Annotated in this window: 51 protein-coding genes, 1 tRNA gene and 1 pseudogene; 36 read left to right on the top strand and 17 right to left on the bottom strand. The window is 45.9% G+C overall.

Going from position 1 to position 55,107, the window contains the following annotated elements:
• Positions 1–171: 171 nt before the first annotated feature.
• From HMPREF3179_RS07990 to HMPREF3179_RS07960, 7 genes are all read right to left on the bottom strand, one after another.
• Positions 172–2,217: a TRAP transporter permease gene (locus tag HMPREF3179_RS07990; RefSeq protein ID WP_036558267.1), complete on the bottom strand. Its 2,046-nt coding sequence runs from the start codon at positions 2,215–2,217 to the stop codon at positions 172–174.
• On the bottom strand, positions 2,186–2,767 hold the full coding sequence (locus tag HMPREF3179_RS07985) for a DUF1850 domain-containing protein (RefSeq protein ID WP_018026215.1): 582 nt from the start codon (positions 2,765–2,767) through the stop codon (positions 2,186–2,188). The genes HMPREF3179_RS07990 and HMPREF3179_RS07985 overlap by 32 nt, the downstream gene beginning before the upstream one ends.
• A 59-nt stretch (positions 2,768–2,826) precedes the next feature.
• Positions 2,827–3,771, bottom strand: a complete 945-nt coding sequence (locus HMPREF3179_RS07980; protein WP_018026214.1) for a TAXI family TRAP transporter solute-binding subunit — start codon at positions 3,769–3,771, stop codon at positions 2,827–2,829.
• Positions 3,772–4,058: 287 nt separating this feature from the next.
• A complete protein-coding gene (gene abc-f / locus HMPREF3179_RS07975; protein ID WP_018026213.1) occupies positions 4,059–5,993 on the bottom strand; it encodes a ribosomal protection-like ABC-F family protein in 1,935 nt (644 codons plus the stop codon).
• Between the two features lie 215 nt (positions 5,994–6,208).
• A complete protein-coding gene (gene prmB, locus HMPREF3179_RS07970) occupies positions 6,209–7,129 on the bottom strand; it encodes a 50S ribosomal protein L3 N(5)-glutamine methyltransferase (RefSeq protein WP_018026212.1) in 921 nt (306 codons plus the stop codon).
• Between the two features lie 519 nt (positions 7,130–7,648).
• Positions 7,649–7,733, bottom strand: a tRNA-Leu gene (locus HMPREF3179_RS07965).
• A 161-nt stretch (positions 7,734–7,894) separates the two neighbouring features.
• On the bottom strand, positions 7,895–9,019 hold the full coding sequence (locus HMPREF3179_RS07960; protein ID WP_036558278.1) for an AI-2E family transporter: 1,125 nt from the start codon (positions 9,017–9,019) through the stop codon (positions 7,895–7,897).
• Between the two features lie 179 nt (positions 9,020–9,198).
• Here HMPREF3179_RS07960 and HMPREF3179_RS07955 point away from each other — a divergent pair, with 179 nt between their 5' ends.
• Positions 9,199–9,813 carry a transglycosylase SLT domain-containing protein gene (locus tag HMPREF3179_RS07955; RefSeq protein WP_070470556.1) on the top strand — a complete coding sequence of 205 codons (615 nt, stop codon included), beginning with the start codon at positions 9,199–9,201 and terminating at the stop codon, positions 9,811–9,813.
• A gap of 43 nt (positions 9,814–9,856) precedes the next feature.
• Here HMPREF3179_RS07955 and xth read toward each other — a convergent pair whose 3' ends face one another.
• On the bottom strand, positions 9,857–10,639 hold the full coding sequence (gene xth, locus HMPREF3179_RS07950) for an exodeoxyribonuclease III (RefSeq protein WP_036558283.1): 783 nt from the start codon (positions 10,637–10,639) through the stop codon (positions 9,857–9,859).
• Between the two features lie 140 nt (positions 10,640–10,779).
• Between xth and HMPREF3179_RS07945 the strand changes: the two genes are divergently transcribed.
• From HMPREF3179_RS07945 to HMPREF3179_RS07880, 14 genes are all read left to right on the top strand, one after another.
• Positions 10,780–11,571 carry a class I SAM-dependent methyltransferase gene (locus tag HMPREF3179_RS07945; protein ID WP_036558286.1) on the top strand — a complete coding sequence of 264 codons (792 nt, stop codon included), beginning with the start codon at positions 10,780–10,782 and terminating at the stop codon, positions 11,569–11,571.
• Positions 11,572–11,607: 36 nt separating this feature from the next.
• On the top strand, positions 11,608–12,588 hold the full coding sequence (locus HMPREF3179_RS07940) for an ABC transporter substrate-binding protein (RefSeq protein ID WP_036558291.1): 981 nt from the start codon (positions 11,608–11,610) through the stop codon (positions 12,586–12,588).
• 118 nt (positions 12,589–12,706) lie between these two features.
• The gene (locus HMPREF3179_RS07935) at positions 12,707–13,588 is read left to right on the top strand and encodes an ABC transporter permease (protein ID WP_036558293.1); all 882 of its coding nucleotides are present in this window, start codon (positions 12,707–12,709) and stop codon (positions 13,586–13,588) included.
• A 7-nt stretch (positions 13,589–13,595) separates the two neighbouring features.
• A complete protein-coding gene (locus HMPREF3179_RS07930) occupies positions 13,596–14,390 on the top strand; it encodes an ABC transporter ATP-binding protein (protein WP_036558296.1) in 795 nt (264 codons plus the stop codon).
• A gap of 367 nt (positions 14,391–14,757) precedes the next feature.
• Positions 14,758–16,020 (top strand): efflux RND transporter periplasmic adaptor subunit, encoded by a 1,263-nt coding sequence (locus HMPREF3179_RS07925; RefSeq protein WP_018026204.1) that lies wholly within the window; start codon positions 14,758–14,760, stop codon positions 16,018–16,020.
• A gap of 11 nt (positions 16,021–16,031) precedes the next feature.
• Complete coding sequence (locus tag HMPREF3179_RS07920; protein ID WP_070470554.1) at positions 16,032–19,307, top strand: multidrug efflux RND transporter permease subunit; 3,276 nt, start codon at positions 16,032–16,034, stop codon at positions 19,305–19,307.
• 36 nt (positions 19,308–19,343) lie between these two features.
• Positions 19,344–20,750 (top strand): efflux transporter outer membrane subunit, encoded by a 1,407-nt coding sequence (locus tag HMPREF3179_RS07915; RefSeq protein ID WP_070470552.1) that lies wholly within the window; start codon positions 19,344–19,346, stop codon positions 20,748–20,750.
• A 109-nt stretch (positions 20,751–20,859) separates the two neighbouring features.
• On the top strand, positions 20,860–21,618 hold the full coding sequence (locus HMPREF3179_RS07910) for a pyridoxine 5'-phosphate synthase (protein ID WP_070470550.1): 759 nt from the start codon (positions 20,860–20,862) through the stop codon (positions 21,616–21,618).
• A gap of 18 nt (positions 21,619–21,636) precedes the next feature.
• Complete coding sequence (locus tag HMPREF3179_RS07905) at positions 21,637–22,230, top strand: nitroreductase family protein (protein WP_048767565.1); 594 nt, start codon at positions 21,637–21,639, stop codon at positions 22,228–22,230.
• Positions 22,231–22,347: 117 nt separating this feature from the next.
• Entirely contained in the window at positions 22,348–23,469 is a 1,122-nt protein-coding gene (locus HMPREF3179_RS07900) for a high-affinity branched-chain amino acid ABC transporter substrate-binding protein (protein WP_048767564.1), read from the top strand.
• Between the two features lie 250 nt (positions 23,470–23,719).
• A complete protein-coding gene (locus HMPREF3179_RS07895) occupies positions 23,720–24,850 on the top strand; it encodes an MlaE family ABC transporter permease (protein WP_070470547.1) in 1,131 nt (376 codons plus the stop codon).
• A 2-nt stretch (positions 24,851–24,852) separates the two neighbouring features.
• A complete protein-coding gene (locus HMPREF3179_RS07890; RefSeq protein WP_036558315.1) occupies positions 24,853–25,677 on the top strand; it encodes an ABC transporter ATP-binding protein in 825 nt (274 codons plus the stop codon).
• Between the two features lie 18 nt (positions 25,678–25,695).
• Entirely contained in the window at positions 25,696–26,634 is a 939-nt protein-coding gene (locus tag HMPREF3179_RS07885) for an MlaD family protein (RefSeq protein ID WP_018026196.1), read from the top strand.
• Positions 26,628–27,242: an ABC-type transport auxiliary lipoprotein family protein gene (locus HMPREF3179_RS07880; RefSeq protein ID WP_036558320.1), complete on the top strand. Its 615-nt coding sequence runs from the start codon at positions 26,628–26,630 to the stop codon at positions 27,240–27,242. The genes HMPREF3179_RS07885 and HMPREF3179_RS07880 overlap by 7 nt, the downstream gene beginning before the upstream one ends.
• A gap of 107 nt (positions 27,243–27,349) precedes the next feature.
• Here the strand turns inward: HMPREF3179_RS07880 and HMPREF3179_RS07875 are convergent, their stop codons facing one another.
• The gene (locus HMPREF3179_RS07875) at positions 27,350–27,607 is read right to left on the bottom strand and encodes a hypothetical protein (protein ID WP_018026194.1); all 258 of its coding nucleotides are present in this window, start codon (positions 27,605–27,607) and stop codon (positions 27,350–27,352) included.
• A gap of 230 nt (positions 27,608–27,837) precedes the next feature.
• On the opposite strand from HMPREF3179_RS07875, the gene HMPREF3179_RS07870 reads away from it, so the two are divergent.
• From HMPREF3179_RS07870 to djlA, 3 genes are all read left to right on the top strand, one after another.
• Entirely contained in the window at positions 27,838–28,230 is a 393-nt protein-coding gene (locus HMPREF3179_RS07870) for a hypothetical protein (protein WP_070470542.1), read from the top strand.
• 155 nt (positions 28,231–28,385) lie between these two features.
• Positions 28,386–30,422 carry a UvrD-helicase domain-containing protein gene (locus tag HMPREF3179_RS07865; RefSeq protein ID WP_070470540.1) on the top strand — a complete coding sequence of 679 codons (2,037 nt, stop codon included), beginning with the start codon at positions 28,386–28,388 and terminating at the stop codon, positions 30,420–30,422.
• Between the two features lie 37 nt (positions 30,423–30,459).
• Positions 30,460–31,425, top strand: a complete 966-nt coding sequence (djlA, locus tag HMPREF3179_RS07860) for a co-chaperone DjlA (RefSeq protein ID WP_036558324.1) — start codon at positions 30,460–30,462, stop codon at positions 31,423–31,425.
• Positions 31,426–31,486: 61 nt separating this feature from the next.
• Here the strand turns inward: djlA and HMPREF3179_RS07855 are convergent, their stop codons facing one another.
• Together HMPREF3179_RS07855 and HMPREF3179_RS12300 are read right to left on the bottom strand one after the other, a co-directional pair.
• Complete coding sequence (locus tag HMPREF3179_RS07855) at positions 31,487–31,846, bottom strand: hypothetical protein (RefSeq protein ID WP_070470538.1); 360 nt, start codon at positions 31,844–31,846, stop codon at positions 31,487–31,489.
• Between the two features lie 24 nt (positions 31,847–31,870).
• Positions 31,871–32,014: a hypothetical protein gene (locus HMPREF3179_RS12300; protein ID WP_018026189.1), complete on the bottom strand. Its 144-nt coding sequence runs from the start codon at positions 32,012–32,014 to the stop codon at positions 31,871–31,873.
• A 79-nt stretch (positions 32,015–32,093) separates the two neighbouring features.
• On the opposite strand from HMPREF3179_RS12300, the gene dinB reads away from it, so the two are divergent.
• On the top strand, positions 32,094–33,155 hold the full coding sequence (dinB, locus tag HMPREF3179_RS07850; RefSeq protein ID WP_070470535.1) for a DNA polymerase IV: 1,062 nt from the start codon (positions 32,094–32,096) through the stop codon (positions 33,153–33,155).
• A gap of 4 nt (positions 33,156–33,159) precedes the next feature.
• On the opposite strand, the gene HMPREF3179_RS07845 is transcribed toward dinB, so the two are convergent.
• On the bottom strand, positions 33,160–33,621 hold the full coding sequence (locus HMPREF3179_RS07845; protein WP_048767557.1) for a GatB/YqeY domain-containing protein: 462 nt from the start codon (positions 33,619–33,621) through the stop codon (positions 33,160–33,162).
• A 99-nt stretch (positions 33,622–33,720) separates the two neighbouring features.
• On the opposite strand from HMPREF3179_RS07845, the gene HMPREF3179_RS07840 reads away from it, so the two are divergent.
• Positions 33,721–34,386 carry an alpha/beta hydrolase family protein gene (locus tag HMPREF3179_RS07840; RefSeq protein ID WP_070470533.1) on the top strand — a complete coding sequence of 222 codons (666 nt, stop codon included), beginning with the start codon at positions 33,721–33,723 and terminating at the stop codon, positions 34,384–34,386.
• 62 nt (positions 34,387–34,448) lie between these two features.
• Here HMPREF3179_RS07840 and HMPREF3179_RS07835 read toward each other — a convergent pair whose 3' ends face one another.
• The 4 genes and pseudogenes from HMPREF3179_RS07835 to HMPREF3179_RS07820 all read right to left on the bottom strand — a co-directional run bounded on the left by HMPREF3179_RS07835 (position 34,449) and on the right by HMPREF3179_RS07820 (position 38,262).
• Entirely contained in the window at positions 34,449–35,453 is a 1,005-nt protein-coding gene (locus HMPREF3179_RS07835) for a bile acid:sodium symporter family protein (RefSeq protein WP_048767554.1), read from the bottom strand.
• Between the two features lie 68 nt (positions 35,454–35,521).
• Positions 35,522–37,235, bottom strand: a pseudogene (locus tag HMPREF3179_RS07830) (PhoH family protein).
• A gap of 52 nt (positions 37,236–37,287) precedes the next feature.
• A complete protein-coding gene (locus HMPREF3179_RS07825) occupies positions 37,288–37,758 on the bottom strand; it encodes a peroxiredoxin (protein ID WP_018026183.1) in 471 nt (156 codons plus the stop codon).
• 57 nt (positions 37,759–37,815) lie between these two features.
• Positions 37,816–38,262: an Mth938-like domain-containing protein gene (locus HMPREF3179_RS07820; protein WP_018026182.1), complete on the bottom strand. Its 447-nt coding sequence runs from the start codon at positions 38,260–38,262 to the stop codon at positions 37,816–37,818.
• A 187-nt stretch (positions 38,263–38,449) separates the two neighbouring features.
• Here HMPREF3179_RS07820 and alaC point away from each other — a divergent pair, with 187 nt between their 5' ends.
• The 5 genes from alaC (at position 38,450) to HMPREF3179_RS07795 (ending at position 43,510) form a co-directional block, all read left to right on the top strand.
• Positions 38,450–39,640, top strand: a complete 1,191-nt coding sequence (gene alaC, locus HMPREF3179_RS07815) for an alanine transaminase (RefSeq protein WP_048767551.1) — start codon at positions 38,450–38,452, stop codon at positions 39,638–39,640.
• Positions 39,621–40,946: a homoserine dehydrogenase gene (locus HMPREF3179_RS07810; RefSeq protein ID WP_048767549.1), complete on the top strand. Its 1,326-nt coding sequence runs from the start codon at positions 39,621–39,623 to the stop codon at positions 40,944–40,946. Before alaC ends, HMPREF3179_RS07810 begins: the two co-directional genes overlap by 20 nt.
• Complete coding sequence (gene thrC / locus HMPREF3179_RS07805; RefSeq protein ID WP_070470531.1) at positions 40,943–42,361, top strand: threonine synthase; 1,419 nt, start codon at positions 40,943–40,945, stop codon at positions 42,359–42,361. Before HMPREF3179_RS07810 ends, thrC begins: the two co-directional genes overlap by 4 nt.
• 78 nt (positions 42,362–42,439) lie before the next feature.
• Positions 42,440–42,853, top strand: coding sequence for a hypothetical protein (locus tag HMPREF3179_RS07800; protein ID WP_048767546.1), 414 nt, complete (start codon positions 42,440–42,442; stop codon positions 42,851–42,853).
• 27 nt (positions 42,854–42,880) lie between these two features.
• The gene (locus HMPREF3179_RS07795) at positions 42,881–43,510 is read left to right on the top strand and encodes a flavin reductase family protein (RefSeq protein ID WP_048767544.1); all 630 of its coding nucleotides are present in this window, start codon (positions 42,881–42,883) and stop codon (positions 43,508–43,510) included.
• Positions 43,511–43,518: 8 nt separating this feature from the next.
• On the opposite strand, the gene HMPREF3179_RS07790 is transcribed toward HMPREF3179_RS07795, so the two are convergent.
• Positions 43,519–44,409: a squalene/phytoene synthase family protein gene (locus tag HMPREF3179_RS07790; RefSeq protein WP_018026176.1), complete on the bottom strand. Its 891-nt coding sequence runs from the start codon at positions 44,407–44,409 to the stop codon at positions 43,519–43,521.
• Between the two features lie 209 nt (positions 44,410–44,618).
• On the opposite strand from HMPREF3179_RS07790, the gene alr reads away from it, so the two are divergent.
• The 11 genes from alr to phoU all read left to right on the top strand — a co-directional run bounded on the left by alr (position 44,619) and on the right by phoU (position 54,829).
• Complete coding sequence (gene alr / locus HMPREF3179_RS07785) at positions 44,619–45,773, top strand: alanine racemase (protein WP_026156795.1); 1,155 nt, start codon at positions 44,619–44,621, stop codon at positions 45,771–45,773.
• Positions 45,774–45,780: 7 nt separating this feature from the next.
• The gene (radA, locus tag HMPREF3179_RS07780) at positions 45,781–47,151 is read left to right on the top strand and encodes a DNA repair protein RadA (RefSeq protein ID WP_070470528.1); all 1,371 of its coding nucleotides are present in this window, start codon (positions 45,781–45,783) and stop codon (positions 47,149–47,151) included.
• Between the two features lie 4 nt (positions 47,152–47,155).
• Positions 47,156–47,926, top strand: a complete 771-nt coding sequence (locus tag HMPREF3179_RS07775) for a sulfite exporter TauE/SafE family protein (RefSeq protein ID WP_048767539.1) — start codon at positions 47,156–47,158, stop codon at positions 47,924–47,926.
• A gap of 71 nt (positions 47,927–47,997) precedes the next feature.
• On the top strand, positions 47,998–48,765 hold the full coding sequence (locus HMPREF3179_RS07770; RefSeq protein ID WP_070470526.1) for a 3-deoxy-D-manno-octulosonic acid kinase: 768 nt from the start codon (positions 47,998–48,000) through the stop codon (positions 48,763–48,765).
• 64 nt (positions 48,766–48,829) lie between these two features.
• Complete coding sequence (locus HMPREF3179_RS07765; RefSeq protein ID WP_018026171.1) at positions 48,830–49,927, top strand: polyamine ABC transporter substrate-binding protein; 1,098 nt, start codon at positions 48,830–48,832, stop codon at positions 49,925–49,927.
• Between the two features lie 106 nt (positions 49,928–50,033).
• Positions 50,034–51,155 carry an ABC transporter ATP-binding protein gene (locus HMPREF3179_RS07760; protein WP_048767536.1) on the top strand — a complete coding sequence of 374 codons (1,122 nt, stop codon included), beginning with the start codon at positions 50,034–50,036 and terminating at the stop codon, positions 51,153–51,155.
• On the top strand, positions 51,152–52,063 hold the full coding sequence (locus HMPREF3179_RS07755) for an ABC transporter permease subunit (protein ID WP_070470524.1): 912 nt from the start codon (positions 51,152–51,154) through the stop codon (positions 52,061–52,063). The genes HMPREF3179_RS07760 and HMPREF3179_RS07755 overlap by 4 nt, the downstream gene beginning before the upstream one ends.
• Entirely contained in the window at positions 52,063–52,863 is an 801-nt protein-coding gene (locus HMPREF3179_RS07750) for an ABC transporter permease subunit (protein ID WP_048767535.1), read from the top strand. The genes HMPREF3179_RS07755 and HMPREF3179_RS07750 overlap by 1 nt, the downstream gene beginning before the upstream one ends.
• A gap of 122 nt (positions 52,864–52,985) precedes the next feature.
• A complete protein-coding gene (locus tag HMPREF3179_RS07745; protein WP_048767533.1) occupies positions 52,986–53,333 on the top strand; it encodes an arsenate reductase family protein in 348 nt (115 codons plus the stop codon).
• Positions 53,330–54,010 carry a ribose-5-phosphate isomerase RpiA gene (gene rpiA, locus HMPREF3179_RS07740; protein ID WP_070470523.1) on the top strand — a complete coding sequence of 227 codons (681 nt, stop codon included), beginning with the start codon at positions 53,330–53,332 and terminating at the stop codon, positions 54,008–54,010. The genes HMPREF3179_RS07745 and rpiA overlap by 4 nt, the downstream gene beginning before the upstream one ends.
• A 60-nt stretch (positions 54,011–54,070) precedes the next feature.
• A complete protein-coding gene (gene phoU, locus HMPREF3179_RS07735) occupies positions 54,071–54,829 on the top strand; it encodes a phosphate signaling complex protein PhoU (protein WP_036558366.1) in 759 nt (252 codons plus the stop codon).
• The last annotated feature ends 278 nt before the right edge of the window (positions 54,830–55,107 follow it).

Genomic DNA, 55,107 nt, shown 5'->3' with positions numbered 1-55,107 from the left:
AAAAAATCAAAAAAATTTCCAAGTAGAACAAAAAAGCGCTATTTAACCGTTTTTATGCAAAAGTCTCAGTCTGATCTTAACGCGGTCGTTTTTCTGCATAAAATAACCCCCGGAAAGTTAATTTTCCGGGGGTTATTTTATGTAGAGCGTAGCTAAGTTATTAAATGATTTCTAACTGTTTTTAAGTGCCGGATTAGCCTTGATGCGTACCAGTTGATAAGCAACCAGCATCACAAAGATAATTGCGCCAATAATATCTGTATTACCACCGGGATACATTAAGCAAATACCGGTAACCAAAGAAATAAGTCGCAGGATTGGATTCAATTTAAAAAACCAATAACCGATTAATCCGGCACCGATGGCAATCATTCCCGTAATCGCTGTTATTAACATGATGATCACTTCAACAAAGTTAGTGTCAATTAATAATAGCTGTGGTTGGAAGACGAACATGTACGGAATAATAAATGCCGCAATCGCCAGTTTGGTCGCGTTAACCGCTGTGCGAATAGGAGCACCGCCTGAAACCCCTGTCGAGGCGAATGCTGCCAAAGCCACAGGTGGTGTAATATCTGCGACAATACCGAAATAAAATACAAACATATGCGCCGCTAAAATAGGAACTGCTTCGTTAGCAGGCAATATATGATTAATGGCAACAACGGCAGGTAAGGCAATGGTTGATGTAATGATATAGTTAGCCGTTGTGGGTGAACCCATCCCGATAATTAAAGACGTCACCATCGTAAACATTAGGGTGAGTAAAATTTGCAGCTGCAAATTGCCGGATGCCAGTGCGCCGGCCATATCCAGCAAGCCATTACCCATTTTTAAGCCCAAGCCTGTTTTTGTGACGACACCGACAATGATCCCCGCGCACGCACACGCAGCCGCTACACCCAGTGCTGTACGGGCTCCGGAGGTGAGTGCTTCAATGATTTTCGGAAGAGTAATGCGTGTGTCTTTGAGGAATAAAGAGACAACAATCGCCGAAACAATCCCTAACAATGCCGTTCTTTCAATACTAAAGCCTTTAAAAAGCAGTAGGACAATAATAAGGATCGGGAAAAGTAAATGCAGGCGTTTTAAAACGAACTTCATTTTAGGGATCTGATCGTCAGGAAGTCCAAGTAACCCGGTACGTTTTGCCTCGAGGTGGGTCATGATCCAAATCCCTGAAAAATATAGTATGGCCGGAATAGTGGCTGCCTTAGCAATATCCCAATAGGGAACGCCGGCAAACTCGATCATCAGGAATGCAGCTGCCCCCATAATAGGTGGCATAATTTGTCCACCGGTAGACGCTGCAGCCTCGACTGCACCTGCAAAGTTTTTGTTATACCCAAGCTTTTTCATCATAGGTATGGTGTAGGAACCTGTAGTGACTACGTTAGCGACCGAACTACCTGAGATAGTACCTTGTAAGGCGCTCGAGAATACGGCGACTTTTGCTGGTCCACCAACTCGCTTACCTGCAATAGCCACTGCTAAGTCGTTAAAGTAATTTCCTACCCCGGTCTGCACTAAAAATGATCCGAAGAGTAAGAATAAGAAGATGTAGGTAGAGGATACTTGTAACGGGGTGCCTAAAATACCTTCTGTGGTAAAGAACATGGCTTTAACCAATTGGTGCTCTGTTAGACCACGGTGGGCAAACATGCCGGGCATCGATTGACCGAAGTAGGCATATAACAAGAACGCAACTGAAATAATGACAATAGGCAGTCCTACGGCACGGCGGGTGGCTTCGAGTGTCAGCAAAATAGCCAGCGAACCAATCACAAGCTGTGCGCCTGTAATGGTGCCGACGTGTCGAACGAGTGTCTCGTAGTACATTGGCCAATAGCCACAAACCAAAATCGCCAGTAAAATTAAAATTAAATCGTACCAAGGGACGTGATTTTTTGCTGTCCCGCGTTTGGCCGGGAACAAGAAGAAAATGAGCGATAATGCAAAGCCTAAATGCACTGTACGTTGGATGTATGCTGTAAACTGCCCAAAGACGCCAGTGTAAATTTGGAATAATGAGAAGCTGATTAACGCGACAAAGACAATACTTGCCATGATTCCGGTTAGGTGGCGGGTACGTGATTCGACATCAAACTTCTCTAATAACGCTGCATGCTCTTCAGGGGTTAACTCTTTCTCTTCAGCAATGTCAACGTCTCGTGCCTTATCAGGATCAGTGGGTTTGTTTGGATACTTTTGAGTCATGAATTAATGGCTCCTTCCATAAATAATAACGTGGTAAGTTTTTAACCTTGATTTCTAACCAAGCGCCGGGTTTAAAGTATTGATTAAAATATACTTGGTGCGCTTTGTCATTTTTATCGAACCACAAAAGACGATGCTTAGATACTGTTTTGCCGTTTCGGATAATCATAGAAGGCATTATTAAGTTTAGGTTTTTGATGTGGTATTTGCCATTTTCAGTGACAAATAGCGCACCGGGTGGTGCATTTGACGGCATGCCTATGCCAAACTCTTCAAAAATAATGTCTGTTTGTTCAATCTCATTTTGTTCATTGACGCGGTATATTTCAACAACATCTTTATGGTGTATCGAATGAACAAAAATAATACTGAATCGATTGCCCGGTTCAATAGGTAAAAGAGCTTCTATTTTTTGTGTCTTGCGGTCTGAAAAAACTAAGACGAGTTGGTGAGATAATGCTCTTATTATTACTAATGCAGTAAAAATAACAAGTAGGATAATTACTATCCCGATAAAAGTTTGTTTTTTTCTAAAAACGATTTGTTGCATAGTATTTAAAAAAGTCGATAACTAATGTTATCGACTTTTTAATTGGAATAGATGTTTTATTATTTAACTTCTAAACCTTTTTCTTCATAATACTTTTTAGCACCGGGATGTAAGTCGAAACCAACACCATCTAATGCTTTGTTTAAAGAAATTTCTTTTGCTTTAGCATGTGAAATTTTATCTACGTTTTCATAAATTGCTTTAGTGATGTTGTAGACAGCATCTTCAGGAAGATCTTTTTTTACTACTAACATCGCTAACACGGCAACAGTGTTAACGTCGTTGGCTAGACCATAAGTACCTTGTTTGATCGTATTAACACCATAGAAAGGGTACTTATCGATAAGCTTCTTAGCTTCTTCGCCGTCGATAGGTAGTACATTGACTTTTGCAGTGGCTGTTAATTGCTCAACGGCACCGGTTGGTGTACCTGCAGTAATAAAGGCTGCATCAATATTGCCATCTTGAATACCACCCACAGACTCACCGAAATCTAAGTGCTGTGCTCGGATATCATTCATGTTTAGGCCGTAAACCTCAAGAATTTGCTCTGCACTCACATAGGTACCGGAACCCGGCGCACCCACAGAGACCTTTTTACCTTTTAAGTCATTGACTGTTTTAATGCCGGACTTATCCGTTGTAACGATTTGAACGGTTTCCGGGTAAAGAGAGCCAAGAGCTTGGATGCCTTCGACTTTCTTACCTTCAAAGTTATTTACACCATCAATCGCATAAGCTGCTACGTCAGTCTGTGTGAAAGCGATTTCAGCTTCGCCGTTATTTACAGCAATGATGTTATCCGCAGAAGCGTTAGAAGACAAAGCATCGGTTTTGATGCCGGTTTCGTCGCTAATAATCTTAGCGATTGCACCACCTAAGGGATAATAGGTGCCGCCTGTACCACCGGTTAACATACTTAAAAACTTAGGGTTTTCTGCTTGCGCTGTGGCAAATATGGAAGACACGGCTAATGTCGCTGTAAGTAGAAGTTTTTTATACATAAGGGTTTCCTCCAAAAATATAAGTCATGTTAATTTACCAAGCGTTGAGCACTTTGGCTATTATGACTTTCACTAGTTAGTATTTATCAGCTTTTACAACGTTTTTTAGAAAAACGGCTGTCAGCTAAAAATAAAAGGATGAAAGATTGATTTGCTAACCTTTAATCTTAAATACTTTATTCACATGAACGATACCATATTTACTGGGTTTGTAAAACAAAAATTTTCAAATCATCTTGAGTGCGTGTTTTATTAAAGGTGTTTTTATGCAATATGAAGTGTTTTTGTTAGCTTTTATCGATTTGTTCGATTGCTTCAGTGAGTTCGAGCCAGCGTTCTTCCAGTTGGTTTTTCTGCGCTTCCAATTGCCCATGCTCACTTAATTGCGCTATGCGATTGTCTCGATTCTCATCGCTATAGAAGTTTTCATCACTCATAGCCTTTTGCAGTTCTTCAAGTCTTTCTAACGCTTTCTCCAGTTTGCTTTCAATCTGCTTCAGTTCCTGAATCAGCGGCTTTTTGAGAATACCTAAACGTTGTCTTTCTTCAGCTTCTTGGCGTCTTCGGGCTCGGCGGTCGAGAGGTGTAATCTCGTCTGTGGTGGCTAAACGATCTTGTTGCTTGGCAAGGGTTGATTCTTGGCGTTCAGTCGCCTTTTTGTCCGTAAGCCATTGCTGATAATCATCTAAGTCGCCATCAAACTCGCTGATGCTGCCATCGGCGACGATCATCAACTCATCAGTGGTGCTACGGAGTAAGTGCCGATCATGTGATACAAGTAGGATGCTGCCTTCAAATTGGGTTAGTGCCCTTGCTAAGGCTTCACGCATATCAACATCCAAGTGGTTGCTCGGTTCATCGAGTAGTAGGAGGTTGGGCTTTTTCCAAACCAGAAGAGCAAGGGCTAAACGAGCTTTTTCACCACCGGAAAAAGGTTCGACCTTAGCGAGGGCTTGCTCACCAATAAAGCCAAAGCCACCGAGGTAGTCGCGTAAGCTTTGCTCGCGTTCATTGGGAGCAATGCGAATCATATGCAACAGGGGAGTGGCTTGTGGGTCCAGCATGTCCAGTTGCTGCTGAGCAAAATAGGCGATATTAACGCCTTTGGCAGTCTTGATGGTGCCACTTAATGGTTCTAATTCACCCACAAGCGATTTAATAAAAGTAGATTTTCCTGCACCGTTGACCCCTAGCATGCCAATACGAGCTCCCGCTCTAATCATCATGCTGACGTTTTTTAAAATTGGCTGAGTGGGCTCATATCCAAGGTCTATTTTATCAATGATAATTAGCGGATCGGGCATTTGTTCGGGCTGTGGAAGGCTAAAACTAATCCCTGAGCTTAGTTGCAGCGGTGCGAGCTTTTGCATGCGATTAAGAGCCTTTACTCGGCTTTGTGCTTGTTTGGCCTTTGTCGCCTTGGCTTTAAAGCGGTCAATAAAAGACTGCATATGTTGAATCTCTTTTTGTTGCTTTTCATACGCCTGCTCATGCTGAGCCATGCGTTCAGCCTGCTGCTCAATAAAGGACTCATAATTGCCGCGGTAGCGTTGCAATTTATGCTGTTCAAAATGCAAAATAACACGCGCCACATTATTTAAAAACTCGGTATCGTGGGAGATTAGCAGTACCGTGCCCTGATAGGCGGCAAGCCATTGCTCCAACCAAGCCATGGCATCTAAGTCCAAGTGGTTGGTCGGCTCATCCAAGAGTAGTAAATCGGAGGGCTTCATCAACGCACGAGCAATCGACAGTCTGACCTGCCAACCTCCGGAAAACTCACTGACGGCTTTATCCCATGTCTCAGGTGCAAAGCCTAAACCTGCTAACAGCTGTTCTGCACGCGACTCAGCAGACCAATGACCAGCATCGCTTAAGGCGGTTTCTAATTCGGCAATGGCCATACCGTCATCTTCTGACACCTCGGCTCGTGCTTTTTGTAAAGCGCGTAAACGGCTGTCGCCATCAATGACAAAGTCTCTAGCAATTTTTTCCTGACCGTACACGTCCTGACTAACAGCAGCAATTTCCCAGCCTTGTGGGATCGTTAAGGTGCCTGCATCCTGTTCGATATGTCCTTGAATTAAGGCGAACAGGGTGGATTTGCCGGCACCGTTTTTACCGACAATACCGACGCGCTCACCGGGGTTGATAGTGAATTCTGCCTCATCTAATAACAGTTTGGTGCCACGACGAAGGGTTAAGCCTTGGGCTTTGATCATTGCTTTGCAAAGTCCTTTATGATGTTTGAGATGCGAGTGAATTGATGGGTATTTATTTTAGCATCAAAGCAGCAGCCCAAAATCCGCTAGTCAAATTTGCTGTAGTCTGAACTTTTGAAGTGTCCGCTTAAGCGCTTTATTTATCAGAGACTGTGAGTGTAAAAGCAAAAGCCTCGGTCGGTGCCGAGGCTTGAATAAGGTAAGTGTTATCAATACTATTTAGTACTATCGCTTAACTTGAGTAACTCAGTTTTAGTTAACATTAAGATAATACTTGGGTCAAATTCAGTTTCTAAAAAGATAGGCTCTAACTGCGGGAAGGCACGATAAAAATGCTCCATATTAAAGCCGATTTCTAAGACCACAAAGCCATCTTCATTTAAGTATTTAGGGGCTTGCTTGAGGAATTTACGCACCACATCCATGCCATCATCTCCCCCATGCAGTGCCAATACCGGCTCATGTCGATACTCATCCGGTAATCTACGCATGCTTTGTGTTGTCACATAGGGCGGGTTGCAGATAATCACATCGTACTTATGATTACTATCGAGTGATTTAAATAAATCACTTTCAATAATACGCACTCGATCCTCGAGTTTGTACATGTTTACGTTGCGCTGCGCTAATAAAATCGCATATTCGGAAATATCAGCCGCATCGACTGTACTATTAGGGAAAGTCAGTGCTAGTAAGATGGCTAAACAAGCTGAGCCGGTGCACATATCCAGCATGCTCATGGGCTTTTCAACGTCTTCTACCCATGGTGCTAACTCATCTTGTACAATCAGCTCGGCAATCGGGGAACGGGGGACGATCACGCGCTTATCGGTTAAAAAGCGATGTCCTTGCAGCCAGGCCACACCGGTAAGATGCGCTAAGGGCATGCGGGTGGTGACGCGCTGATGAATCAGGTCTAAGATTAATTTTTTTTCACTTTCAAGTATGCGCGCATCAATATAGGGCTCCAATTGATCCAGTGGTAAATTCAAGCGCTCTAGCACCAAATAAACCGCTTCATCCCAGGCATTGTCATTACCATGACCGAAGCTTAAGTCTGCTTGATTAAAAGATGATACGGCATAGCGAATTAAGTCACGAATTGTTTTAAGTTCTTTATAGCTTTTGGTGCTCATCGTAAAAAATACCTCTGCAGATAAGGCGCCTAGTCGAATTTAGTACATTTGAAAAAAAGCTATTTTAGCATCAAAGAGCGGAGCCTAGGACTGAAAGGAAGTTTGATTTTTGCAATGCAAAATCACAGCTATCAATCCTGAGTGGCGAATGAATGGAGTGATTAGTGAAAAGCAGGGTGTAATGGTGGCCAATGACTTGGCGCTTTAGTTATGGAATGATAATTAGTTATGTAGCCCCTATGTCACACTCGTTGTCCGATCATTTTAGGTTTAACCTAATTTGTAGCTGCTAATTAGCTACTTTAATCAAGCCCGTCATTATGCTAGAAGATAAAAAACAGTTACTTTCGCTGAAAGCGAAGCACAGGTTAGAGAAAGCTACTCAGAATGTCGTTTCACAGATGCCGAAATTGGCCGATACTTGAAGTATAAAGCTTGATGATGAAAGAATGTTGGATTGCTCGTTGTAATTTTAAATTACTCACAATCTCTTAAGAGGTGCATGATTCATGCTTTTTGTGGTGCGAGCGGAGAGACTTGAACTCTCACACCTCACGGCGCTGGAACCTAAATCCAGTGCGTCTACCAATTCCGCCACGCTCGCACTTAGTTGAGTAGTTAGTGCGACTTGATATGTCATCACGTATCGACTAACTAAGCATTTAATTATAGGGGCTAAACGCTACCACGTCAAGTGTTTTTGTCGCTTTTGTTACTGTAAGCAATTTGCCCCTACAATTGCTGCAAAAAAGCGACACTATGCAGCTATTTGCCAGTGGCTTTAGGACCTTTAAGTTTTTTTAAAGCCTCCGTTTTCTTGAGCCTGAGCATATTGGCATCATGCTCAATCATGGTCTCAGCAAAGAGTTGCCAAGACACAATAAATAAAGCGGTGAGAAGAGGGCCAATCACAAAGCCATTAATCCCAAACACACTTAAACCGCCCAAGGTAGAAATTAAAATCAACCAGTCTGGTAGTTTGGTGGACTTACCTACTAAGATAGGGCGGAGTACATTATCCGTTAAGCCAATCACAAAAAAGCCAAAGAGTAACAGCACCACCCCTTTAAAAATCGCAGCGCTGGCAAGAAAATAGACAGCCACCGGGAACCAGATTAAGGCACTGCCTACTGCAGGTAAGAGCGATAAGAAAGCCATGATAACGCCCCAAAGAATCGCCCCCTGCACTCCTAAAAAGGCAAAAATAATACCACCCAAGGTCCCCTGTACTATGGCAACCAAGATATTGCCCTTAACCGTGGCTTTAACTACTGTGGTAAAGCGCTCAAATAAGGCATTACGATATTCGTTGGTTAAAGGGATGGTGTATTTAATTCGATCAACTAATTTTGGCCCATCTCTAAAGAAAAAGAACATGGCATACAGCATCACACCGAGGGCCGCAAAGAACCAAAGCGTGTTCTGCCCGACAGAGACGGCTTGGTTGGCTGCGGTGCGGCTGATGTTGGCAAGTGAGGCCTGTATTTTTGTCTGGATATCAGCTAAATCGGTGATTTCAAAATAACCCAAGGCATTATCTAGCCATGAGGGCATGCGCTCAAGAATGGCATTAGAGTAGGTGACGATGTTAAATTTACCGTCTCGCACTAACTCGTAGAAGATATTAATCTCTCTTATCAAGGCGCCAGTAATCAGTAATAAGGGAATCAGTGCCAAAAAAATCCATAAAATGAGCGTGATTAATGCCGCTAAGTTACGGAATCGTGGCATTTTACGCTGAATCCAGGTGTGCAACGGCCAAAAAATAACGGCAAAAATTACCGCCCAAAAAATTGAGCCGAACCAAGGCATAATAGTGGCAATAAAGCCAATGGTTACCAGAATCAGTAACAAAACAAAAAAGCTGAGATTGGCTTTGGCTGTAGACATCAAATCTCCTCGGATTGCTTGCGTTGAATAGCTTATTATATATGCTATTCATCAATTGCGTGATGGCTGGAATTTAATCACAAAAATGCTGAAAATAGCGATTGCGCAGAGCTGTATTTCAGTCAGTGATGCCGCTTAGCTTGATTGCGCATTACTACTTTAGTCATTGGAATTGCTGTATGTTAAAACAAAGCCTTAACTTTAGAAGTAATAATGTATTACTTAAGTATCTGATGTTGGTGGGTGTCTGTCTACTGCTATCAGCCTGTGCAACGAATAAGACACCGCCCTCGCAACCTGAAAATATCTGTGCCATTTTTAATGAAAAGCCGGATTGGCATCGTGCTGCTATCAAAAGTCATCAAAAGTGGCGTGTGCCACCGCAAATTTTAATGGCGATCGTGTATCAGGAGTCGGGTTATAGGCATGATGCACGACCTCCTAGACGGTGGTTTTTGGGTATTATTCCCGGCACTAGAGCTAGTTCCGCTTATGGCTATCCACAGGCTAAAGATGAGGTGTGGGGCGATTATAAGCGTGAAAATAGTGCCTTTGCTAGCCGCTCTAATATGAGCGACGCCTTGGACTTTATTGGTTGGTATGCTGATAAAGCCCAGCAACTGAATGGCGTTTCTAAATGGGACCCTTATGCGCTTTATCTAAATTATCATGAGGGGTGGGGCGGTTATAGACGTGGCACTTATAAAAATAAAGGCTGGTTATTGCGAGTGGCGCGTATAGTACAAGACAGAAGTGAGCGTTATGGTGCCCAATATGCCCAATGTCGCTCTTAAGCTCAGCTACGTTGAGTCTTAAGGGCTTCAGCGTGGTAACTAGCTATTTAATTAGCTGCCATTGAATATCTGCGACCACTGGGGCGTGATCGGAGGGACGTTCTAAACGACGCGGCTCCTTGTCAATCCAGCAGGCTTTGCAGAGCGCTTTGAGGGCATCGCTAATCAGAATATGATCAATGCGTAGACCGGCATTGCGCCTAAAGCCCATCATGCGATAATCCCACCAGGAAAAGCTTTTTTCCTCTTGTTCAAATAGCCTAAAGGCATCATGCAGGCCTAAGTCCATCAGCTTTTGTAAGGCAGCACGCTCTGGCGCTGAAATTAAAATATCGCCTTTGTAGCCATCGTGTACATCCCGATCTTCGGGGGCAATATTAAAGTCGCCGGTAATGAGTAGTTGTTGATAGCTAGCCATTTCCTCCTCGAGGAAGCGGTGCAGTTGCTCAAACCAAGCGAGTTTATACTCATATTTATCGCTACCGACGGCGCTACCATTAGGGCAATAGACATTGATAATACGGATTGGACCCTGCGCCGAATCAAAGGTGGCAGCAATTAAGCGTTGCTGAGTGTCTTCATAATAGGGGTTGTTGCGTACAACATCATGACCTTTATGGCGACTGATAATCGCTACCCCGTTATAGGTTTTTTGACCTGACCAACAGGCCTGATAGCCTATCTCCTCAAAAGCGGCTAAATCAAAGAACTTATTATCCTGTTTTAATTCCTGTAAACACAAAATATCGATAGGGTTTGCTTTTAACCAGTCAATAACTTGGGGTAGACGTATTTTTAAAGAATTGACATTCCAAGTGGCAATCATCGTTTTTTTAACTTAAATTCAAAGACTCTCTATATTAACAATCAAGGCAGCAATTTTGCTATTTGTCGTCATAACAGCGCAAATTACTCCCAAACTTCACTAAGATAGAGTTATTTTTAATCGATTTTTAGGGGTAATTAATGCGCACTAAGCATGCACCCGATCCTGAATTTGATGTACCCATGATGGTTGAACAAGGTGATGTGCTGTATTTGCACTTTGACAGTCCTTGGGCGCAAGGGGCGATGTCTTTATCCGATCCGAACTCATTGGTGTTTTTATATACGCAGCAAATGTGCGCTTGGATGTTATTTGAAGCGGCCGATAGTGAGTCGGCGATTGCTTTGTTGGGCTTGGGGGCGGGGAGTCATTTTCGCTTTTTACAAAAGCATACGAACTCACCCGTGTTGGCGGTGGAGTGGAATGAACTGGTGATTATGTGTGTGGAGGACCATTTTCACGTGGCAACAGATGAACGCTGTCAGATCGTGGAGGCGAATGCAGAAAAGTGGGTGCATGAGACCTCAGTGCAGGGGCAATATCGTTTTTTAATGGTGGATCTCTATGATTACACAGCCGAGGGACCAGTTTGTAGCTCCAAAAAGTTTTATAAGGGTTGCGCCAATATCTTAGGGAAAGACGGGATTGCGAGTTTTAATCTTTTTGGGCATCATCCAAGTTTCCCTAAGAATTTGGCTAATATTCGTGCTGCCTTTGATGGGCGTGTGATGATGTTTCCCGAAACGGTGGATGGTAATCGCGTGGTGCTAGCCTTTAAGGGGGCGAACAGGGTCTATCGTCGTGAGGAGCTAGCGCTGAGGGCACAACATATGCAGCTGATTTACGGTTTGCCGGGTGCGGAGTTTTTAGATAGTTTGTTACAAGAGCCTGCAAATCATTTTGTGATTCGCGATAATAAAATTATTATTTAGTATTTCTTGAATATTCTCATAAAAGGAGAGGTATTAATGAGTCGTTTTAGTAAAAAGCACCTAGGTCTGGTATTAGGCCTTAGTTTAGGTTTGGGATTAGCTGCACCCACAGCGGTGATGGCCAAGGATAAGTTCGTTGCCATTACCTCCATCGTTGAGCATCCGGCCTTAGATGCGTTTAAGGACGGTGTGGTTGAGGGTTTAGGTGCCGAGGGCTTTAAAGAGGGCGATAATCTCCGTGTTAAGTTCCAGACTGCTCAGGGTAATACCGGCACAGCGGCTCAAATTGCTCGTCAATACGTAGGTGAAAACCCAGACGTGATTGTGGCGATTGGCACACCTTCTGCGCAGGCGGTAGTGGCAGCTACCAAGAGCATTCCAGTCGTGTTCGGTGCGATCACGGATCCGATTGCGGCCCAGTTGGTTAAGGAGCGCGGACCCTCCGGCACCAATGTCACCGGTATGTCGGATGAATTACCGTTGGAGTCTTCGATTGAGTTGATCAAAAAGGCCCTGCCTGAGGCTAAACGCGTAGGTATGGTGTATAACCCTGGTGAGGTTAACTCTAAAATTGTGGTTGATCGCTTAAAGGAATTGATGCCTCAGCATGGCCTGAGCTTGGTTGAAGCTTCCGCCCCACGTACGGTAGATGTTGGCTCAGCAGCGCGTAGCTTAGTATCCAAGGCAGATCTGATTTTCTCCACCACGGATAATAACGTGATAGCCACTTATGAATCCTTGACCAAGGTTTCTTTAGATTCAAAAATACCGTTAATTGCATCGGATACCGATAGCGTACCGCGCGGTGCGATTGCAGCTTTAGGTCTGAATTATAAGCAGTTGGGTGTACAAACTGGTCATATGGTGGCGCGTATCTTAAATGGTGAAAAGCCAGGTGATATCAGTTGGGAAACCTCAAATGAGCTTGCGATTCATTTAAATAAAAAAATGGCTGATCAAATCGGCGTTAAGTTGAGTGATGAATTACTAAAATCTGCTGAGAAAGTGATCGAGTAATTTACAATTGGTTATAATTTATGCGCTAAGTGAATCAATATTGTCTCGATGGCAGTCATTGATTACTTAGCGCTTATTTTTATATGACTTCGGAATTGCCTGATTAGGTTTTTTAGCCATGTCCTTATTAGCTTCATTAGGCGCTTTAGAGCTGGGCTTAATTTATAGCCTTGTTGCTCTGGGCGTTTTTATTTCGTTCAGAATTCTGCGTTTCCCTGATTTAACGGTTGATGGTACCTTTGCTACGGGTGGGGCGGTTGCTGCCTTGATGATTAGTCAAGGCTATGAGCCTTTTATGGTGTCGCTCTGTGCGGCCTTGGCGGGTGCGGTGGCGGGTTCCATTACCGGTTGGTTAAATACCAAGTTGGGCATTATGGATTTGCTCGCCAGTATTTTGATGATGACGGCACTGTATTCGATTAATTTGCGCATTATGAGTGGGCCGAATATTCCATTGATTTTTGATGAGACTGTGTTTACTAGCACCGTGCCAGCCGCAATCAGTGATTATCTATGGCGTCCTATTTTGTTGACCTTGATTTTAATTAGCGTTTTGCTATTGTTAAATCTATATTTCTCCACTCGTTCTGGTTTGGCCATGCGGGCTACGGGTGCTAATTTGCGGATGGCGCGTTCACAGGGCGTTGCAACTGACCGCTCCATTATCGGCGGTATGGCGTTGTCTAATGCGATGGTTGCGTTGGCGGGTGCCTTATTTGCACAATCCCAGGGTGGGTCGGATATTTCAATGGGTATCGGTACCATCGTGATTGGTTTAGCGGCGGTTATTTTAGGTCAGAGCGTGATTCACGCGCGTCGTTTTTTGTTTGTGTTGCTATCGGTGATTTTTGGTGCGATTGTTTATCGATTCTTTATCGCCTTTGCCCTAAATAGTGATGTCATCGGCTTAAAAGCGCAAGACTTGAATTTAGTGACGGCCTTGTTAGTTACCATTGCCTTGATTTTGCCTAAACTTAAAAAACTATTGCTCAAAAAGTGAGTGCGTGATGCTTGATATTAAAAATATTCATATTACGTTTAATCCAAACACGCCAATTGAAACTAAAGCCTTACGCGGTGCCTCGCTTGCGATTGCCGAGGGTGAATTTGTCTCGGTGATCGGTTCAAATGGTGCAGGTAAAAGTACCTTATTAAATGCAGTGGCTGGTGAGCTGCGGGTGGATAAAGGGCAAATCTTAGTTAATCAAAAGGATGTGACTCGTTTGCCCGTATGGGACCGGGCCAAGCAGGTGGCACGAGTGTTTCAGGATCCGATGGCGGGAACCTGTGAGGATTTGACGATTGAGGAGAATTTGGCGCTAGCCTACAGCCGAGGTCAAAAACGGGGCTTAAGAGCGGCCATTAAGCCAGCAATGCGTGAGTTTTTCCAAGAGCGCTTGGCCATTTTAGGATTAGGACTGGAGCATCGTTTAAGCGATCGTATCGGTTTGTTGTCTGGCGGACAGCGTCAGGCTATTAGTTTATTAATGGCGACCTTGCAGCCTAGTCGGATTTTGTTATTGGATGAGCATACCGCTGCCCTCGATCCGCGTACGGCCGCTTTTATTCTGGGCTTGACCGAGAAGATTGTCGAAGAGCAGGGGCTAACCACGATGATGGTAACCCATAGTATGAAGCAGGCCTTGGAGCATGGTGATCGTACGGTGATGTTGCATCAGGGCAAAGTTGTGTTGGATGTGAGTGGTGAAAAGCGCGCCCAAATGAGCGTGAGCGACTTATTGGAAATGTTTGAAAAGGTGCGAGGTGAGGTGGTCGAAGACGATGCCTTGTTACTCGATTAAGCGAGTAAGTTCGTTTATGTCAATTGGCCCTAAAGTGATTGCGTACTTTAGGGCTTTTGTTTTATTTATGGTTGAGAATGATATTCGATAAGCTTAAAAAATGCAAAAATGATTGCCTAGGCAATTAGATTTACGATATAATGTTTTTTTGCTTTTTTACATGAGTAATTCGGTGTCGAAGCACATAATTCTCATAAAATAGTTGTAACTGTGGTGAGTGCGTGGTTGTTAGGAGCTAATCAATGATTAGCTTCGGTGCTCCGAATACACCCCATCTCATTGTTTAATTATTCTTTCCAGACTGCTACTCGGTGAGCTATTGGCTAGCGCCGAGTTGAGAGCATATAGATAAGTAAATAGGTCATTCATGAAGATAAATCAAGCTGCCACACGTGGCCTTATGGTGGCATTAAGCTACACTGCATTTTTGACGTTGAGCGCCTGCTCAGAGGATGCTTCAGAGCAGCAAGCACCGCCGCCCATGGCTGTTAGTGTGGTTGAGGCTAAAACTGAATCTACTAAGGTTTATACTACCTTGCCGGCTCGAGTCAATGCACTGAAAGATGCGCAGATTTTGGCACGTGTTACCGGTAATATTGAATCCATTGAGTTTGAACAGGGTGGCCGCGTGAGTGCGGGGCAACTGCTATTTAAGATCGATCCTAAACCTTATCAGGCGGCTTATAATCAAGCAGCGGCGAGCTTAAAGCAGGCGCAAGCGACGGCCCGTAGTGCGAATGCCTTAGCCAAGCGTTACCGCGGTTTAGTAAACTCATCAGCCATTAGCCGCCAGGAATATGATGATGCGATGGCTAAAGCCGGTCTGGCTAATGCTTCTGTTGAGCAGGCTCAGGCAGCCTTAAATAATGCAGAAATTAAACTCGGCTATACCAAGGTTGAATCACCGATCGATGGTATTGTAGGCCCCGCATTGGTGACGGAAGGGGCATTGGTCAGTGAGAGCAGTGGCAGTCCATTAGCTATCGTACAGCAGCTTGATAAGGTGTATGTCGATTTTAATCAGACCGTTAATGAGCTGAGCCAATTACGTCGCGATCTAAGTGAGGGTAAGCTCAAAACCCTAGGTGACGGGGTGGCTGAAGTTGAGTTGGTGATGGATGACGGCAGCCTCTATCCAAACAAGGGTCAGCTCTTATTTACCGGCGTGCAGGTCAATCCCGGCACGGGTCAGGTTCAGTTGCGCGCCACCTTTCCAAACCCTGATCATTACCTATTACCAGGGATGTATTTGCAAGTGCGTTTAGCGCGGGCTTCGGTAGATGATGCGATTTTTGTCCCTAATCAAGCCATTCAGCGTACCTCTGAAGGCGGTAGTAAAGTGATGTTGGTTGATGAGGAAAATGTGGTACGTGACAGCCCAGTGGTATTAGGTCAGGAGTTTGGCGGGCGTACCCTAGTATTAAGCGGTGTCAAGGTCGGTGATAAGGTAATTACTGAAGGCTTTACTAAGATCCGTACTGGTCAAACGGTAAGACCACAGCTTAAAGGCGCTGCCCAACAAGCTCAACAAGAGCAGCAGGCTCAACCGGCTGAAACAGCGGCAAGTCAGGCCCCTGCCGAGCAGTCTGAACAGGGTGCCGATACTGAAGCGGCTGCAGTAGCGCAGTAGGAGCTTGATTAATGTCTAATTTCTTTATTCATCGCCCGATTTTTGCCTGGGTGCTGGCTATTCTTATCTCCTTTGCTGGTTTACTGGCGATCCCAAATATGTCGGTGGAACAATATCCTGATGTGGCACCGCCCGCCATTACCATTAGTGCAACCTATCCTGGCGCTTCTGCCGAGGAGGTGTCACGTTCGGTGGTCAGTTTGATTGAAGATGAGCTCAATGGTGCCGATGGGCTACTGTATTATTCTTCAACCGCTGATGCGAGTGGTCGTGCCAGTATCGTCGTTACCTTTGAACCGGGGACCGATCAGGATTTAGCGCAGGTGGACGTACAAAACCGCGTTTCTAATATTCAATCCTCCTTGCCGCAAGCCGTGTTGGAGCAGGGAGTACGCTACTCTAAGGGCTTAACCAGTTTCTTGATGATTGTATCAATGTATTCGGATAATCCGGATATTGATGCGGCAAGTGTGGCTGACTACATCACTCGTAACGTTAAAAACAGTATTTCCCGTTTGGATGGGGTGGGTAATTTTCAGCTTTTCTCCGCACCGCGGGCAATGCGTATCTGGGTCGATCCTGAGAAGTTGAGTGGCTATGGTTTAACCATGACGGATGTAACGGCCGCCTTGCGCTCACAAAATATCCCCGTCGCAGCAGGTATTTTAGGTGGTCCACCGACTGATGCTGACTTGATGACAACAGCCATTACCTCAGTTAATGGTGAATTGACGAATATCGACGAATTTAAAAACGTAGTTTTACGTGCCAATGCTGATGGCTCATTAGTCAGAGTTCAGGACGTGGCACGGGTTGAAGTCGGTTTAAGCTCCTATAGCTTTAATGGTAAATTGGACGGTAGACCAGTTGCTACCTTTGCAATTAATCTGGCGGCCGGTGCCAATGCCTTGGAAACTGCTGCACTGGTGCGCGCAGAGATGGAGTCACTGTCACAGTATTTCCCAGATGGTATCAGCTATGCCATTCCTTATGATACGGCGCCCTATGTTAAGGAATCCATTCTGAAGGTAGTGCATACCTTGCTTGAAGCGGTGGTGTTGGTATTTGTTGTGATGTTTTTGTTTTTACAAAATGTCCGTTATACCGTGATTCCTGCGCTAGTCGTGCCTATTGCCTTATTGGGTACGCTCGCGATCCTCTGGATGGTCGGTATGTCGGTCAATACCATGACCATGTTCGCAATGGTGCTTTCTATCGGTATTTTGGTGGATGATGCCATTGTGGTGGTGGAAAACGTGGAGCGGATCATGATGGAAGAGCGGATTCCGCCGCTCCAAGCCACCATTAAAGCCATGCCACAAATTGGTGGAGCGATTGTCGGTATTACGCTGGTGTTGGTGACCGTGTTCTTCCCATTGGCCTTTATGAGCGGCTCCTCGGGTGTGATTTACCGCCAGTTTGCTGTGGCCATGGCAGTGTCTATTGCGTTCTCGGGCTTTTTTGCTTTGACCTTTACGCCGGCACTTTGTGCTACTTTCCTTAAGCCGGTTACTGTTGGTGCGCATGATCGTCGCGGATTCTTTGGTTGGTTTAACCGTAATTTCGATCGCATGACCGAGGGTTATACCTCGTGGGTTGCCAAGCTAGTTAAGCGTGGCGGTCGGATGATGTTTATTTATCTGGCCTTAACCATCGGTGCCTTATGGTTTTTTGTGCGGATGCCAGGCTCCTTTATGCCGGACGAGGACCAAGGGGTGGTGATTACGAACGTGGAGTTAGCTTCGGGTTCGACCGCAGAGCGTACGGAAGCAGTGCTTGATCAGGCGCGTGTATTTTTTGAAAAAGAAGATGCGGTGGAGCACGTGGTATCCATTCGTGGTTTTAGTTTTAATGGTACAGGGATTAATGCCGGTATTATCTTTACTCCGCTTAAGGACTTTAAGGATCGTACCGCAACAGCGCAGGAAATTGCTGGTCGCGCCACCGGTGCCTTATTATTCGGGGTGCCTGATGCCACGATGTTTAGTGTGATGCCGCCACCGATTCCTTCTTTAGGTAATGCCTCAGGTTTTGATATGTATTTACAAGACCGTGGGACCTTAGGTGTTAATGAGCTACGCGCTCAGGCCGATCAATTAGTTGCTTTGGCTTCACAGAACCCTAAACTTAATAGTGTGCGTATTGCTAGCCTAGGTGCCGGTCCATCCTTGGAGATTAAGATTGATCGCGCTAAAGCGATGACTTATGGGGTTAGCTTCCCGGATTTGGCGCAAGTACTCTCCTCTTCGCTCGGTGGTGCCTATTTAGGTAAGTTCCCGAATATGGGTCGGATGCAGGATATTTGGGTGCAGGCAGATAATCCTTTTCGCCGTTCACCGGATGATTTATTACGTCTTAAAGTGCGTAATGCCACAGGTGATTTAGTGGAATTATCCAACTTTGTTGAGGTGCGCTGGAGCCTGGCACAAAGCTTAGTACAACGCTATAACAGCTATTTTGCGGTTAATATCAGTGGTTCCGCAGCGCCCGGTGTGGCGAATGGTGAGGCCATGGCAGAGATGGAGCGTCTGATTAGGGATAATCTGTCGGCCGATATCGGTTTTGAATGGACTGGTTTATCGTATCAAGAGATTGAGGCGGGTAACCAAGGCTCGATTTTGATGATACTTTCGCTGTTCGTGGTATTCTTGGTGCTGGCTGCGCTTTATGAGAGTTGGAGTATCCCACTATCGGCGGTGATGATTGTGCCACTTGGTTTATTGGGCTCGGTTGCGTTTGCGTATCTCTTTAACTTGTCCAATGATATTTACTTCCAAGTCGGGGTGGTGACGGTGATTGGTTTAGCAACGAAAAACGCCATTCTAATTGTTGAGTTTGCTAAGGATGCCGTGGCTACGGGTCAACCGTTATTTGAGTCAACAGTGCGTGCCGCTCGTCTACGTTTGCGACCGATTTTGATGACCTCATTTGCCTTTATTTTAGGTGTGACCCCATTAATGATCGCAACAGGTGCCGGTGCTGCAGGTCAAAGAACCTTAGGTACTGGGGTTGTGGGTGGTATGATTGCTGCGACTGTGTTCTCGATTTTCATGGTACCGATTTTCTTCTCGGTGGTCTTGAAGATCTTTAAAACTAAGCCTAAGCTTTTAGGTGCGCAAGTGGTTGAGCAGCAAAGCGAGATGCAGAGTCGCGAGGAAAAAGATTTTATTTACTCCGAGGCCTATCCTGAGTTAGATCCTTATCGTGTCGGATCCGACGATACTAATCATTCAAAGGATGATGGTTCAAAGCCTGGTGACGACACGAATCAAACGCGTGAGGAATAGTTTGTGAAAAAATTATCAATACTCAGTGTCAGTCTGATGTTGGCGGCTTGCTCATTAAATCCTAAGTATGAGCAACCGCAGGCACCCGTTCCGTCAGCCTATCCTGGCGCCTCGGCGGCGCTGCCGGCTGGTATGCTTAGCGGTGCCGATCTGGGCTGGCAAGAAGTCATCCGTGAGCCTCGTTTACGGGCATTGATTGAATTGGCGCTGACGAATAATCGTGATATGTTGATTGCGATTCAACGGGTTGAGGAGGCGCGTGCGCTATATGGAGTTCAGCGTAGTGACTTGCTACCGCATATTGGTGCTACAGCTCAAGAAAGCGCACAGCGTCTGCCCCCAGATATGCGCATGCCTGGACAGGATAGTATTAGTCGTAGCTATAGCGCGGGTTTGGGCATCACCGCCTTTGAGCTGGATTTGTGGGGTAGAAAGCGTAGTTTAAGTGAGTCGGCCTTTGAGCAGTATTTAGCGACTGATGAGGCGAGAAAAAATGTGCAGTTGAGTCTGATTTCTCAAGTTGCCTCTACCTATTTTACTTGGCGCACTGCGCAAAGTCAGCAGGATCTGGCGCGTCGCACCATTGATGCCTATCAAGCGAGTTATGATTTGGTGAATCGTCGCTTTAAGGCAGGGGTGGCTTCTGGTTTAGAAAGAAATCAGGCGCTCACTACCTTGCAAGCTGCCAAAGCTGCCCTAGCCGCTGCTAATCGTCAGGTGCTGGTAGCGTCTAATGCCCTCGATCTCTTGATTGGACAGCCGCAGCCAGCTGACTTACCGGCAGCGGTGCCTTTTGCTGCGGATAATTTAATCGCTGAGATTCCGGCGGGCGTGTCTTCCACACTCTTAATAAGACGTCCTGATATTATTGGCGCCGAGCATCAACTAAAAGCAGCGAATGCTCAAATTGGTGCAGCACGGGCAGCGTTTTTTCCTAGCATTTCCTTAACCGGTTTATTAGGCACCATTAGTCCGCAGCTAAGTGGGCTGTTTGATCGCCAAACTGAGACTTGGTCATTTAATCCGAGTATTAATTTACCCATTTTCACCGCTGGCGCATTACGCAATAATTTAAACTTAGCCGAGGTTCGCAAAGAAATTGCCATTCTCAATTATGAGAAAGCCATTCAAAACGCCTTTCGTGAGGTCTCCGATGCACTCGCTGGTGAAGCCACTTATAAAGAGCAGTTGGATGCATTGCGAGAGCAGCAAGCGGCAGCTTATCAGAGTCTGAATTTATCTGAGCAACGCTACCAAGCCGGTGTGGATAGCTTTTTACAGGTGCAACAAGCGCAAATTACGCTATTTAATACGCAACAGAACTTTTTACAGCTTGGTTTGGCTTCATTGATGAATCGTTTAGAGCTATATAAGGCCTTGGGTGGTGGTTGGACTGCTACTACGGTTACTAGCTTAGCAGTGCCGACGGCTGAGGCTGAGTAAAAGCCGGCGCATTAAAAAAAGTGCGTTTTTAATGTCTAAAATAACTGGCTAAATCCAAGCATGTGTTTGGATTTAGCCTTTGAGTGGTTATAACTATTGTGGAGTCTTCATGGATTTAGGTGTTAATATTGATCACGTTGCGACACTTCGTCAACAGCGCAATGTCGCTTATCCCGATCCGATTCGAGCAGCCTTATTAGCCGAAGAGGCTGGCGCCGATGCCATTACGCTGCATTTGCGCTTTGACCGTCGTCATATTCAAGATGCGGATTTATATAAAATGCGTCCATTACTGCGTACGCGCATGAATTTAGAATGTGCTATTACCGATGAGATGTTGGATATTGCGCTTGACGTAAGGCCGCATGATGTGTGCTTAGTGCCTGAACGAGCAGAGGAGTTAACCACTGAGGGTGGCTTGGATGTGGTGACTCGTTTTGATGAGGTAAAGCATGCGGTCGCACGCCTACAGGATGCCGGTATTCGTGTGTCACTCTTTATCGATCCAGAGGAGCGCCAAATTGAAGCGGCGGCCCGTACCGGTGCGACTGTGATTGAAATTCATACCGGCAATTATTCACAAGCCACGGAAATTCCAGCCGAGAGTGAGCAGGCGGCGGCTAAGGATGAGATCGTTGCCAAGGAATTAGAGCGTGTACGTCTGGGAATGGTAGCAGGTCTGGGCTTGGGTCTTAAGGTAAATGCCGGTCATGGCTTACACTATAGCAATGTGCAGAATATCGTTGCCTTGGGTGGTTTTAATGAATTAAATATTGGTCACGCCATTGTTGCTCAAGCCATTTTTGATGGGTGGGAAAAGGCCGTGCGCGATATGAAGGCGTTACTTAGAAGCACGGCCTGTGTTTAATTTGATAGGGAGATTAAGATGGTCGATCAGAAAGCAGCCATTGATTTGCTACTTAAGCGCAATTCGATGAAGTTAGTGCAGGCGCCGGGCCCTTCGGACGAGGAACTGGCGACGATCCTGCAGGCCGCCATGACGGCCCCTGATCATGGGGCCTTGCGTCCGTGGCGTTTTAAAGTGATTCGCGGTGAGGAAGCGGTGCAGCAGTTTGCAGAGCTTTCTTTTAAGCATCGTCAAGCCTCAGCGATGCCTTTTACTGAAGAGAAATTAGCTTCAAGTAAAGCTTGGCTTGCTGATGTGCCTTTGATCATTGCCGTTGCGGCCCAAATTAATCATCAAGTCATTGAGAAAATCGACGAAACGGAGCAATTATTGGCGACAGGGGCGGCCATGACACAAATTCTTAATGCGTGTCATTTCCTAGGCTATGGCGCCTTTTGGAGTACGGGTATTGCGACCTATATCGAGGATTTTCAGACAGCGATTGGTTTTGATCCCTTGGACTATCGCTTTATGGGCTTTATTGCGATTGGTACCCCCAAAATGGGGATTCCTCAAAAAGAGCGTCCAAACTATCAGGACTTTACGACGCTGTGGACTGGCTCAGGGAATTAAGCGTAGCCTTTAATGGTAATTACTGACTGCATTTTTTCTAATTTGTCGTTATGCTACAAGTTATTTTAATAATCTATAGTTTAGATCTTAAGTAGTTTTGTTGGAGGACGACATATTATGAAGAAACCTTTCCGTTTATCAGCACTTTTTGCAGCGACCGCTTTATCATTCGGTTTGGCCGCTTCCGCTCATGCTGAAGTGGTCAAAATCGGCTTTGTAGGTCCTATCACTGGTCCTTTGACGCAATATGGTGATATGGTACTTGAGGGTATGAATACTGCGATTGAGGCAGTGAATGATGCTGGCGGTATTAATGGTAATACTTTCGAAATCGTGCGGGTAGATGACGCATGTGAGCCTAAACAAGGTCCAATCGCAGCGAATAACATCATCAACCAAAAAATTGGTTTTGTGGTTGGTCCAGTGTGTACCGGTGCCACCGTTGCTGCGGCGAGCATTTTAGATGAGCAGGGCGTGGTTACAATTACACCATCCGGTACGGGTCCAGTGATTACCGATGACAAGAATTTCCACTTTATTTTCCGTTCCATCGGTCGTGATGACCAGCAGGGTCCTGCGGCGGCCGAGTACATCATCAATGTTGCTAAGCCTCAGCGTTTAGCGGTATTGCACGATAAGCAGTCTTATGGTCAGGGTATTGCCGCTTCTGTGCGTGATGAAGCAAAAAATGCAGGCGTCAATGTGGTGATGTTTGAGGGTATTAATGCCGGTGAGTCTGATTACTCTGCAATCTTAACCAGTATGCGTTCAAATGACGTTGATTTTGTGTATTTCGGTGGCTATCACCCTGAGATGGGTTTATTACTTCGTCAGGCCAAAGAGCTTGGCTTTGAGGCACCGTTTATGGGTCCTGAGGGTGTAGGTAACCCTGACGTAAATGCGATCGCCGGTGATGCGGTTGAGGGTATGCTCTTAACCTTACCAGCAGACTACTCGGCTCGCCCTGAAAACGCTGAGATTGTTGAGGCTTTCAAAGCCAAAAACCGTAATCCTTCTGGCGCTTTCCAGTTGACTGCTTATGCGGCTACCCAAGCTATTCTTAAGGGTATCGAAGAAACTAAATCCACCGATCCTGAGAAAGTCGCTGATTGGTTACACGCCAACAAGGTATCTACTGTATTAGGTGATATTAGCTGGAACGAGCAGGGTGACTTAACGGAGTTCGTGTTCGATGTGTTTAAATGGCATGCTGACGGTTCTAAGTCTTTAGCAAAGTAATTAATTAAAACGCAGCATATAGTAGTATCAAGGCACTTGGGTGGTTTTGCTGTCCAAGTGCTTTTTTATGTAGCACAGACTTAGCATGTCGTCTGCTTGCAATCGATTATCTAGGTATTGTTAGTCATCGCCCATCCCTTTAGCTCAATTGACTGCATAGGCATCTATTTTGTAATGCGCCGCTTAAAGCATTTTTAATGCACGGGTTTTAATATAAAATGAGCTATTAAATTATTAAGGCGATAAGGGATTGGATACAGTTTCTTCATATTTTAAGCAAACCGCTCAAGGGCATTTGTCAATTACTGGTGAATGGGTATTGGCAAATTTCGGCGAGCTAAAGCAGTTAAAGTCGGAGCTGAGTCAGGCCTTGGACGGCGCTGAGACCATCGATTTTTCCGAGCTGCAGCACTTGGATACCAATGGTGCCTATTTACTGGTGAAGTATTTAGGCGCAGAGCGTATCGAAAGCGTGTTGGATGATGCTTCACTTGCGCCGGCATTTCGCGCTTTATTAGCGGTGGTTCAGCAAAGTATCACTGAGGCAGGCGAGCACCAGCCCGAACTCAAACAGCACAGTGCCATTGCTTTATGGTTAGATCGTATGGGTCGACGCACCCTTGATGCTAAGAACGAGGCGGTACGTTGGTTCGCTTTTTTTGGCATGGTGCTAGAGGGTATGTGCCTTAACTTTTTACAGCCTCATAAGTGGCGTTTGACCTCGGTCATCGCTCATATTGATGCCAGTGGCTATCAAGCGGTACCAATTATTTTTCTATTGAATTATTTGATTGGTGCGGTGGTGGCTTTTTTGGGCGCCACCGTGTTGGAGCAGTTTGGGGCGACGATTTTTACCGTACATTTGGTTGGCTTTGCCTTTATGCGTGAATTTGGCGTGCTCTTAACTGCCATTTTAATGGCCGGACGGACCGCTAGTGCCTTTACTGCACATATCGGTTCGATGCGCTTACACGAGGAAATTGATGCGCTCAAAGTCAGTGGGGTGAATCCTATTCATGTGTTGGTATTGCCGAGAGTAACTGCCTTATTGGTGAGTCTGCCTTTATTGACCTTTATTGCGATTGGTGCAGGTATTTTAGGCGGGATGACAGTATCCATCTTTATGCTCGGTATTTCACCCACCTTATTTGTTGAGATTTTGGTTGATAAAGTCGGTTTAAGGCATTTTTTAGTGGGTATGTCCAAAGCCCCTATCTTTGCCTTAGTGATTGCCACCACCGGTTGTTTAGAGGGCTTTAAGGTTAGGGGTAGTGCTGAGTCCTTAGGTCGACAAACAACCAATAGCGTGGTTAAGTGTATTTTCCTGGTGATCTTGATTGATGCCTTAATGGCGATGTTCTTTATGGAAATGGGGTGGTAGTGATGCAGCAGTCTCAAGTACCCAAGCCAGACCCTAAGCAGTCTAATGATGAGCCCGAGATCGTCATTAGGGTGCGCGGTTTACGCAATCAATTTGGTTCACATGTGGTTCACGATAACTTGGATTTAGACGTTTACAAGGGCGATATTCTTGGCGTGGTGGGAGGATCCGGTACGGGTAAATCAGTGTTGCTGCGCTCCATCGTCGGCCTAATCACACCGGCTGCCGGTGAGGTCACGGTCTTTGGTAAAACCTTAAGTGAGCTCTCGGATAAAGAGCGTGATAGCGTTGATCGACAGATGGGTGTACTGTTTCAACAAGGCGCCCTTTACTCCTCCTTAACGGTCAAGGAAAATATTGCCTTTCCCTTAATTGAGCAGTTAGGGATGTCACGCCCTGAGGCTGAGGATTTGGCCTTGATGAAGATTTTTTTAGTGGGTCTATCAGCGGTAGCTGCCGATCGCTACCCCTCGGAGTTATCGGGCGGTATGATTAAACGAGCGGCTTTGGCTCGCTCATTAGCCTTGGATCCGGCCATCTTGTTTTTAGATGAGCCGACGGCCGGTTTAGATCCTATTAGTGCCGCTAATTTTGATGAATTGATCATGACACTTAGAGATGCGCTTGGTTTAACCATCTTTTTAGTGACACATGATATGGATACTTTGTATACGGCATGCGATAAGATTGCCGTACTCTCAGACAAGAAAGTGTTAATTTCTGCACCCATTGAAGAAGTAAAAAAAGTTGATAATGAGTGGATTCAGGAGTACTTTAACGGCCCGCGTGGTCGTGCCGCCTACTCATCTCATCAGCAAGAAGAATAGTTTTTTTAAAGGTAAGCTATGGAGCCAAAAGCAAGGCATATTTTAATCGGTTTTTTCACCGTACTGATTACCGTGGGTATTGTGACTGCGGTTTCTATCTTAGGTAAAATCACCACTTCTCAGAAGTGGCAGTATTTTATTATCCAGTTCAATGAAAGTGTGAGCGGTCTGTCTAACGGCAGTGCCGTTGAATATAGCGGTCTTAAAATCGGCGAGGTAGAACGACTGGAGCTACAGGCTAATCCTAATCTGGTGAATGCCTATGTCAAATTAAACGAGGACGTTAAGGTACGCTCCGATGTGGTGGTGATGTTATCGCTCGTGGGGGTGACGGGTCAGTCGGTGATTTCAATGTCCGGCGGTAGCCCTGAGGGCATGCTGTTAGAGGGTGATCGTGATGATCGTCCGATTCTCTATGCGACACCATCACCGCTGTCTAAGCTCTTTTCCAGTGGTGAGGGTTTAGCTTCCAGCTTAAGTGAAAGCTTGATTCGCTTCAAGAAGTTATTAAGTGATGATAATATCAATCACTTTGCAGGTATTTTGGCGAATGTGGAGAGTTTTACGGGTTCGCTTGCCGCAGAAGGGGATTCGCTGCAATCAGCAATTCGTGAGGCAGATGAGCTCATGGCTAATGCTAATGAAGCAGTGGCTTTATTTAAAGAGTTTAATTCAAGTGTAAATCATCTATTAAATGAACAGGGTGCTAAGGCGATGGAGTCAATGACCACAGCCATTGATTCTGTGAAGCAAGCCTCGGAAAATATTAAAAAGTTAGTGATTAACTCACAAGGCAAACTATCCAATAGCTTAGAGGGTTTAGAGCAGGTCGGCCCGGCTCTAAATGAGTTTAAGCGTGGTATGAGTACCTTTAATAATTTATTAAGAGATTTTTCAGAAAGTCCGGGTCGCTTTATTCTAGAGGGCGAACAGCTTAAGGAGTACAAACCATGGTAAAACAATCAATAGGTCGAATCATGTTGTTAGGTGCCTTGGCGACCTTAGTCTCGGCTTGTTCAATTATTCCTAAAAGTCCGAAGCTCACGGTCTATCAATTGCCTCAACGGGCGCAGGCAGTTCAATCATCAACAACGCTTAATAAGGTATTGCGTGTGGCCATTCCTTATAGCCGTAACTATTTAGATACCTCGCGTATTGTAGCGGTGACGCCTGAACATCATATGGCTGTGATGGACGGTATTCGTTGGGAGGATTTAGGGCCAATTGTCTTTAGAGATAGTTTAATTCGTGCACTTCGCAGTGCAGGTATTTATCGAGCGGTGATTAATGATGATACGCCCTCAGGGGATTATGCATTACGCAGTGATTTGCAAGATTTTCAGGTAGACCATAGCGTGCAACCGGCGACCGTCGTGATTAGCTTGGATGTCAATTTGACTAATCTTAAAAACCCGAACGAGCCGACGAATACCCGCAGCTTTACTGCGCGTGCAGCTTTAGCGGCGGCATCGGATGAAGCGGTGATTGAAGCCTTTGCTGATGCGAATCAGCAAATTCAGACGCAGATCATTGAGTGGTTAAGCAGTCAACCAAGCGCCAGATAAGTTTGTCGAATGATGGCGGGGGATAGCCTGTGGCAACAGATTAAAGGCGGTGCTGATGAAGCAAGCACCGCCTTAATCATCTGATGCTTTAAAAGAACAAACTCAGACTATTGACACTTAAAGCTAATGTAGTAGGCATCACCCACTGAGCCAGAACCGGTCGGTGCGTGCTGCTGAATATTGGTCGCTTGTAGTGGGGAGCATACACGATTTGCATTGCTTTGGCAGGTGGCCCAGTCCGGTGCTGAGGTCGCATTATCTGAGCATTGAAGACCATAAGAGTTATTATCGCTCAAATCGATTTTGCTGGCGCAGGCTGATAATATGACAGGGACCGCGATTAAGAGTAATTTTTTTAATTTCATAAGTAAAACTCCGAGCCTCTTCTTTTCTAAACAATTGGATTTTATCAATAGTTTAGCTCAAATCCTAGTGATACACGCTGAAAGCGCCGAATAAGCCTTTTTACCATTGGGCTGAGGGCACTCGCAAGAAGAGGTTACATTTGCTTGCTAATCTGTTGCTGAATCACTGCTAAGATAAACTATACAATAAATTGTTGTTATCTTTTCTTATCCTTTTAAGGAGCTATCTGATGAAGAAAGTATTACTCCCAGTTTTATCTGCCTTGATGTTAAGTGGTGTTGCTGTGGCTCAGGCTGTGGCTCAGGATGAGGGTCCTGATAATCGCTCTGCTTGGGCCAAATCTCAAGATATGTATGTTGAGCCTACGCTACGTATTACGGAAACCACAATTCCTGTGACGCCTGAGCAAGCAGCTCAACAAAATTTAAATGTGCGTGAAGTACCTGCGGGTACGGCGACTGCGCAAAGCACGACCACCGTGGTTAATCCCGATGGTCAGGTTGTTGGACAAAAAACGGAGCCTGCGAGCGGTGTAGCTGCGCCTGCAGTGGTTGAGCCTGCCGTTACGCCTATGCAGCAACAGGGTGCGCCGGTAGAGGACTTATCTAGACAGGTTAAATAGGTCTTAAGCAACTAAGTCGCAGCCATAGCCACACGGAGCCTGTTGATATGATCAACAGGCTTTTTTGTGGCTGGCTAAAATTAGCCAGCCACCGCATATTACTTTGCGCATAAGCTAAACTCCTCATGTTGAGGCAAAGAGCGGTAGTTGATGCTATGACAGAAAGTGTAGCCACCGATAGCGCTGCGCAGCAGGGCGAGAGTGCGCATCTTGAGTTGCTCCACGAGCTGAGCGAGGAGCAATATGCAGCTGCGACCAGTGAGGCTTCTGCTACGCTCGTGTTGGCTGGTGCAGGTACTGGCAAGACACGCACCTTAATTGCTCGCTTAGGCTATTTGCATAGCATTGGCTATTTTAATGAGGCAAGGGTCTTGATGTTAGCCTTTGCTAAAAAAGCCGCACAAGAGATGTCGGAGCGTATTGAGCAGTTGCTTCCCAGCGTGAGTGAGGCAGTCGATGTGAGTACCTTTCACAGTTTGGGCTTGCAAATCGTAGCCAGGGTCACAGGGCGTATGCCACGCTTAACTGAGCTAAGCGAGGCAGATGCGTTGTCACACTTTATTCGTCAAGGTTTTTTTGAGCTATGTGCGAGGGATTCAGCGTATTTAAAGGCATATTACAAGTGGCTTAATCTATCCAGTCTTGATAATCTTGCCGCTCAGTCATTGCGTACGCTGAATGATGAATACACACGTCATCGCGGTGAGTGGATATGCGCCAATGTGCTTTATCAATTAAATATCGACTATTTTTATCAGCCACTGTATGCCCAACCCCATCACTGGACCAAGTATCAATGCTATCGGCCGAGCTTTTATTTAGTCAATGAGGGCATTTATCTTGAGGTCTATGAGGTGGCTGAGCAGGCGCTTAGTGCATCGCAGCTAGCCCATCGCCAGCGGGTGAGTGTGCTTCATACGACCCAAGGTACCACTCATATTGAGTTGTTCGTGGGTGAGTCCTTAGCGGATTTTTATGCGCATTGCCTAAGGCTACTGAGTCGTCTTAAGAAGCCTGCCAGGCACCAACGCAGGCCACGAGCTAAGTCATTACGACTGGGTCGTTCAGCTTATCATTATGAGCACTTAGTGGCACAGCTCTGTCGTTGGTTGCCTTTGTTTAAGCATCAGCAGAGTTGGCCAGATTTGAGTCAAAGCCCATTAGCTGATGGGCATTTATTAAATGCCTTATTGGCACCCTTATGGCAGCGTTATCAAGCTCATTTAGCTGACACTGGCACGATTGATTATGAACAAATGATTAGCTTGGCGAGCGATTATGTGCGCTCCGGGGCTTTTAAGGTACCTTGGAGTGAGGTGATGATTGACGAGTTTCAAGATATTTCGGCTGAGCGGGCTGCGTTAATTCAAGCCATGCGTGAGCAAAAGCCCTCGCTGCGCTTATTTTGTGTGGGTGATGATTGGCAAGCAATTTACCGCTTTGCTGGCTCAAACTTACGCTTTACCACCGACTTTGAGCATTATTTCGGTCAGGTGCAACGCTATGCGCTAAGTCAGACCTTTCGCTTTGGTGAGTGTTTAAGTCGAGAGTCCAGCCGTTTTGTGCTACAGAATCCGCTCCAAAGTCGTAAGGCCTTATATGGGCAAGCAGGGCATCAGCAGCCCTTGGTCTTATGTTGCACCAAGGAACTGACTGAGGGGGCTTTGCTTGCAAGGATTTTTGAGTTGATTCAACGGGATGCGGCGGGGCGTTTAACTGGGGGTGCCCAAGAGCGCTCCACGGTGTTATTGTTATCACGTTTTCATCATTTTTTACCCGCCGCCAAGACCATGCAAGCGTGGTCGCGGCAATTCCCCAAGTTGACGTTGTTACAGGGCACGGTGCACGGGGTCAAGGGCAATGAAGCGGATTACGTGGTGTTATTAGCGATGAATCAGGGGGAGTTTGGCTTTCCTTCGACAAAGCAGAGCGATGCATTAGTTGAGTACCATTTGCCTCCGCCTGAGGACTTTCCTTATGCAGAGGAACGGCGCTTATTTTATGTGGCTTTGACCAGAGCAAGACAGCAGGTTTATTTAATTTATGATGAGGATAATGCCTCGGTGTTTATTGAGGAGCTCAAAAGAGATTACCCTGTTTTACACTTAAAAGAGTTAATGCAGCAAGCAGGATTACTTAAAAAGCCTCGAAAAAAGGCATGGCAGCGGCTTAATATTTTCAAAGTTAGGTAAAATAGAGCCCATACTGTTTTGGAACCGCTTCTCTGCTATGCGATTTATTATTTATTTTCTGATTTTTGTCTATTTTTCAAGTAACTATGACAGCTTTTTTATCGGCCTAATAGCCGCTATTGGCGCAGCTTATGGTTGGCGCTACTTAAAAAATCGTATGCAAGCCTCTGAGCCTACAGCAGGTGCTCGCTCTTGGGGTGAAAATACATGGGGTAAGCAGTCCACACGAGGCGCTACCTCCTATGATTTTGGTCGGGGTCATATACGTTCAGCTATTTTCCCAAACGAGGTATTTACACCAATTTCATTTTATGTGGCTGCTTTGTTTTTGTGTTTAGGACGTATTGCTAAGGCAAAAGGAGTAGTACACGAAAGGGATATTGATTTAGCCAATCGGGTGATGAACCAATTGCGCTTACCTGAGGCTTTGCGGAGTGAGGCCAGAAAGTTTTTTAATCAGGGTAAGGACTCAAGTTTTTCCGTCTCGGATCTGGTGCTGGAGGTAAAAAAGCAGTTTATTGCTTTTCCAAACTTCCAACGTATGTTTTTTGATATTTGTTTGAGTGCGGCGATTTTGGATGGGCGTATCATCGCTTCGGAAAAAAGCATTATTCGAGATTTATTCCCTTTAACCGGGGCGCGTCCGGAGCTGTTTGATGATTTTATTGGGCAGTTTGAACAAGGCGCAGCCTTTGGTCAAGAGCGTGCTCATACAGGCTATGGCGATCATGGGCAATCACATGGTCGCTCATCACAGGACCAAGGTTGGGGGCGTGCGACCAAATCAAAATTGGCAGAGGCCTTGGCAACCTTAGGGGTGACGGAAGATGTGCAGCAGGATGAATTAAAGCGTGTGTATCGTCGCTTAATTAATCAATATCATCCAGATAAATTGGCTGGTCAAAACTTACCTGAGGGCTTAGTTGAGATGGCCAAGGAAAAAACGCAGCAGATTATCTCATCCTATAACTACATTATGGAGTATAAGGGCTGGTCGCGCTAAGGCAGTATGTACTCGTCGCTGCTAAAACTGCCTCAGCGACAGCTAATAAGGTGGCTTTGGATTAAAATGCTGATGACTCTTCGTTGTAGGCGAGTGCTGCTAAGGCCGCTGCGAGTATCTCGCCGGAGGCGCAGAAAAACACTAGCGTATCCCCGTCATTTGCATTATCCAGTATGCTGCTGATCTCATCCTCGGGATCGTTTAGTTCATGTAGCTCAGCCACATGCACAGAGCCCATTTCAAATCGCTCCTCCGGCAGTATCTGAGGGATCAGCTCATAATCAGTAGCAGCGATCACAAAGCATAAAAAGAGCTGGCTACCCTCAACATTGGCACGTAACTCTAGGCCGATATCCTCAAGCGTGTCGCCCTGGTGGGCATTGATATGACGATGGAATGTTGTGCTTAAATAGTCTTGCATAATCTAGTCGCTGTGCTCTAGTCACTACTCAGTCATGAGATTGGTCGGTGGCGGTAAATCTTGTGGTTTAGGCGCAGCAGGTCCTTGATAAGAAGCGGGATGTTGGGCACACGCCGCTAAAAAGCTTGAAGCTGTTAAAATAAACAGTAGTTTTTTGATTTTATCCATATGCTGTGCTCCAACGTAGTTAATCATTCATTGTAGTGTATTTTTTAATCCATTTCACTGTCGAGGTCTATTGTACGTAATGCGCAAAATTATTCATATTGATATGGATGCATTTTATGTGTCCGTTGAGTTGCGCGATAGACCGGAGCTTCGGGGGCAGCCGGTGATAGTGGCTTGGGATGGCGCGCGTTCGGTGGTGTGTGCCGCTTCGTATGAGGTTAGACAGTATGGTGTGCATTCTGCTATGTCGGTGGCGCGGGCAAAGCAGCTTTGTCCACAGGCGATTTACATTAGTCCTGATTTTTCAAAGTATCGTGCCGTGTCTCAGCAAATTCATGCGATTTTCAGACAGCATACGGATTTAATTGAGCCTATTTCACTGGATGAAGCGTATTTGGATGTGACTGAAAATAAATTGAATATCCCCATTGCCACAGAGATAGCACAGTTGATTCGTCGTGATATTTTTGCAACAACGGGTTTAACTGCTTCAGCAGGTGTGGCCCCAAATAAATTTATTGCAAAAATTGCTTCCGATTGGAATAAGCCGAACGGGATCAAGGTGGTTTCACCGCAAAGGATGATGGAATTCCTATTGCCCTTACCGGTGCAGAAAATTCCTGGGGTGGGACGGGTGACCCTAGCAAAAATGCATCGTCTTAAAATTTATACGGTGGAGGATATGAGCGCTTTTAGCTTGGGTGAATTAGCGCATCATTTTGGTAGCTATGGCTATCGCTTGTATCAACTCGCTAAAGGCATTGATCGTCGTCCAGTGAAGGCTCAGCGTGAACCAAAACAAATATCCGCAGAAAATACCTTTATGCGTGATTTACAGGTGGCGGAGATTGCCGAAGCGCTGGCGCCAATTGCAGAAAAAGTGGCAGCGGTGGCCCAGCGTAAGGGGCAGTTTGGCTATTGCGTGACCCTACGCCTAAAAACCGCTGATTTCAGAGTGATGACCCGCTCCATCACGCTTTCCCATGTGTTGCATCAAGCGGATGAGATTTTGCAGCAAGCCTTGCATTTATTAGAGCAGTTAAGCCCCGAAGAGAAAGCACAACGCTATCGCTTAGCAGGAATTGGCATTAGTCAATTCCTAAGCAGGGAAGCAGTAGAATCTCAGCTGAGCTTATTTTAAATGCTTATGGGTTTAGCTTTTGGCGAAGGTTTTTAGAAACCTCAGACATATCGGCACGTCCGGCAAGCTTCGGTTTAATCAGAGCCATGGCTTTACCCATGGCAGCACCCCCGCTCACACCCTCAGCCTGTAACTGAGCTAAAACCTCATCAATTAAGGCATTGATTTCTGCGGCATCTGCTTGAGCTGGCATAAACTCACTTAATACATCAATTTCTGCCTGCTCGGCGGCCGCTGTATCGGTACGACCTGCTTTTTCATAGGCCTGAATGGATTCGCGACGCTGCTTAATCTGCTTATCGATAATGCTGATAATATCGTCGTCAGTCAACTCAATACGCTCATCCACCTCACGTTGCTTGATGGCTGCCTGTAATAAACGTAAAGTACCTAGGCGTGCGCTATCACGGGCTCGCATCGCATCTTTAGTGGCGCTGGAAATTTGATCTTTTAAGCTTTGAGACATTATTTATCCTAAATCATTGGTTGAATTTTGTTTGAATGCCTTTATTATATTACGCTTATGCTAGAAAAATAGAATCACGTAGGAATTGAGTTTAAGCGAATGGCAGCATTTATTATTCAGAAGAGCTACATACCTAAAGCGCAGACGGATGTAGCGCAATTATTTATGGTTTTGACACGCTCAGCCCAAGCAGAGGATATTGCGGCGGCTGATGGGGTGTTAAAGGTGTTATCGGCACGCTTTCCATCGGCTGTGTTATTAAGTATTAGCTTGAGTGAGGCAGATGCCTTGCCACCTGGGCTATCTGAAGCCGAAGAAGGTGCTTGGTTAGAGCGTATACAGCCACAGTGGTTGAGGTTTATTGCTGAGCAGCAGCGTCAATATGGCGTTGAGCCTGCGGCAACAGCCATTGTCGGCGTGGGTACCTTAGGCGCCTTGGTGTTAGAATTGGCCAAGCTTGAGCAGCCAGTCGCTGGTCGTTTGATCAGTTTTGGTGCGCGCTTTATTCGCTTACCTGAGCAACCGCTTTCACTGGCTCAAACCCTACATTTATTGCATGCGGCTAACGATGCCGAGGTAGCTGCTAAGCATAGTCAGATTGCGCACCTGGCCATTCAAAACCTGGCAGCTGACTCAACCCTGGATGTGTTGCAGGGCATTGAGGATTCGCTTGACCCTGCGCTCATTACACAGCTGCGAGTACGTCTTGAAACCTGCATCCCCTTAAGGATTTTAAAAGAAATACAGGCCGCCACCGGTGCATAGGGTGTGACTTGTTATTAACTGATTAAGGGGCGCTAAGGCCCCTTGTTACTTAAAAAAGCAGCTTATGCCTCGTTCATTTGCTCCTCTGGGCTGAGTGGTCGTTTACCCAGTCGGTTTGCAATCACGGCACACACCATCAACTGTAGTTGGTGAAATATCATCAATGGTAAAACAATGGCGCCAATCGGCATCCCGGCAAAAATAATTTGTGCCATGGGCAATCCACTGGCAAGACTCTTTTTAGAACCGCAAAAGAGGATGGTAATACGGTCGGCTAAATTAAACCCTAAGCTTTTGCCGATCAAGTGACTGGCGCCCAAACTTAAGGCTAAGATCAAGGCACTCACAAGCAACACTGCAATCAGCGCTGAAATCGGTGTTTGATGCCATAAGCCCTCATTGACTGCGTGTGAGAAAGCAGCATATACCACCAATAAGATTGAACCCTGATCGACTACTTTAACTAAGCGCTTATTTCTCAGTAAAAACTCACCTAAATAGGGTCTCAAAAAGTGACCTATAGCAAAGGGCACAAATAATTGGAAAATGATTTTAACGACCGACATGAAGTGAATGCTCGGTACCTGATCGCTAAAATCCGTCAAGATCAAGGCTACTAACATGGGAGTCACAAAAATGCCCACAATACTAGAAGCAGAGGCATTACAAATGGCAGCAGCCAAGTTACCGCGCGCCATGGAGGTAAAGGCAATGGCCGATTGCACTGTGCCAGGCAGCATGCAGAGGTATAAGAAGCCCAAGTAGAGGGTGGGTGTCATCAAGGGTTCGAGCAGCGGTCGCAGGACGATGCCAATCAGTGGAAAGAGCACAAAGGTGATGCAGAAAATCACGATATGGATGCGCCAATGCATGATGCCTTGATAAATTGCTTGCCGTGAGAGACGGGCACCATGCAAGAAAAACAGTAGTCCAATGGCGAGTTTGCTAAGCCAATCAACGGCTATCTCACCCTGCCCATGAGCGGGTAAGATAGTCGCGATAATCACAACGAGGGTCAATAAGACGGTGAACTGATCAGGAACTAAGCGTTTAAAGTTAAAATTCATGGCGCTAGGATTTGCTTATTAATTAGGATCCTATAGCTTAGCATTTTCTTAGCGCCTTAGATTCGCTTTTACAGTACATCCGAAGCGTAATCCGCCAGTCTTGAACGCTCACCCTTTTGTAAGGTCACATGGCCTGAGTGTGGCCAGTGCTTAAAGCGATCCACCACATAGGTGAGACCTGAGCTACCCTCCGTGAGGTAGGGTGTATCAATCTGTGCGATATTACCCAAACAAATAATTTTGGTACCTGGACCGGCCCGGGTGATGAGGGTTTTCATTTGTTTAGGGGTGAGGTTTTGGGCCTCATCAATGATCACGAATTTATTTAAAAAGGTGCGTCCGCGCATAAAGTTTAATGAACGTACCTTGATATGCGAGTGGATAAGCTCCTTGCTGGCACTGCGATCCCACTCCTGGAGATTCTCACTATTATTGCCAGAATGCAAGAATTCGAGATTATCCTCTAAGGCCCCCATCCAGGGTTGCATTTTTTCCTCTTCGGTACCGGGTAAAAAGCCGATATCCTCACCCACTGGTACCGTTACGCGGGTCATAATGATTTCGGTGTAGCGCTTGGTTTCTAACACTTGCGTTAGCCCTGCCGCCAAGGCCAATAGTGTTTTACCGGTTCCGGCTTGACCGAGTAGGGAGACAAAGTCTACCTCTGGACTCATTAAGAGATTAAGTGCGAAGTTTTGTTCGCGATTACGTGCTGTCACGCCCCACACATTGTTTTTCTTGTGAGTATAGTCGCGCACCGTGGCAAGGACTGCGGTTTTGCCAGTAACTTCCTTAACCTGCGCATAAAGCGGTGAATCACCCTCCAGATACACAAATTGATTGACCAAAAACTCAGCACATAGCGGCCCTTTGATTTTATAAAAGGTGGTGCCGCCCTGTATCCATGACTCCATATCCTTGCCGTGGCGTTGCCAAAAATCATTTGGTAGTTGTAATACGCCGTCATAGACTAAGTCTGAGTCCTCAAGCGAATGATCGTTTAGATAATCCTCGGAAGCCAGACCCAGTGCTTTGGCTTTGAGGCGCATATTGATGTCTTTAGAAACTAAAATCACTTCACGTTGGGGTTCCAGTTTGTTTAAGACTTTGCACCACATTCAGAATAATATTGTCCGGCTTATCGGCGGCTAATTCTTGCTGATGTAATTGCTCAAACTTCTGCGTTTCAAAAAAGAGTTGTCCGGTGGCCTCCTTATGGCCAAGGCTATTGAGTGGAATGCCTTGATTGAGATCTTCATGATCAGCAACCAAGGAATCCAGTGTACGGCTCACTTGGCGGGCATTACGGGCGACCTCGGTTAAGCCCTTTTTATTGTGATCAAGCTCCTCTAGCGCCATCATCGGCAAGAAAATATCATGTTCCTCAAAGCGGAATAAGCAGGTCGGATCATGGAGTAGCACATTGGTATCTAAAATAAAGAGTTTATGCCCCTCGCTTTTCTGCTTGGTAGCTGTTTTGCTGTGCTTTTGAGGGACACTGCGGGAGGCCTTTCTAACGGCGACTTTTGTCGGGACGGGCGTTGTTGCCTCCGTACTTGCTTTTTTGTGTGAACTGCTGGCGCTATCGGCCTTAACCATCTCGGCCGCTTTGGTGATCGAGCTATGATCCTCCCTAATTAAAGCCTGATCGACCGTTGTTTCCGTGGCGACAGGGGCCGCTTTCTTCGCTGCTTTTTTTGTCGCACGACGAACTTTGGGCGTTGGAATATCACTCATATCTAAACGAGTAGCAGGTTTTAAGGGTGGTTTAGGAAGGGCCATAGTTTATCTACCAAAAAATTAATAATAAAAGGGCACAGGGCTCAGCGCGAGCTTATTGTGATGCTTTTAAGGTTTGTAGCACCTCGGCCACATGACCAGCTACTTTGACCTTGCGCCATTCGGCAATTAAGACGCCTTTAGGGTTAATTAAGAAGGTGCTGCGTTCAATCCCCCGTCCAATCTTGCCGAACATATTTTTTTCTTTAATTACATCGAATTGCTGGCAGAGCGTTTCTTCAGTGTCCGCAATTAATTCAAAAGGCAAATTATGCTTATCAATAAAATTTTGGTGCGATTTTAACGAGTCGCGAGAAACGCCAACGATCTCGGCATTAAGCGCTGTAAAGGCGTCGTAATGATCACGAAAATCTTTGGATTCATTGGTGCAGCCTGGTGTATTGTCTTTAGGGTAAAAATAAAGCACCAAGTACTTACCGGCAAAGTCCTTGAGATGAATCGTGCCTTCATTGGTTTCTGCACTAAAGTCGCTGACCTTTTTATCGAGTTCAACGGTGTTGCTCATCGTAATAATCTCCTTACATAGTTATCTGCTGAGATAGCAATGCTTGCTTAAGCAGGGTTAATCTAAGCCATCTAATAAGAGTGCTGCCACCACGATGCGATTTTCATTCATCAATACATTGTAGGTGCGTGCAGCGGCTCGGGTATCCATGCACTCAACACCGATTCCCTGGGCGAGTAGTGGTTGTAAAATCGCTGGCGAGAGAAAGCGTTGCTTTTGACCGGTGCCGATGATGATGAGTTCAGGCGCATTATCATAGTGGGGGCGATTGCCATTGTCATCTAAAAAAGCAAAGGGGTCTTGCTCTTTTTTAATTAAGCCGGCGGCCTCAATTAAGGCTTCTGTGGTGACATCCTTTAAGCTAGTCACCTGCCATTGACTGATAGGGCCCTCAGGGCGGAAGAAAATAGCATGATGAAATTTCTGCTCATTAATTTCAATATAATCATCACCATAGGCGGTGACAGTATTAGCAGGGGTTCTTGATTGCAGCTGAAGTTCCACTATGGCTCCTTTTTATTTCAATCTTAGAGTTCAATTGTGACATGTTAATGAATCTAAATCGTCCAAACCACACCTTGGCGCCGGAAAATTTGATATTTTTGCCAAATGAATTGCTCAGTTATCACAGATAGGATAGATTAAAGAGTTTGTCAATACTTTATTAAAATGAGTGATCACTGGTGGAGCTATGAGATCTTTTCCGCGTATCGAGCGTTTACCCCCTTATGTATTTAATATCACTGGCGAGCTTAAGATGGCGGCGCGTCGGCGGGGTGAGGATATTATCGATCTGTCAATGGGTAATCCGGATGGGCCGACACCACAGCATATTGTGGATAAGCTTATTGAGTCAGCGCAAAAGCCACACACGCATGGCTATTCCGTCTCCAAGGGGATTTTAAGACTGAGAAAATCCATTGCGGATTGGTATGAGCGACGTTATCAAGTGCAATTAAACCCAGAGACGGAAACCATTGTTACCATCGGCTCCAAAGAGGGTTTGGCGCATTTGATGTTGGCTACCTTAGCCGAGGGCGATACGGTTTTAGTACCAAATCCTAGTTATCCTATTCATATCTATGGTGCGGTGATTGCGGGGGCAAATGTTCGCTCAGTGCCGATGATTCCGGGTGGTGACTTTTTTGCCGAGATTGAAAAGGCGGTAAGTGAATGCATTCCTAAGCCTAAAATGTTGATTATTGGTTTCCCTAGTAATCCGACGGCGCAGTGTGTGGATTTGGAGTTTTTTAAGCGTATTGTGGCACTGGCCAAAATGCACAATATGATTGTGGTGCATGATCTGGCCTATGCCGACATGAATTTTGATGGCTACGTCGCACCTTCTATTATGCAAGTAGCAGGCGCAAAAGAGGTGGCAGTTGAGTTTTTTACCCTCAGTAAAAGTTATAATATGGCCGGTTGGCGTGTTGGCTTTATGGTGGGTAATGAAGAGGTGGTTAATGCCCTAGCCCGCATCAAGAGCTATCACGACTACGGTATGTTTACGCCGATTCAGGTCGCGGCGATTGCTGCACTTGATGGCCCACAGGATTCGGTGGCCGAGCAGGTGGCGATTTATCAAAAGCGTCGTGATGTGTTAGCCAAGGGCTTACATGAGATTGGCTGGATGGTTGAGATACCTAAGGCATCCATGTATATCTGGGCAGAGATCCCCGATTTCTATAAATCATTGGGCTCCTTGGAGTTTTCTAAAAAGCTATTGGCTGAAGCCAAGGTGGCCGTATCCCCGGGTATCGGTTTTGGTGAGCACGGTGATAACTACGTACGCTTTGCCTTAATTGAAAATGAGCAGCGTATTCGCCAGGCGGTCAGAGGCATTAGAGATATGTTTAAAAAGGATGGTGCATTCAGTGAATGATTTAAAACCGATTAAGGTAGGTTTGCTAGGTTTCGGCGTCGTTGGTAGCGGCACGTGGACAGTGCTTAACCGCAATGCCGACGAGATTGCTCGTCGTGCCGGTTGCCGCATTGAGATTGTCCGTATTGCCACACGCAATCCCTCTAAAGTGAGTGGTGTGCCAGGTCAGGTTCAGGTGGATGCTGACTTGATGGCCTTGGTGCGTGACCCCGAGATTGATATTGTGGTTGAATTAATTGGTGGTTCAACCCTAGCACGTGAGCTGATTCTAGCGGCGATTGACGAGGGTAAGCATGTGGTTACGGCCAATAAGGCCTTATTAGCACTGCATGGCAATGAAATTTTTGAAAAAGCTAGCGCCAAGGGTGTGATGGTGGCCTTTGAAGCGGCGGTGGCGGGTGGTATTCCGATTATTAAATCCATTCGTGAGGGTTTGACGGCTAACCGCATACAGTGGCTTGCAGGCATTATTAATGGCACCACGAACTTTATTCTGTCGGAGATGCGTCGTCGTAATCTAGATTTTTCGACTGCCCTCCAGGAGGCACAGGACTTTGGTTATGCCGAAGCCGATCCGACCTTTGATATTGAGGGGGTGGATGCTGCGCATAAACTGGCGCTGTTGGCGGCGATTGCCTTTGGTATCCAGATTCAATTCGATAAGGTGTATGTTGAGGGAATTAGCCATTTAGCGCAAGAGGATTTTGTACATGCACAGAATCTAGGCTACCGTATCAAGTTGCTCGCTGTGGCCAAGCACCGTAAAGAGGGGATTGAGTTGCGAGTGCATCCAGCCTTTGTTAAGCGCAATGAGTTAATTGCTAATGTCGAAGGTTCGATGAACGCTGTTTTAGTGCGTGGTGATGCGGTGGGCGAGACGCTTTACTACGGTCCTGGCGCAGGCTCTGAACCGACTGCTTCCGCGGTGGTGGCGGACCTAGTCGATGTGACGCGCATGCATCATACGGATCCTGAAAATCGCGTGCCTCATTTGGCTTTCCAAGCCGATGCCTTGGCGGAATATCCAATTTTATCCATTGATGAGGTGGAGACTTCCTACTATTTACGTCTCTTAGTCGATGACCGTGCGGGTGTGATGGCTGAGATTACACGTGTCTTAGCGGAGGATAATATTTCCATTGACTCCATGGTGCAAGAGCAAGTAAATGACGGCAAAGCCACGATTATTTTCTTAACGCATAAGAGTCGAGAGGGCGATATTGACAAAGCGATCGGCCTGATTGAGCAATTGCCTTTTGTACATTCTAAAGTGACCCGCATCCGTTTGGAGCAACTAGAGAAATGAAATACGTTTCAACCCGTGGTGGTTTAACTCCGACTGAGTTTAGCGATATCTTATTAGAGGGCTTGGCGCCTGATGGTGGTCTTAGTATGCCTTCGATTCTGCCACGTATTGATAGCGCCACCTTGGAAGTATGGCGGCGCCTTAGCTATGCAGAATTAGCCACTGAGATTTTAAGTCTATTTATTAGCGATATTCCTAAGAGTGATATACGTGCACTATGTGAAAAGACGTACAACTCGGCTAATTTTAACTCTGAAGAAATTGTGCCGCTTAAAAAGATTAATGACAAAATCACCCTTGTGGGTTTGTCAGAGGGGCCTACGCTCGCGTTTAAGGATATGGCCATGCAGTTTCTTGGTAATATCTTTGAGTATGTGCTGGCTAAACGCAACACGAGCTTAAACATACTTGGTGCCACTTCCGGTGATACGGGTTCGGCAGCAGAGTACGCTTTACGTGGCAAAAAAGGGGTGCAGGTCTTTATGCTCTCACCCTATGGGCGCATGAGTGATTTTCAGCGGGCGCAGATGTTTTCTCTGGCAGATCAGAATATTCATAATCTCTCGGTTAAGGGTGTTTTTGATGACTGTCAGGATATTGTTAAGGTCTTGGCCAATGATCTAGCCTTCAAGGAAAAATATCACCTCGGTGCGGTGAATTCGATTAACTTTGCTCGCATTGTGGCGCAAGTGGTGTATTACTTCTGGGCTTGGCTAAGAGCCACCAAGGATGGTGCGCAGCGTATTTCGATTACGGTACCAACGGGTAACTTTGGTAATATTCTAGCAGGCCATATTGCCCGTCAAATGGGCTTGCCGATTAAGCGTTTGGTGTTAGCGACCAATGAAAATAATGTACTCGAGGAGTTCTTCCGTACGGGTATTTATCGTCCACGTGGTGCCGAGCAAACTTATAAAACCTCCAGCCCTTCGATGGACATTTCCAAGGCTTCTAATTTCGAGCGTTTTGTGTATGACTTGATGCATCAGGATGGCGCCAAGGTCAAAGCCCTATGGGATGAGTTGGCTGATAAGGGTTATTTTGATTTATCCGAGGAAAAGCATCGTTTTGAGCCAGAGTTCGGTTTTCTCTCTGGCACCAGCAATCATCAGGATCGCTTAAATACGATTATGGCGGTGTATGAAGAAAGGGGCATTATCATTGATCCGCATACGGCTGATGGGGTTAAGGTTGCTCTGGAAAATCTGCATGAGGGCGTGCCAATGTTGGTATTGGAAACTGCCTTACCCTTAAAATTTGCTGATACGATTAAGGAAGCGATTGGGGTGGAGCTGGCATTACCTGAGCATTTGTCCGAGTTGATGGAGTTACCACAGCATCTGACCGTGATGGATAATGATGTAGCGCAGGTACGCGCTTATCTGCAAGCGCATATTCAAGCTGATGATAAGTAGTGATTGTGTGAGCGATTAGGATTGGGGGTTTGCTGTCAGCTTTGCTAGCAAACCCCTTTGTTTTATGTGAGGTGGCGAATGCAGCAAAGCTATTTGTTTTATTTTTTGCAACTGATTAAAGCGATGTTACTGCTAAGCTTTGTCTTTAGCTTCAGTCGTTTTTATGGTTTTGCAACGGGTGATGGTGGGCAGTTAAGCCTGATGGGCAGTTTCGGTTTTGCCGTTTTTGGCATGATCACCATGACGATGCTGTATGCTGTACCGGCTTTAATTGCGGCATTTGCTTACCGCTACTTTTATAAGCAGCGCATCATTGCGGCAGTGTTGAGTTTTGCGCTATTTGCTTTGTATCATATGGTGCTAATCCGTCATCTTTCACCGGAGTTTAAAAGTTTATCTGAGCACTATCCGAATTTGTTTTGGCTATTCTTTTTAGCGATTATCGGATTAAGTGAGTTTTTTAATTGGCGTGCAGAAAGTAAATCAACGTGATGTTGGCGCAGAGGGGGGAATCCATTGATGAAGACACAGCGTTTTCACTCATACACACCGGCCGAGGGCCATGGTTTAGCCCATGATCCATTAAATGCAATAGTGGGTCCCCGACCCATTGCCTGGGTTGGTACGCGTAGTGTTAGCGGCATTTTAAATTTAGCCCCTTTTTCTTTTTTTAATTTGTTTAGTTATGAGCCACCCGTTTTGATTTTTTCAGCTGTTGGTTCAAAAAAAGACACCATTGTCAATGTACACGAAACGGGCGAGTTTACATGGAATATAGTGACTCGTGAACTCGCTGAGCAAATGAACCTAAGTTGTATTGAGGAACCGGTGGATGAGTTTGCTTTTGCTAAGCTAAGTCCCTTAACTGGTGAGGTGGTGGCGGCGCCGCGCGTTGCAGAAAGCCCGATTAGCATGGAGTGTAAAGTGCTCTCCTGTGAGCAGTTGCGGGATCTGGACGGGGTTTTGAGGCCGACTTGGGTGGTCATGGCTCAGGTGGTGCGTGTACATATTGAGCATGAGCTGATTGATGAGGCAGGTGTATTTCAAGCCAAGCGTTTGCGTCGCGTGCTGCGCGCCGGAGGACCCGCCGATTACTATGAAATCACTGAGGATACCTTATTTCGTATGCCACGCCCGCGCAGAGGCTAGCTGTCTGCTTAGATAGTATTAGCGCTAAAGTGGTGCTTTTGAGCGATCCACGCCTTACGTAGTGGGCTTAGGCTTAGACGATGATTAAAAATAAGGCTCGGTTCTTTAGCAATTTTTTGTAGTAATTGCTTATGCATGGTGGCCAACGTTATCAGGGGACGTAGGCGCCGCACATCCGCTTTAGGCAGTTGCTTAAGCTCACGGTTAGCGGCCTCAAAAAAATCCCTGGCACGCTGAATTTCAAAGGCAATTAAGGCATTAAAATTATCCCCAGGCTGTCGCTGTTGAATTTGGTGAGCGGTCACATTAAAGCGACGCAGATCTGACATGGGAATATAAATTCTACCTTGTATATTGTGTAGGCCCACATCACGAATGATCATGCTGAGGCCAATGCCTTTGGCGATTAACGTGACTGGCTGCTCGTGTTTTGCTGCTTGGTAGTCCTTGCCAAGCAGTTGCCAAGCAAGTAATTTGGCTAAGGCGACAGCATTTAGTTGCAGATATTGTTCTAGATTAGGCCAATCCAGGTAGCGCCCCTGATCTAAATCCATCTCGGTGGCTTTAATCATGGCTGATAGGAGTTGATGGTGTTGCTGTAAGCGACTTTGATCAGAACCCGATGGTGCCAGCAGTGCCCCTTCGGCTGATAGGGCATGGCTAATGGGGTGACTCGCTTGACCCGCCAAAGCACGTTCTATCTCTGCATGCCACCACGCTAATTTAATTCGCGCCACAGAGGCTTCCTTACACTCGCTCAGTACCTCATTAATCTCTTTATGTAAGGCCAGTAGGGCGATCAGATGTGGGCGTTGCTCCACCGTTGTGGTGAGCAGCGCATAATAAATGCTGCTGGCCGGACGATTTGTTTTAGTGGCACAATATTCTTGAGGTGTCATTGCAAGCGTGTAGATAAATAATCAAGCAGCGACTATTTTAACAAGACTTGGCGAGATAAGCGTTTTTTAGCGCGCAATCGCTCGTTTAGCTAATGACTTTTTAGGGGAATTACTGCTGCACTAAAAATTAAAAGGCGTACAATAAAGCCTATGCTTAATTTGTGATGCGTTAAGCTTAAATTTTTTAAGACTTTCTTGAGGGTGTTGACTTGCCTCGTCCAATTTTAGCAACCATTTCTACTTCTAATATGGCGCATAATTTGCGCACGGTACAGCAGCATATTGCGCAGCAGGTGGGTGCGGCACGCTTTGAGCGCACTAAAACATTTGCCGTCGCTAAGGCGAATGGCTATGGTCATGGCATTGAAGCTGCGGTGCAGGGCTTTGCCGCAGCCGACGGCATCGCAGTGATCGAAACCGAGATGTTAGCAAGGCTGCGAGAATTAGGCTGGCACAAGGAGCTAGTCTTACTTGAGGGATTTTTTGAAAAAGCAGATTTGGAGCTTTTACAACATACTCGCAGCATCACCGCCATTCATTGTCAGGAGCAGCTAGATGAGTTGCGTTCATTGCCTGCCGGTGCCGCACTCAAGGTGATGCTTAAAGTGAATACCGGTATGAATCGCTTGGGTTTCAGACCAGAGCTGTTGTCGTCGGTGTTGACACAATTGGCGCAGCTGCAGTCACAGGCTAAAGTCTCAGAGGTCATCATGATGATGCATTTTGCCGATGCTGATGCCTTTGATCGTGACTCCGTGGATGATGCTTGGGCACGTATGCGGCAGGCGCTACAACAGGCGCAGTTAAGGCAGTTCCGGATTGAGTCCTTAAGTGTGTGTAATTCTGCTGCCAGCTTACGCTATGCCGATGATTTATTATTAGAAGGCTATCGCAATATTATTCGTCCGGGCCTTTGTTTATATGGTGCCTCACCTATGGGCAATGCCGAACATGAGGCTGCTATCGATTTTAATTTAAAACCCGCCATGACCTTAAAGGCACAGATTATTGCCATTCAGCAGGTGCGTGCAGGCGAGACGGTGGGTTATGGTAGTCGTTTTACCGCTCAGGAGCCTACCCGTATTGCGATTGTGGCATGTGGTTATGCCGACGGTTATCCGCGCTGGGCAGATGCCTCAACGCCAGTCGTGGTAAATGGCATTGAAACGACCTTAGCTGGACGGGTGTCGATGGATATGATGAGTATTAATTTAAATCCGGTGCCAAGCGCTAAGCTTGGCGATTGGGTCACACTTTGGGGTGAGGGTGGTCCTACCATTGATCGGGTGACGGAATGTGCGCGTATGGGTTCATATGAGACGCTCTGTCATTTAAATTTACGCGTACCCAAGGAAATAATTTAGTAAGTCAATGGCAAAAGCAAGAACAATCTACAGTTGTCAATCCTGTGGTGGTACCACGCTGAGATGGCAAGGGCAATGTCCCCATTGTCGAGAGTGGAATACCTTAGAGGAAACACGTGAACAGCCCCTTAGCAAAGCCGCTGTGGCTAATCGTTTTGAGCATTTGGCAGCTAGCAGCACGGTGCGTCGTTTGGCTGATGTACAGATGCAGGATACGCCGCGTATGAGTACCGGCTTGGCTGAGTTTGACCGTGTTTTGGGTGGTGGCTTAGTGGCTGGTTCGGTGGTGCTCATTGGTGGCGGTCCAGGGATCGGTAAATCGACTCTGTTACTTCAAGTATTAACTAGTTTATCCTTTAGCCAAAATGTATTGTATGTCACCGGTGAGGAATCGGATCAGCAGGTCGCCTTACGTGCCAAGCGCTTGGAATTAAATACCGAGTCAGTACAGTTATTAGCGGAAATTCAACTGGAAGCAATTCAACGCGCGGTGGCCGAGGTAAGTCCTAAAGTGGTTGTGATTGACTCAATTCAGACAATGTTTTCTTCGGAACTGACCGCAGCCCCCGGTTCAGTCTCACAGGTGCGTGAATGTGCTGCGCAACTGACGCGTTTAGCAAAGCAAAACGATATAGCCTTAGTGATGATTGGTCATGTGACCAAGGATGGCAGTCTGGCTGGACCGCGTGTGCTGGAGCATATTGTTGACACGGTGTTATATTTTGAGGGCGATAGTCATTCTTCGCATCGCTTGATTCGTGCTTTTAAAAACCGTTTTGGCGCGGTCAATGAATTAGGCGTTTTTGCCATGACGGATAAGGGCTTACGAGGCATTAATAATCCCTCGGCGATTTTCTTATCCCAGCATTCTAGTGATATTGCAGGTTCGTGTGTGATGGCGACACAAGAGGGTACACGTCCCTTATTGGTGGAGATTCAGGCCTTGGCCGATACTGCGCATGTACCTAATCCTCGACGTCTTAGTCTAGGCTTGGATGGGGGACGTTTAGCTATGCTATTGGCGGTCTTACATCGGCATGGCGGTATCCCCACCTTTAATCAGGATGTGTTTATTAATGCCGTGGGCGGGGTCCGTATCAGTGAAACTGCTTCCGACTTGCCGGTGATTTTGGCGTTAATTTCTTCTTTGCGTGATAAACCACTGCCCAAGGGCTTTTTTGCTTTTGGTGAGGTAGGTTTAGCTGGTGAAATTCGACCCGCCACCCGTGGCCAGGAGCGCCTTAAAGAAGCCGCAAAATTAGGCTTTGAAATTGCCATGATCCCTAAGCATAATGCACCGAAGCAGCCACTGCCGGGACTGACTATTTGGCCAGTTTCTCGTCTTGTTGATATTTTTGACTATTTAAGAAGAGAGTAGCGCTTTGGAACTGGTTTTAAATTTTGCCATGTTTGTGGCACTCGGAGCGATCATTGGCTTTGTAGGTGCCTTAGTCGGCATTGGCGGTGGTATTGTGGCGATACCGATGTTGGCCATTGTGTTTGATATGCCACAGCAATTAGCTCAAGGCACCGGTCTGGTGATGATTGTGGGCAATGTTTTGCTCGCAGTGTACGGTTATAATAAGCATCATAAAATTGATTTTAAGGGTGTCGGCCTGGCGATTCTGGTGAATATTATTTTTACCAATCTCTCATCAACTTGGGCTCAACACATCGATCCCGTATTGTTAAGACGCTGCTTTGCTTTTTTGCTTTTACTATTAGCTTGCTTATATTTATGGCAAACTTTACCCCGTAAAAATGTCGATTTAACTAAGCCACGCCCACCGCATAGAGCAATGGGTACGGTGGGTTTTCTGGTGTTAGGCTTGGCTGCCGGTTTGATAGGAGGCTTTTTCGGTGTGGGTGGTTCCTTAATCGCCGTGCCTGTCTTAACCTTAATTTACGGTTATCGACAGGTAGTCGCCCAAGGTATTGGTTTAGCGTTGGTCTTGCCAGGCGTGACCATGGCGCTTATTACCTATGCTTGGCATGGTAATACCGATTGGTCTATTGGAATTCCGCTCGCTATTGGTGGGGTATTGATGGTGCGACAGGCGATCCGATTAGCGATGCATTTATCGGAAGTCTTTTTAAAAAGGCTCTTTGTGCTGGTGTTGTTGCTGACCTTTTTATTATTGCTATTTAAATAAGTGGCTGCAGCGATAAAATGATGAAGTCGTTGACAATGCAAAGCAAATTCAAATGTTTAGGATAATGGTCTATGGCAATTACAGCAACGGTCCAAGCTAAGAATTGGGGAGTGTTAATTCATCCAGAGTGGCAAGCTGCGATACTCAGTCGTGGACTTAGTTTAGAGGCTTGCTTTAGCCCAGCGATCTTTCAGCCATCACATTATCAGCGCGAGGCTGTAAAGGTGGGTAGTGGCGGTCGTAATGCGGCTTGGTATGTCCCGACCGCAGTAGGTCCAGCGGTGTTAAGACAGTATCGGCGTGGTGGTTTGATTGGTAAATTTAATCAATCAAAGTATTTTTTTACCGGTCCTGAACAAAGTCGGGCCTTTCAGGAATTCAGCATACTGACTTATTTGCAGCAGGCAGGGCTCGCTGTGCCCAAAGCCTTAGGTGCATGTTATCAGCGCCAGGGTTTATTTTGTGAAATGGCGTTAATTACCAGTTTAATTGCGGATAGCCAAAGCCTGGCTGAGATTTGTCAGCACTATCTGCAGCAGGCGCTGGATGAAGAGATGGCAGCCGCCTATGCCGCAGCAACGGCAAAAAGCATTCATCATATGCACGATTTAGGCGTATGGCATGCAGATTTAAATGCCCATAATATTTTATGTGGTAGTGAGCCAATGCAAGCTTATATCATTGATTTTGATAAGGCCAAAAAAATCACCGTGACTCCGCGCCAACGACAACAGAATTTGGCTCGTTTGCAGCGCTCCTTAATCAAGCTTTGTGGGGAACAAAGTATTGTATTTATGGAACAAATTTCAAAATATTATCAATTAATTGAAAATAATTAGCCCTTTAAGCTAAATTAGCTATATCATTAGTTTTTTGTTTTTTTGTATAAGGGGGTTTGCTCAGATGAAACTGAAGTCAATTGGTCTCGCTTTAATGTTTTCCACCCTTGTTGCCGGCACTGCCACCGCACAAGATGATAATGTCGTCAATGTCTATAACTGGGCTGAATATACTGCACCCGATACAATTCCTGGTTTTGAACGTGAAACCGGCATCAAAGTCCGTTACGACACCTACGATACCAATGATATTTTACAAGCGAAGTTATTAACTGGTAAGTCTGGCTATGATGTGGTTGTACCAGCCACTCACTATGCAGCGCGTCAGATTGAGGCCGGTTTACTACAAAAGCTAGATAAATCCAAAATCCCTAACTGGAAGCATTTGGATCCAGATATTATGGCCGTGGTGGCGCAAGTTGATCCGGGCAATGAATACTTAATCCCTTGGGGTTATGGCACCAATGGTCTGGGCTATAACGTGACCAAGGTCAAAGAAATCATGGGTGAGGACTACGATTTCCGCGACTGGTCTAATTTATTCGATCCTGCCAAGGTAGAAAAGCTACGCAGTTGTGGTGTGTCTATTTTGGATGAGGCGGCACAGGTTTTCCCAGCCGTTCTACATTATTTAGGCAAGGATCCTAATAGTTCTGAAGAGGCGGATTACCGTGAGGCGATAGAGGTTTTGAAAAAGATTCGTCCTTATGTGCGTCAGTTCAGCTCCTCTGGTTATATCGATGAGTTAGCTTCTGGCGACTTATGCTTTGTCTATGGTTTTAATGGTGATGTGATGATTGCTGCTGACCGAGCCAAAGAAGCGAAGCGTGACTTTGAGGTCGCTTACTTTACGCCTAATGACGGTGCGCCGGTATGGTTTGATACCATGGCAGTACCTAAAGATGCCCCTAACTTTGATAATGCAATGAAGTTTATTAACTACATTGAAACACCCGAAGTACATGCGGCGATTACCAATGAAATGTTCTTTACCAATGCGAATAAAAGCGCACGTGAACATGTTTTACCTGAGCTCGCAGAAAATGAAGAGTTATACCCGAGCGCTGAAAAGGCTAAAACACTCTTTGTGATTAAGCCTCAGCCGATGAATATTCTTCGTTTACAAACCCGCTTATGGGCTGAGCTAAAAGCAGGACGCTAGTTGTTAAACAAGCGATAAGCTTTGCTTTTATCAATGGCCCGTAGGATTAAGACTTTCTTAATTGACGGGCCATTAATCAATTTTAGCAAGAGGAATTGAGATTACTATGACTGATGGACGCATAGCGACGACAGCAACGACTGATGACGAGTTTTTAAAACTGGTCAATTTAAAAAAGATTTATGGTGAGGTAGTAGCGGTTAAAGGGGTGGATCTAACTGTTAAGCGCAATGAGATATTTGCACTGTTAGGTAGCTCGGGTTGTGGTAAGTCCACCTTATTGAGGATGTTAGCCGGTTTTGAGAAGCCCACCTCTGGTCAGATTTTTCTTGACGGTGTTGATATTGCCAATGTGCCGGCCTATAAGCGCCCGGTAAATATGATGTTTCAGTCCTATGCCTTATTTCCACATATGACGGTAGAGGCTAATGTCGCCTTCGGACTAAAGCAAGAGGGCGTCGATAAACAAGAAATTCATCAACGTGTGTTTGAGGCCTTGGATTTGGTGCAAATGGCCGGGATGGCGCGTCGTAAACCATCGCAACTCTCCGGTGGTCAGCAACAGCGTGTGGCCTTAGCGCGCAGCTTGGTTAAGCGCCCTAAATTACTGTTATTAGATGAGCCGATGTCGGCCTTGGATAAGCAAATCCGCCAAAAAACACAGATTGAGCTGACTAAAATTATTGAACAAGTGGGCGTTACGTGTATTATGGTGACCCACGATCAGGAAGAGGCCATGACCATGGCCAATCGCTTAGCCGTGATGACTGCCGGTGAAATTATTCAGCAGGGTACACCAAAGGATGTGTATAGCTTCCCTAACTCGCGCTTTGTTGCCAGCTTTATCGGTAATACCAATATTTTCAAAGGGCGAATTGTGGTGGATGAGCCGGATCACGTGTTAATTGAATCCGATGATTTAGAAAGCCCGCTCTATGTGAGCCACGGGGTCAATGAGCCTTTAGGGATGGAAGTCTATGTGTCTATTCGTCCTGAGCAAATTCGTGTCTTGACAGAAGAACCGGATGATTCGGTTAACGTGGCCTATGGTGTGGTGACGCACGTAGCATGGATGGGTAGCTATATGCTTTATCAAATTGAGTTGGATTCTGGTAAGGTGGTGGATGCCAGTATGCCAGCGCGTATGGCCTTAGAGGATGCACCCAGCATTGACGATGAGGTGTATATTACCTGGGGTCCGGATAGTGGGACGGTATTATCATCATGACGAGATTAGCTGCTTTATTTTCTTGGTTGCCGACGCGGGAGCGCTTAAGTATTGTGCCGCCGTTTGTCTGGCTGATTTTGACATTATTGATACCTTTTTTAATTGTCTTAAAAATCAGCTTTGCGGAGTCTTTTTTTGGGCAGCCGCCGTATTCGCAATTATTTGAATATAAATCCGCTGTTTTGCGCTTTTCGCTGTATTTAGAAAGCTATATCACGCTATTTACTGATACGATTTTTGTAGAGGCGTATATACGCTCCATTAAAATGGCAGCAATCACCACCTTATGTTGTATTTTGATTGGTTATCCCATGGCTTATTTTATTGCCCAAGCCAATCCCAAAACACGGAACTTATTACTGCTGGGCGTGATTTTGCCATTTTGGACCTCCTTACTGTTGCGGGTCTATGCATGGGCCGGCATTCTGCGCAATGAGGGTTTGCTCAATAACTTTTTAATTTGGCTTGGCGTTATTGATACGCCGATTGAGCTTTATCGTACGGATATTGCTGTGTATATCGGTTTGGTTTATACCTATTTACCCTTTTTTATTTTGCCACTTTATACCAATCTATTAAAGCATGATCAGCGTTTAATTGATGCGGCCTATGATCTGGGCGCGCGACCGATTAAGGCATTTATTACCATCACCTTACCTTTATCGATTTCTGGCGTGATTGCGGGGGCGATGTTGGTCTTTATTCCTTCAGTAGGTGAGTATGTGATTCCTGAGTTATTAGGCGGTACCAATACCTATATGATTGGTCGAGTAATGTGGGATCAGTACTTTACTAACTCCAATTGGCCAATGGCAGCAGCCATTGCCGTGGTGATGCTATTGATTTTATTGATTCCTTTGGTATTGTTCCAGATTAACCAGGCTAAGCAATTGAAGGAGCAAAACTGATGAGACTAAGTACCTTGTTTAAATACTTTGTGTTTATCGTCGGTTTCGGGTTTTTATATTTACCGATTCTGTCTTTAGTGGTTTTTTCCTTTAATGACTCCGCACTGCAATCGACTTGGACGGGCTTTTCTTTGCGTTGGTATCAAAGCCTGATGAGCGATACGAATCTTTTAAAAGCGGCTTGGTTATCCATCAAAATTGCTGTACTTTCAGCCACAGCAGCGGTGATTGTGGGCACTTGGGCGGCTTATGTCCTAGTCCGTAAAGGGCCTTTTTTAGGCTTTCCGCTCTTTATCGGTATGTTGAATGCGCCCTTGGTGATTCCGGAGGTGATCTTGGGTGTGTCAATTTTATTGATGATTATTGAGCTCAGATCTATTGTCGGTTTCCCCGCAGAAAATGGCATGTTTACCATTTGGGTTGGTCATGTGGTGCTGTGTGTTGCCTATGTCTCGGTGGTGGTTGCCTCACGTATTCGGGAGCTGGATCGTTCGCTTGAGGAAGCGGCGATGGATTTGGGTGCGACCCCGCTAAAGGTATTTTTTAGCATTGTGCTACCCCTAATTGCACCGGCGATGGTGGCTGCTTGGTTACTGGCCTTTACTTTATCGATGGACGATGTGGTGATTGCTTCCTTCCTTAATGGACCAGGCTACACCACCTTGCCAGTCGAGGTGTTTTCCCGTGTGCGCTTAGGCATTAAACCCGAGGTCAATGCCTTGGCGACGATCATGATATTTATCGTTGGTGTTTGCGTGATCATTGGTAATCGTTTACAGTTTAAAAAGACTGACAGTTAAACTGATGTAATTAGCGGCCGTTTCAGGCCGCTAATCGCTTGTTTACCTAGCGATCATAGGGTATTGTTCCAGCGAGATAGTCTGAGTCTCAGCAATTCGATGAAACAGTAAAGGGTATATGAATGTCATTTCAAATAGTTGGTTTAAAGCGTTGTAGCACCTGTGTTAAGGCAAAAAAGTGGCTTGAAGCTCAGGGGTATGAGGTGCTTATGATTGATGTGCGCGAGCAGGTGCCGAGTGCTGAACAATTAACAACATGGGCAGCCGCCTTAGGTTGGGATAAACTGATTAATAAGGCCTCGCAGACATGGCGTCAATTAGACGATAGCGCTAAAGTGTTGAATAGCGAGGCGGATCACATTGCCTTAATCCAAGCCCATCCCAGCGTGATGAAGCGGCCTTTACTGATTTATCCGGGTGGTTTTAAATTAGGCTTTTCAGAAGCCTCTTATCAGGAGTTCGTGGCGTGAGTTTAAGTCAGGATCAATTAAAGCAGCAAGTAGCAGAGGCTGCCGTAGCCTATATTCGTGAGTTTTTTACGGCCGATGCCGTGATTGGTGTGGGCACCGGTTCCACCGCAGACAAGTTTATCGATGCCTTAGCACCATACAAGGATCAGTTTAAGGGCACCGTGGCCAGTTCAGAACGTACGGCAGCACGTTTACAAGCGCATGGTATCCGGGTCTTTGAGTTAAATGAGATCGATTCTATGCCGGTGTATGTGGACGGTGCGGATGAGGTGAATCCCAAATTGCAGATGATTAAGGGGGGTGGTGGTGCCCTAACGCGTGAGAAAATCGTTGCCTCAGTGGCCGAGCGTTTTGTTTGTATTGTAGATGATTCTAAGTGGGTTACGCATTTAGGTCGTTTTAAGATTCCCCTAGAAGTGATTCAGATGGCAAAGCACGCCGTTACTAATCAGCTTAAAGCCTTGGGGGCGAGCGAGGTGGTAGAACGTAGCGGCTTCATTACGGATAATGGCCATCCTATTTTAGATGTGGCTGGCTTTCAATTAGCCGATGCGGCTGCACTAGAGCAGCAGATTAATCAAATCCCGGGAGTGGTGACTTGCGGTTTATTTGCACTGCGTCCGGCCAGCGTTGTTTTAATGGCAGCACCGCAGGGCGTCAAAGTTATCACGGTCTAATGTCATTGAGTTGTCATAATCTACTATTACAATGTAATAATTTTCAATATGGAGTGTCAGATGATTGAACAGCACACAAGTACCCGTTACGGCGAGTCTTTAGAGCAAATTCGTTCTCAGTTTCTACGCATGGGCGGCTTGGTTGAGTCCATGATTAATGACGCAGTTGAAACGCTTAGCACCGGTAACACGGCATTAGTTGAGCGCGTCATGGAGTATGAAATTGAAGTAAACAACTTGGAAGTCGAGATTGACTCCTTGATTACTCAGGTGATTGCACGTCAACAACCGGCAGCGATTGACTTACGTTTGCTTTTATCGGTCACTAAAATGTTAACCGACTTGGAGCGTTCTGGGGATGAGTCCGAGAAAATGGCGCGTACGGCCAGACGCCTGATCGAGCAACAAGCTCGTTTTGAGCCCATTGTTGACCTAAGTTATATGGGTAGTCTGGTGGTCAAAAACTTGCATGATGTACTGGATGCATTTGCTCGTTTCGATCCTATCGCCGCTGCTGAAGTGGTGCGTCGTGATAAAAAGATTAATAAAGAGTGGCGCAGCGTGTTACGTGAAACCAGTAGCTTTATGATTGAGGATCCACGTACCATCAGCTCCGCTATCGATTTAATGTTTATGGCACGTTCCTTAGAGCGTATTGGCGACCATGCTAAGAACATGGCTGAGCGTGTGATTTATACGGTTCAGGGTGAGGATGTGCGTCACACTGGTAATAAAAACGTACTGAAAGTCGCCAGTAGAGACAGTATTAATACATCGTATGAGACGCAAGAGGAAGAGGGCGACTCTGCTGAGAGTTAAATTGTCGTCATCGTACGGCCTCCATTGATGTATCAAAGACCTGTGCTGAGTTTTTCGCCAGGTCTTTTTTTGCTGTTAATAATGTGCTGTGTGAGTGTAAATAAGTTCACACCCATGGCGTATGCCTTATGCTCACCGCTAGCAAGTTACGCGGTGTTGCTTCAAATCTTATCAAAGCTGATATCAGCTGTTAGATCAATGGGATAGAGCGCATTCATCAGTTAATGCACAAAGTTATCCACAGCTTTTGTGGTTAATCTATGGTGATTAAATCAAGG

It is taken from the genome of Oligella sp. HMSC09E12 (assembly GCF_001808505.1).
Taxonomy (GTDB): domain Bacteria; phylum Pseudomonadota; class Gammaproteobacteria; order Burkholderiales; family Burkholderiaceae_B; genus Oligella; species Oligella urethralis.
The sequence above is the reverse complement of the archived record's forward strand: the minus strand, read 5'-3'. Positions and strand labels throughout refer to the sequence as shown.

What these genes read in the sequence shown, in the direction of transcription:
- HMPREF3179_RS07985 (WP_018026215.1), bottom strand. Translation starts at nt 2,767, where the DNA reads ATGCAACAAATCGTTTTTAGAAAAAAACAAACTTTTATCGGGATAGTA.
- HMPREF3179_RS07840 (WP_070470533.1), top strand. Translation starts at nt 33,721, where the DNA reads ATGGCAGCATTTATTATTCAGAAGAGCTACATACCTAAAGCGCAGACG.
- HMPREF3179_RS07890 (WP_036558315.1), top strand. Translation starts at nt 24,853, where the DNA reads ATGCAGCAGTCTCAAGTACCCAAGCCAGACCCTAAGCAGTCTAATGAT.
- HMPREF3179_RS07875 (WP_018026194.1), bottom strand. Translation starts at nt 27,607, where the DNA reads ATGAAATTAAAAAAATTACTCTTAATCGCGGTCCCTGTCATATTATCA.
- xth (WP_036558283.1), bottom strand. Translation starts at nt 10,639, where the DNA reads ATGATTGCCACTTGGAATGTCAATTCTTTAAAAATACGTCTACCCCAA.
- thrC (WP_070470531.1), top strand. Translation starts at nt 40,943, where the DNA reads ATGAAATACGTTTCAACCCGTGGTGGTTTAACTCCGACTGAGTTTAGC.
- radA (WP_070470528.1), top strand. Translation starts at nt 45,781, where the DNA reads ATGGCAAAAGCAAGAACAATCTACAGTTGTCAATCCTGTGGTGGTACC.
- HMPREF3179_RS07770 (WP_070470526.1), top strand. Translation starts at nt 47,998, where the DNA reads ATGGCAATTACAGCAACGGTCCAAGCTAAGAATTGGGGAGTGTTAATT.
- HMPREF3179_RS07910 (WP_070470550.1), top strand. Translation starts at nt 20,860, where the DNA reads ATGGATTTAGGTGTTAATATTGATCACGTTGCGACACTTCGTCAACAG.
- HMPREF3179_RS07930 (WP_036558296.1), top strand. Translation starts at nt 13,596, where the DNA reads ATGCTTGATATTAAAAATATTCATATTACGTTTAATCCAAACACGCCA.
- dinB (WP_070470535.1), top strand. Translation starts at nt 32,094, where the DNA reads ATGCGCAAAATTATTCATATTGATATGGATGCATTTTATGTGTCCGTT.
- HMPREF3179_RS12300 (WP_018026189.1), bottom strand. Translation starts at nt 32,014, where the DNA reads ATGGATAAAATCAAAAAACTACTGTTTATTTTAACAGCTTCAAGCTTT.
- HMPREF3179_RS07765 (WP_018026171.1), top strand. Translation starts at nt 48,830, where the DNA reads ATGAAACTGAAGTCAATTGGTCTCGCTTTAATGTTTTCCACCCTTGTT.
- HMPREF3179_RS07900 (WP_048767564.1), top strand. Translation starts at nt 22,348, where the DNA reads ATGAAGAAACCTTTCCGTTTATCAGCACTTTTTGCAGCGACCGCTTTA.
- phoU (WP_036558366.1), top strand. Translation starts at nt 54,071, where the DNA reads ATGATTGAACAGCACACAAGTACCCGTTACGGCGAGTCTTTAGAGCAA.
- prmB (WP_018026212.1), bottom strand. Translation starts at nt 7,129, where the DNA reads ATGAGCACCAAAAGCTATAAAGAACTTAAAACAATTCGTGACTTAATT.
- HMPREF3179_RS07755 (WP_070470524.1), top strand. Translation starts at nt 51,152, where the DNA reads ATGACGAGATTAGCTGCTTTATTTTCTTGGTTGCCGACGCGGGAGCGC.
- HMPREF3179_RS07920 (WP_070470554.1), top strand. Translation starts at nt 16,032, where the DNA reads ATGTCTAATTTCTTTATTCATCGCCCGATTTTTGCCTGGGTGCTGGCT.
- alaC (WP_048767551.1), top strand. Translation starts at nt 38,450, where the DNA reads ATGAGATCTTTTCCGCGTATCGAGCGTTTACCCCCTTATGTATTTAAT.
- HMPREF3179_RS07925 (WP_018026204.1), top strand. Translation starts at nt 14,758, where the DNA reads ATGAAGATAAATCAAGCTGCCACACGTGGCCTTATGGTGGCATTAAGC.
- HMPREF3179_RS07845 (WP_048767557.1), bottom strand. Translation starts at nt 33,621, where the DNA reads ATGTCTCAAAGCTTAAAAGATCAAATTTCCAGCGCCACTAAAGATGCG.
- HMPREF3179_RS07855 (WP_070470538.1), bottom strand. Translation starts at nt 31,846, where the DNA reads ATGCAAGACTATTTAAGCACAACATTCCATCGTCATATCAATGCCCAC.
- abc-f (WP_018026213.1), bottom strand. Translation starts at nt 5,993, where the DNA reads ATGATCAAAGCCCAAGGCTTAACCCTTCGTCGTGGCACCAAACTGTTA.
- HMPREF3179_RS07810 (WP_048767549.1), top strand. Translation starts at nt 39,621, where the DNA reads ATGGTGCATTCAGTGAATGATTTAAAACCGATTAAGGTAGGTTTGCTA.
- HMPREF3179_RS07935 (WP_036558293.1), top strand. Translation starts at nt 12,707, where the DNA reads ATGTCCTTATTAGCTTCATTAGGCGCTTTAGAGCTGGGCTTAATTTAT.
- HMPREF3179_RS07745 (WP_048767533.1), top strand. Translation starts at nt 52,986, where the DNA reads ATGTCATTTCAAATAGTTGGTTTAAAGCGTTGTAGCACCTGTGTTAAG.
- HMPREF3179_RS07880 (WP_036558320.1), top strand. Translation starts at nt 26,628, where the DNA reads ATGGTAAAACAATCAATAGGTCGAATCATGTTGTTAGGTGCCTTGGCG.
- HMPREF3179_RS07750 (WP_048767535.1), top strand. Translation starts at nt 52,063, where the DNA reads ATGAGACTAAGTACCTTGTTTAAATACTTTGTGTTTATCGTCGGTTTC.
- HMPREF3179_RS07795 (WP_048767544.1), top strand. Translation starts at nt 42,881, where the DNA reads ATGAAGACACAGCGTTTTCACTCATACACACCGGCCGAGGGCCATGGT.
- HMPREF3179_RS07865 (WP_070470540.1), top strand. Translation starts at nt 28,386, where the DNA reads ATGACAGAAAGTGTAGCCACCGATAGCGCTGCGCAGCAGGGCGAGAGT.
- HMPREF3179_RS07835 (WP_048767554.1), bottom strand. Translation starts at nt 35,453, where the DNA reads ATGAATTTTAACTTTAAACGCTTAGTTCCTGATCAGTTCACCGTCTTA.
- HMPREF3179_RS07870 (WP_070470542.1), top strand. Translation starts at nt 27,838, where the DNA reads ATGAAGAAAGTATTACTCCCAGTTTTATCTGCCTTGATGTTAAGTGGT.
- HMPREF3179_RS07760 (WP_048767536.1), top strand. Translation starts at nt 50,034, where the DNA reads ATGACTGATGGACGCATAGCGACGACAGCAACGACTGATGACGAGTTT.
- HMPREF3179_RS07915 (WP_070470552.1), top strand. Translation starts at nt 19,344, where the DNA reads ATGTTGGCGGCTTGCTCATTAAATCCTAAGTATGAGCAACCGCAGGCA.
- HMPREF3179_RS07945 (WP_036558286.1), top strand. Translation starts at nt 10,780, where the DNA reads ATGCGCACTAAGCATGCACCCGATCCTGAATTTGATGTACCCATGATG.
- HMPREF3179_RS07980 (WP_018026214.1), bottom strand. Translation starts at nt 3,771, where the DNA reads ATGTATAAAAAACTTCTACTTACAGCGACATTAGCCGTGTCTTCCATA.
- HMPREF3179_RS07990 (WP_036558267.1), bottom strand. Translation starts at nt 2,217, where the DNA reads ATGACTCAAAAGTATCCAAACAAACCCACTGATCCTGATAAGGCACGA.
- HMPREF3179_RS07800 (WP_048767546.1), top strand. Translation starts at nt 42,440, where the DNA reads ATGCAGCAAAGCTATTTGTTTTATTTTTTGCAACTGATTAAAGCGATG.
- HMPREF3179_RS07790 (WP_018026176.1), bottom strand. Translation starts at nt 44,409, where the DNA reads ATGACACCTCAAGAATATTGTGCCACTAAAACAAATCGTCCGGCCAGC.
- HMPREF3179_RS07955 (WP_070470556.1), top strand. Translation starts at nt 9,199, where the DNA reads ATGTTAAAACAAAGCCTTAACTTTAGAAGTAATAATGTATTACTTAAG.
- HMPREF3179_RS07940 (WP_036558291.1), top strand. Translation starts at nt 11,608, where the DNA reads ATGAGTCGTTTTAGTAAAAAGCACCTAGGTCTGGTATTAGGCCTTAGT.
- djlA (WP_036558324.1), top strand. Translation starts at nt 30,460, where the DNA reads ATGCGATTTATTATTTATTTTCTGATTTTTGTCTATTTTTCAAGTAAC.
- HMPREF3179_RS07905 (WP_048767565.1), top strand. Translation starts at nt 21,637, where the DNA reads ATGGTCGATCAGAAAGCAGCCATTGATTTGCTACTTAAGCGCAATTCG.
- HMPREF3179_RS07960 (WP_036558278.1), bottom strand. Translation starts at nt 9,019, where the DNA reads ATGTCTACAGCCAAAGCCAATCTCAGCTTTTTTGTTTTGTTACTGATT.
- HMPREF3179_RS07825 (WP_018026183.1), bottom strand. Translation starts at nt 37,758, where the DNA reads ATGAGCAACACCGTTGAACTCGATAAAAAGGTCAGCGACTTTAGTGCA.
- HMPREF3179_RS07885 (WP_018026196.1), top strand. Translation starts at nt 25,696, where the DNA reads ATGGAGCCAAAAGCAAGGCATATTTTAATCGGTTTTTTCACCGTACTG.